54 protein-coding genes (2 of these 54 cut by a window edge) are annotated in these 56,984 nt (G+C 60.6%); 24 read left to right on the top strand and 30 right to left on the bottom strand.

The window, feature by feature from the left end:
* Together BJ928_RS14160 and ugpC are read left to right on the top strand one after the other, a co-directional pair.
* Positions 1–1,571 carry the 3' portion of an ADP-ribosylglycohydrolase family protein gene (locus tag BJ928_RS14160; RefSeq protein WP_047629962.1) on the top strand. Its footprint begins 538 nt before the window's first position, so 1,571 of the gene's 2,109 nt are visible here — the last part of the coding sequence; the start codon falls outside the window, past its left edge; its stop codon occupies positions 1,569–1,571.
* Entirely contained in the window at positions 1,571–2,674 is a 1,104-nt protein-coding gene (gene ugpC / locus BJ928_RS14165; RefSeq protein ID WP_047629965.1) for a sn-glycerol-3-phosphate ABC transporter ATP-binding protein UgpC, read from the top strand. Before BJ928_RS14160 ends, ugpC begins: the two co-directional genes overlap by 1 nt.
* Positions 2,675–2,733: 59 nt before the next feature.
* Here the strand turns inward: ugpC and BJ928_RS14170 are convergent, their stop codons facing one another.
* Positions 2,734–3,471 carry a GntR family transcriptional regulator gene (locus tag BJ928_RS14170; protein ID WP_063769447.1) on the bottom strand — a complete coding sequence of 246 codons (738 nt, stop codon included), beginning with the start codon at positions 3,469–3,471 and terminating at the stop codon, positions 2,734–2,736.
* Positions 3,472–3,620: 149 nt separating this feature from the next.
* On the opposite strand from BJ928_RS14170, the gene BJ928_RS14175 reads away from it, so the two are divergent.
* Together BJ928_RS14175 and manD are read left to right on the top strand one after the other, a co-directional pair.
* A complete protein-coding gene (locus tag BJ928_RS14175; RefSeq protein ID WP_082011795.1) occupies positions 3,621–4,934 on the top strand; it encodes an MFS transporter in 1,314 nt (437 codons plus the stop codon).
* A 29-nt stretch (positions 4,935–4,963) separates the two neighbouring features.
* A complete protein-coding gene (gene manD, locus BJ928_RS14180; RefSeq protein ID WP_047629967.1) occupies positions 4,964–6,166 on the top strand; it encodes a D-mannonate dehydratase ManD in 1,203 nt (400 codons plus the stop codon).
* Between the two features lie 43 nt (positions 6,167–6,209).
* Here the strand turns inward: manD and BJ928_RS14185 are convergent, their stop codons facing one another.
* The 7 genes from BJ928_RS14185 to BJ928_RS38815 all read right to left on the bottom strand — a co-directional run bounded on the left by BJ928_RS14185 (position 6,210) and on the right by BJ928_RS38815 (position 12,492).
* Positions 6,210–7,307 (bottom strand): FUSC family protein, encoded by a 1,098-nt coding sequence (locus tag BJ928_RS14185; protein WP_047629970.1) that lies wholly within the window; start codon positions 7,305–7,307, stop codon positions 6,210–6,212.
* Between the two features lie 229 nt (positions 7,308–7,536).
* Positions 7,537–8,079: a DUF1269 domain-containing protein gene (locus BJ928_RS14190; protein ID WP_047629971.1), complete on the bottom strand. Its 543-nt coding sequence runs from the start codon at positions 8,077–8,079 to the stop codon at positions 7,537–7,539.
* 51 nt (positions 8,080–8,130) lie between these two features.
* Positions 8,131–8,421 carry a hypothetical protein gene (locus tag BJ928_RS14195; RefSeq protein WP_047629972.1) on the bottom strand — a complete coding sequence of 97 codons (291 nt, stop codon included), beginning with the start codon at positions 8,419–8,421 and terminating at the stop codon, positions 8,131–8,133.
* A 171-nt stretch (positions 8,422–8,592) separates the two neighbouring features.
* Complete coding sequence (locus BJ928_RS14200; protein ID WP_047629975.1) at positions 8,593–10,224, bottom strand: Na+/H+ antiporter; 1,632 nt, start codon at positions 10,222–10,224, stop codon at positions 8,593–8,595.
* Positions 10,225–10,403: 179 nt separating this feature from the next.
* Positions 10,404–10,628 carry a hypothetical protein gene (locus BJ928_RS14205; RefSeq protein ID WP_047629977.1) on the bottom strand — a complete coding sequence of 75 codons (225 nt, stop codon included), beginning with the start codon at positions 10,626–10,628 and terminating at the stop codon, positions 10,404–10,406.
* A gap of 274 nt (positions 10,629–10,902) precedes the next feature.
* On the bottom strand, positions 10,903–12,006 hold the full coding sequence (sfnG, locus tag BJ928_RS14210; protein WP_047629979.1) for a dimethylsulfone monooxygenase SfnG: 1,104 nt from the start codon (positions 12,004–12,006) through the stop codon (positions 10,903–10,905).
* 318 nt (positions 12,007–12,324) lie between these two features.
* A complete protein-coding gene (locus BJ928_RS38815) occupies positions 12,325–12,492 on the bottom strand; it encodes a hypothetical protein (protein ID WP_183079409.1) in 168 nt (55 codons plus the stop codon).
* Between the two features lie 181 nt (positions 12,493–12,673).
* Here BJ928_RS38815 and BJ928_RS14215 point away from each other — a divergent pair, with 181 nt between their 5' ends.
* Positions 12,674–13,438 carry a putative nucleotide-diphospho-sugar transferase gene (locus BJ928_RS14215; protein WP_052227544.1) on the top strand — a complete coding sequence of 255 codons (765 nt, stop codon included), beginning with the start codon at positions 12,674–12,676 and terminating at the stop codon, positions 13,436–13,438.
* A 42-nt stretch (positions 13,439–13,480) separates the two neighbouring features.
* On the opposite strand, the gene BJ928_RS14220 is transcribed toward BJ928_RS14215, so the two are convergent.
* Positions 13,481–14,410 (bottom strand): phytanoyl-CoA dioxygenase family protein, encoded by a 930-nt coding sequence (locus tag BJ928_RS14220; RefSeq protein WP_047629981.1) that lies wholly within the window; start codon positions 14,408–14,410, stop codon positions 13,481–13,483.
* Positions 14,411–14,507: 97 nt separating this feature from the next.
* On the opposite strand from BJ928_RS14220, the gene BJ928_RS14225 reads away from it, so the two are divergent.
* Positions 14,508–15,332, top strand: coding sequence for an AraC family transcriptional regulator (locus BJ928_RS14225; RefSeq protein ID WP_047629982.1), 825 nt, complete (start codon positions 14,508–14,510; stop codon positions 15,330–15,332).
* A 42-nt stretch (positions 15,333–15,374) separates the two neighbouring features.
* Here the strand turns inward: BJ928_RS14225 and BJ928_RS14230 are convergent, their stop codons facing one another.
* Complete coding sequence (locus tag BJ928_RS14230; RefSeq protein WP_047629984.1) at positions 15,375–16,268, bottom strand: helix-turn-helix domain-containing protein; 894 nt, start codon at positions 16,266–16,268, stop codon at positions 15,375–15,377.
* Positions 16,269–16,363: 95 nt separating this feature from the next.
* Here BJ928_RS14230 and BJ928_RS14235 point away from each other — a divergent pair, with 95 nt between their 5' ends.
* Positions 16,364–17,926: a 4-hydroxyphenylacetate 3-hydroxylase N-terminal domain-containing protein gene (locus tag BJ928_RS14235; RefSeq protein ID WP_047629987.1), complete on the top strand. Its 1,563-nt coding sequence runs from the start codon at positions 16,364–16,366 to the stop codon at positions 17,924–17,926.
* Positions 17,927–17,936: 10 nt separating this feature from the next.
* On the top strand, positions 17,937–18,449 hold the full coding sequence (locus tag BJ928_RS14240) for a flavin reductase (protein ID WP_047630474.1): 513 nt from the start codon (positions 17,937–17,939) through the stop codon (positions 18,447–18,449).
* A 90-nt stretch (positions 18,450–18,539) separates the two neighbouring features.
* On the opposite strand, the gene BJ928_RS14245 is transcribed toward BJ928_RS14240, so the two are convergent.
* The 8 genes from BJ928_RS14245 to BJ928_RS14280 all read right to left on the bottom strand — a co-directional run bounded on the left by BJ928_RS14245 (position 18,540) and on the right by BJ928_RS14280 (position 28,981).
* Positions 18,540–19,241 carry an ABC transporter ATP-binding protein gene (locus BJ928_RS14245; protein WP_047629991.1) on the bottom strand — a complete coding sequence of 234 codons (702 nt, stop codon included), beginning with the start codon at positions 19,239–19,241 and terminating at the stop codon, positions 18,540–18,542.
* Positions 19,238–20,953: an ATP-binding cassette domain-containing protein gene (locus BJ928_RS14250; RefSeq protein ID WP_047629992.1), complete on the bottom strand. Its 1,716-nt coding sequence runs from the start codon at positions 20,951–20,953 to the stop codon at positions 19,238–19,240. Before BJ928_RS14250 ends, BJ928_RS14245 begins: the two co-directional genes overlap by 4 nt.
* On the bottom strand, positions 20,940–21,809 hold the full coding sequence (locus tag BJ928_RS14255; RefSeq protein ID WP_047629994.1) for a branched-chain amino acid ABC transporter permease: 870 nt from the start codon (positions 21,807–21,809) through the stop codon (positions 20,940–20,942). The genes BJ928_RS14250 and BJ928_RS14255 overlap by 14 nt, the downstream gene beginning before the upstream one ends.
* Positions 21,810–21,916: 107 nt before the next feature.
* Positions 21,917–23,098 (bottom strand): ABC transporter substrate-binding protein, encoded by a 1,182-nt coding sequence (locus BJ928_RS14260; protein WP_047629996.1) that lies wholly within the window; start codon positions 23,096–23,098, stop codon positions 21,917–21,919.
* Positions 23,099–23,146: 48 nt separating this feature from the next.
* Positions 23,147–24,808, bottom strand: a complete 1,662-nt coding sequence (locus tag BJ928_RS14265; protein WP_047629999.1) for an amidohydrolase — start codon at positions 24,806–24,808, stop codon at positions 23,147–23,149.
* Positions 24,809–25,262: 454 nt separating this feature from the next.
* Entirely contained in the window at positions 25,263–25,622 is a 360-nt protein-coding gene (locus BJ928_RS14270; protein ID WP_245432304.1) for a lysozyme inhibitor LprI family protein, read from the bottom strand.
* A gap of 369 nt (positions 25,623–25,991) precedes the next feature.
* The gene (locus BJ928_RS14275; protein ID WP_047630002.1) at positions 25,992–27,470 is read right to left on the bottom strand and encodes an aldehyde dehydrogenase; all 1,479 of its coding nucleotides are present in this window, start codon (positions 27,468–27,470) and stop codon (positions 25,992–25,994) included.
* 56 nt (positions 27,471–27,526) lie between these two features.
* Complete coding sequence (locus tag BJ928_RS14280; protein ID WP_047630005.1) at positions 27,527–28,981, bottom strand: APC family permease; 1,455 nt, start codon at positions 28,979–28,981, stop codon at positions 27,527–27,529.
* A 316-nt stretch (positions 28,982–29,297) separates the two neighbouring features.
* On the opposite strand from BJ928_RS14280, the gene BJ928_RS14285 reads away from it, so the two are divergent.
* The 16 genes from BJ928_RS14285 (at position 29,298) to BJ928_RS14360 (ending at position 44,874) form a co-directional block, all read left to right on the top strand.
* On the top strand, positions 29,298–30,083 hold the full coding sequence (locus BJ928_RS14285) for an IclR family transcriptional regulator (protein ID WP_047630008.1): 786 nt from the start codon (positions 29,298–29,300) through the stop codon (positions 30,081–30,083).
* Positions 30,083–31,336, top strand: a complete 1,254-nt coding sequence (locus BJ928_RS14290) for a Tm-1-like ATP-binding domain-containing protein (protein ID WP_047630012.1) — start codon at positions 30,083–30,085, stop codon at positions 31,334–31,336. Before BJ928_RS14285 ends, BJ928_RS14290 begins: the two co-directional genes overlap by 1 nt.
* Positions 31,333–31,983 carry an HAD-IA family hydrolase gene (locus BJ928_RS14295; RefSeq protein WP_047630014.1) on the top strand — a complete coding sequence of 217 codons (651 nt, stop codon included), beginning with the start codon at positions 31,333–31,335 and terminating at the stop codon, positions 31,981–31,983. The genes BJ928_RS14290 and BJ928_RS14295 overlap by 4 nt, the downstream gene beginning before the upstream one ends.
* A 17-nt stretch (positions 31,984–32,000) precedes the next feature.
* Positions 32,001–33,356, top strand: coding sequence for an aspartate aminotransferase family protein (locus BJ928_RS14300; protein WP_047630015.1), 1,356 nt, complete (start codon positions 32,001–32,003; stop codon positions 33,354–33,356).
* A gap of 2 nt (positions 33,357–33,358) precedes the next feature.
* Entirely contained in the window at positions 33,359–34,642 is a 1,284-nt protein-coding gene (locus BJ928_RS14305) for an aspartate aminotransferase family protein (protein ID WP_047630018.1), read from the top strand.
* Positions 34,643–34,648: 6 nt separating this feature from the next.
* Positions 34,649–35,704, top strand: coding sequence for a homoserine kinase (locus BJ928_RS14310; protein ID WP_052227546.1), 1,056 nt, complete (start codon positions 34,649–34,651; stop codon positions 35,702–35,704).
* 17 nt (positions 35,705–35,721) lie between these two features.
* On the top strand, positions 35,722–36,108 hold the full coding sequence (locus BJ928_RS14315) for a 5-carboxymethyl-2-hydroxymuconate Delta-isomerase (RefSeq protein ID WP_047630020.1): 387 nt from the start codon (positions 35,722–35,724) through the stop codon (positions 36,106–36,108).
* 42 nt (positions 36,109–36,150) lie between these two features.
* Positions 36,151–37,668 (top strand): 5-carboxymethyl-2-hydroxymuconate semialdehyde dehydrogenase, encoded by a 1,518-nt coding sequence (hpaE, locus tag BJ928_RS14320; RefSeq protein WP_047630021.1) that lies wholly within the window; start codon positions 36,151–36,153, stop codon positions 37,666–37,668.
* 37 nt (positions 37,669–37,705) lie between these two features.
* Positions 37,706–38,686, top strand: a complete 981-nt coding sequence (hpaD, locus tag BJ928_RS14325) for a 3,4-dihydroxyphenylacetate 2,3-dioxygenase (protein ID WP_047630022.1) — start codon at positions 37,706–37,708, stop codon at positions 38,684–38,686.
* Between the two features lie 67 nt (positions 38,687–38,753).
* Positions 38,754–40,208: an NADP-dependent succinate-semialdehyde dehydrogenase gene (gabD, locus tag BJ928_RS14330; protein ID WP_047630477.1), complete on the top strand. Its 1,455-nt coding sequence runs from the start codon at positions 38,754–38,756 to the stop codon at positions 40,206–40,208.
* A gap of 23 nt (positions 40,209–40,231) precedes the next feature.
* On the top strand, positions 40,232–41,104 hold the full coding sequence (locus BJ928_RS14335; RefSeq protein ID WP_047630024.1) for a fumarylacetoacetate hydrolase family protein: 873 nt from the start codon (positions 40,232–40,234) through the stop codon (positions 41,102–41,104).
* A complete protein-coding gene (hpaH, locus tag BJ928_RS14340) occupies positions 41,104–41,907 on the top strand; it encodes a 2-oxo-hept-4-ene-1,7-dioate hydratase (protein WP_047630025.1) in 804 nt (267 codons plus the stop codon). Before BJ928_RS14335 ends, hpaH begins: the two co-directional genes overlap by 1 nt.
* A 12-nt stretch (positions 41,908–41,919) precedes the next feature.
* Positions 41,920–42,726 carry a 4-hydroxy-2-oxoheptanedioate aldolase gene (hpaI, locus tag BJ928_RS14345; protein ID WP_047630027.1) on the top strand — a complete coding sequence of 269 codons (807 nt, stop codon included), beginning with the start codon at positions 41,920–41,922 and terminating at the stop codon, positions 42,724–42,726.
* 166 nt (positions 42,727–42,892) lie between these two features.
* Positions 42,893–43,681 (top strand): SDR family oxidoreductase, encoded by a 789-nt coding sequence (locus BJ928_RS14350; RefSeq protein ID WP_047630030.1) that lies wholly within the window; start codon positions 42,893–42,895, stop codon positions 43,679–43,681.
* 16 nt (positions 43,682–43,697) lie between these two features.
* Positions 43,698–44,477: a MoaF C-terminal domain-containing protein gene (locus BJ928_RS14355; RefSeq protein WP_047630033.1), complete on the top strand. Its 780-nt coding sequence runs from the start codon at positions 43,698–43,700 to the stop codon at positions 44,475–44,477.
* 7 nt (positions 44,478–44,484) lie between these two features.
* Positions 44,485–44,874, top strand: a complete 390-nt coding sequence (locus tag BJ928_RS14360) for a nuclear transport factor 2 family protein (protein WP_047630035.1) — start codon at positions 44,485–44,487, stop codon at positions 44,872–44,874.
* 40 nt (positions 44,875–44,914) lie between these two features.
* Here BJ928_RS14360 and BJ928_RS14365 read toward each other — a convergent pair whose 3' ends face one another.
* The 12 genes from BJ928_RS14365 to BJ928_RS14420 form a co-directional block, all read right to left on the bottom strand.
* Positions 44,915–45,859: a helix-turn-helix domain-containing protein gene (locus BJ928_RS14365; protein WP_047630037.1), complete on the bottom strand. Its 945-nt coding sequence runs from the start codon at positions 45,857–45,859 to the stop codon at positions 44,915–44,917.
* 11 nt (positions 45,860–45,870) lie between these two features.
* Positions 45,871–46,587 carry an SDR family oxidoreductase gene (locus tag BJ928_RS14370; protein ID WP_047630039.1) on the bottom strand — a complete coding sequence of 239 codons (717 nt, stop codon included), beginning with the start codon at positions 46,585–46,587 and terminating at the stop codon, positions 45,871–45,873.
* Between the two features lie 15 nt (positions 46,588–46,602).
* Positions 46,603–47,319: an ABC transporter ATP-binding protein gene (locus tag BJ928_RS14375; RefSeq protein WP_047630042.1), complete on the bottom strand. Its 717-nt coding sequence runs from the start codon at positions 47,317–47,319 to the stop codon at positions 46,603–46,605.
* Position 47,320: 1 nt separating this feature from the next.
* Positions 47,321–48,025 carry an ATP-binding cassette domain-containing protein gene (locus BJ928_RS14380; protein ID WP_047630044.1) on the bottom strand — a complete coding sequence of 235 codons (705 nt, stop codon included), beginning with the start codon at positions 48,023–48,025 and terminating at the stop codon, positions 47,321–47,323.
* Positions 48,022–49,059, bottom strand: a complete 1,038-nt coding sequence (locus BJ928_RS14385) for a branched-chain amino acid ABC transporter permease (RefSeq protein ID WP_047630048.1) — start codon at positions 49,057–49,059, stop codon at positions 48,022–48,024. The genes BJ928_RS14380 and BJ928_RS14385 overlap by 4 nt, the downstream gene beginning before the upstream one ends.
* Positions 49,056–49,922, bottom strand: a complete 867-nt coding sequence (locus tag BJ928_RS14390; RefSeq protein ID WP_047630049.1) for a branched-chain amino acid ABC transporter permease — start codon at positions 49,920–49,922, stop codon at positions 49,056–49,058. Before BJ928_RS14390 ends, BJ928_RS14385 begins: the two co-directional genes overlap by 4 nt.
* Before the next feature lie 169 nt (positions 49,923–50,091).
* Positions 50,092–51,345, bottom strand: a complete 1,254-nt coding sequence (locus tag BJ928_RS14395) for an ABC transporter substrate-binding protein (protein ID WP_047630052.1) — start codon at positions 51,343–51,345, stop codon at positions 50,092–50,094.
* 60 nt (positions 51,346–51,405) lie between these two features.
* Positions 51,406–53,001: a GMC family oxidoreductase N-terminal domain-containing protein gene (locus tag BJ928_RS14400; protein ID WP_047630054.1), complete on the bottom strand. Its 1,596-nt coding sequence runs from the start codon at positions 52,999–53,001 to the stop codon at positions 51,406–51,408.
* A gap of 3 nt (positions 53,002–53,004) precedes the next feature.
* Positions 53,005–54,411, bottom strand: a complete 1,407-nt coding sequence (locus BJ928_RS14405; protein ID WP_047630056.1) for an aldehyde dehydrogenase family protein — start codon at positions 54,409–54,411, stop codon at positions 53,005–53,007.
* A gap of 103 nt (positions 54,412–54,514) precedes the next feature.
* Positions 54,515–55,501: a helix-turn-helix domain-containing protein gene (locus tag BJ928_RS14410; protein WP_047630058.1), complete on the bottom strand. Its 987-nt coding sequence runs from the start codon at positions 55,499–55,501 to the stop codon at positions 54,515–54,517.
* Between the two features lie 97 nt (positions 55,502–55,598).
* The gene (gene hpaR, locus BJ928_RS14415) at positions 55,599–56,120 is read right to left on the bottom strand and encodes a homoprotocatechuate degradation operon regulator HpaR (RefSeq protein ID WP_052227547.1); all 522 of its coding nucleotides are present in this window, start codon (positions 56,118–56,120) and stop codon (positions 55,599–55,601) included.
* Between the two features lie 275 nt (positions 56,121–56,395).
* On the bottom strand, positions 56,396–56,984 hold the 3' portion of the coding sequence (locus BJ928_RS14420) for an ATP-dependent Clp protease proteolytic subunit (RefSeq protein WP_052227548.1). It continues 122 nt past the right edge of the window; 589 of the gene's 711 nt are visible here — the last part of the coding sequence; the start codon falls outside the window, past its right edge; its stop codon occupies positions 56,396–56,398.

A 56,984-nucleotide genomic window follows, 5' to 3' on the forward strand; every position in this document is an offset into this window, starting at 1 on the left:
CCGCCATGCTCTGGGCAGCAATGGAGGCCGAAGCTTTCGTCGCTTCCGACATCGATCATCTCATCGATACCGGGCTGAAAATGATCCCGAGCGACAGCCAGATCGCGAAAATGATCAAGGATGTACGAGCCTGGCACAAAGCTCATCCTGATTGGCGCGACACCCGCCAGAAGATCCAGGACAATTACGGTTACGACAGATATCCCGGCAACTGCCACATCATGCCCAACCACGCGCTGATGATCATGACCGTACTTTACGCGCCGCACGACTTCCAGAAGGCGCAGATGATCGTCAACACATCGGGCTGGGATACCGATTGCAATGCCGGCAATGTCGGTTGCCTGCTCGGCATCATGAATGGGCTGGAAAGCATTGCCGAGGGTCCGGATTTCCGGGGCCCGATCGCCGACCGCATGCTGATCTCGTCGGCCGATGGCGGCAACTCCATCAACGACGCCGTGCGCCAAGCCTATTTCCTGACCAATCTCGGCCTTAAGCTTGCCGGGCAGCAATCGCTTGCAGCCCCCAAGAATGGCGCGCAATTCCATTTTTCGCTGCCGGGAAGCCAGCAGGGTTTCCGTCCGCTAACAGGTCTCGATGCGGCAAGCGGCGTGCGCGTCGGCAATACCGAGTTCGAAGGCAGCCGAGCGCTGACCATAGAGTACGAAGCCCTCGGCCCCGCCCAGAGCGCCATCGTGACGACGCCGACCTTCTCGCCACGCGAAATGCTCGACATGCGCACCTACGACCTGATGGCGACGCCTCTGCTCTACTCCGGTCAGACGGTAAAGGCGCGGGTCAAGGGTGATGCGCAAAATCACGGTGCGATCGAAGCGCGCCTGCGCGTAAGGGTCTACGACGGGCGCGACCAGCTCAGTGACATAGACGGGCAGACGGTCGCGGTTCAGCCCGGCTCGGAAGCCGTCCTTGAATGGACCCTGCCGGACACAGGTGGCCAGCCCATCGCTGAAATCGGCATCGTCGTGACCGGCACCGGCAGGCACGCCGACGGCAAATTGCTCGTCGACTACCTGCGCTGGGACGGAACGCCGAAGCTGACGCTCAAGCGCCCGGCAGGCGACGGCGATTTCTGGCGTATGGCTTGGGTGAACGGCGCAAGCTTCTTCTCCAAGCGCTTCAAGGCCGCTTTCCGCATCGCGCAAAATCGCGGCGAAGGCATGATTATCCACGGCACGCGCCAGTGGACGGATTACCAGGCGTCCGGGGATGTGATGATCCACCTCGGCAACTACGGTGGCCTTGCCATCCGCGCACAGGGCCTGCGCCGCTATTACGGCGCTCGCGTCACCCGGGATGGCAAGATGCAGATCGTCAAAGTGCGTGATGAAGACACCAAGGTCCTTGCAGAAACCGCCTTCAAGATGGAATTCGACAAGCACATCGCCATGAAGGTTTCCGCGCAGGGTCCGCGTATTACCTTCGAAGCAGATGGCGTCTCGGTGACGGCGGAGGATACCTCCGCGGATGCCCTCCATGACGGCGGCGTCGGCCTGCTCATCCATGAAGGCGCCTTGTCGTCGAACGAGATCCGGATCGGAGGGGTATGATGGCAACAGTCACCATCGACAAGGTGCGCAAAGCCTATGGCGCCGTGGAAGTTCTCCACGGCGTCTCGGCCGACATAACGGACGGCGAATTCGTCGTTCTTGTCGGGCCGTCGGGCTGTGGCAAATCCACTCTCCTCAGGATGATAGCCGGGCTCGAAGACATTACCGGTGGTTCGATCGGCATCGGCGGTCGCGTCGTCAACGATCTGCCGCCCAAGCAGCGCGACATATCCATGGTCTTCCAGAACTATGCGCTCTACCCGCATATGACGGTTGCCGAAAACATGGCCTTTTCACTGACGCTTGCCGGCGCATCGAAGGAGGAAAAGCAGAAGCGCGTGGCGCATGCCGCACAAATTCTCGGCCTGACCGATCTCCTCGGACGTTATCCCCGCCAGCTCTCTGGCGGCCAGCGCCAGCGCGTCGCCATGGGTCGTTCGATCGTCCGCAATCCCCAAGTCTTTCTCTTCGACGAGCCTCTATCCAATCTCGATGCAAAGCTTCGGGTCGCCATGCGCGCCGAGATCAAAAGCCTTCACCGGCGTCTTGCGACAACGACCATCTACGTCACCCACGATCAGGTCGAGGCGATGACGATGGCCGATCGCATCGTGGTCATGAATGGCGGTCATATCGAGCAGATCGGCCGGCCGCTTGAACTTTACGACAATCCGCTGAGCACCTTCGTTGCCGCCTTCATCGGCTCTCCGGCCATGAACCTGCTGAACGGGCGCTTCGACAGTGACGGCGGCAAGCCCGTCTTCAGGACGAATGACGGCATCATACTGCCCCTGCCCGATAATGCACCGAAGCTCCCCGGCGTAGAGGGTGTCTACGGTATCCGACCGGAATATTTCACCCTGTCGCCGGCGAATATCGGCATTCCCGCGCGCGTGGTCGTGGTCGAACCTCTCGGCTCGGAAACACACGTGACGGCAACCGTCGGCAGCCAGACGATCGTGACCGTCTTCCACGACCGGCTCGATATCGAACCGGAGGAAACGATCTGGCTGCAGCCGAAGACGGAACGGATCTGCCTCTTCGATGCCGACGGAAAGCGATTGACCGGCAAGGCAGTGGAACGAAATCTGCAACTATCCTAAGACGAAAGCGTCGCCGCAAGGCGGCGCATTATTGTCTGCCACTTGTCGGGCTCATCCGGTCAGTTGATCGGGCCGGCGACACCCGTCCTGACCGCCATATCCGCCAGGCTGACGTCAAGCAGCGCCGGGTCCACCGACTGGCGCACCTTCAGGAGCATATCGCCCAGCTCTTCCATCATCTTGCGAATGAATATCTCGGTGCGGCCCCGATCTCCCGAAACGATGTGGCGCAGCAGTGAAATATGGCTCTCGATCGTCGTCTCCATCGGAGCGCCAGGACCGAGATAGGTATGATATATCCAGCCCGTGCGGCGATAGAGCGTCTGCAGAGGGATGAGGGTGTTTGCCAGCAGCGGCTCGCCGGATGCCGTGAGGATCGCCCTGTTCAGCAGCCGGTCAGTGACGTTGAAGCGCTCGAGGCTGAGATCCGCCTTGGAGGCTTCAAGATCGGTGATGAAGGTTCTGAGGATCTTGTGATCCTGCGGGGTCGCGCGCTCGCTCGCCAGCCCGCAGGCGATCGCCTCCATCTCCATGCGCAGGGGAAGCAATGTCCGCTCCTGCGCCAGATTGACCGGCGCGATGCGCAGGCCCGAGCGCGGGCTGACATGGATGAGCTGGTTTGCGGAGAGACGCTTGACCGCGTCATGCACCGGCGTTCGGCCGAGGCCGGACTGCTGCTGCAATTGCTGGATCGTATAGCGGGCACCCGGCAACAGCTCGGTGGAGACGATCATGCTTTCCAAGCGATCGTAGGCTTCCTCCGACAGGCTTCGAGGCTGCTTTTCCTTCTTCGTCATCACGCTGTCGATCTTTTCCCGCTCAAATTCATCACCCTTGTCGCCGCCCGACTTACATTGGTGGCATTGACTTTCGGCTGCATATATCAAAATTATTGCCTCATGTGAAATTTCAGATTAATTGACTGATATTTCATAAGGGAGGATTTATGACCATCGAACACACATCCCCAGCCGGCGCCATGCGTCGGCCATCCACCAATCGACGCTGGTGGATCGGAGCGCTTCTCGCGCTCGGCGTCCTTGTCAATTATTTCGACCGCGTAAACCTGACGGTCGCTTCGCCGCTCATTCAGGACGATTTCAAGATAGGCCCCGCAGAGATGGGCATTCTGTTCAGCGCCTTCGGCTGGACCTACGGCTTCCTGCAGATTCCCGTCGGCATGTTGCTCGACCGCTTCGGCGTGATGCGGGTCATGCGATGGAGCACCTTCTCCTGGGGCATCGCCTCCGTCATCACCGCCTTCTCGACCGGTATGCAGACGCTGTTTCTTTCTCGCATGCTGCTCGGTGTCGCGGAAACTCCGGGCTTCCCGGCTAATTCCAAAGCGACCGGCTACTGGTTCCCACGTCATGAGCGGGGTCTTGCAACCGCACTCTTTGATGCGGCCGCAAAATTCTCCAACGTCATCGCCATTCCGATGGTTGCCTTCCTCATGCTGCATTTCGGCTGGCGCGGCGGCTTTATCGCGACAGCGATCATCAGCTTCGTTTTCTTTGCGCTGTTCTGGCTGTTTTATCGCGACCCGAGTGCCGACAGGAACCTTTCGGACGAGGAGCGCGCCTATCTGAAAGCCGGTGGCGCCGCATTGGAGGGTGAAGCCTCCGCAAATGCGGTCGGAATGCTCGGTTATCTCCTGCGCAATCGCAAGGTCTGGGGACTTTCGATCGGCTTTGCCGCCTATGGCTATGCCTTCGCCCTCTTCATCTTCTGGCTGCCGGATTATCTGGTTAAAGAGATGCACATGGATATCTTGAAATCGGCGAGTTTCACGACGATCCCCTGGATCTTCGCCACGATTTCGGATCTCCTGATCGGCGGCTGGCTGATCGACCATCTGATCCGCAAGGGCCACGACGAATCCCGCGTGCGCAAAACGATCATCGTCCTCGGTATGCTGATGGGTCTAGCCGTCGTCGGCGCAGGGCTTACCGCCGACCCCTATTGGGCCATTCTCTGGATTACCATTTCGTTGAGTGGCCTTGCAGCTGCGGCACCGGCCGGATGGTCGATCCCCGCGCTGATCGCGCCGAAGGGTGGCGCGGCAACGGTCGGCGGCATCATGAACTTCCTCAACAGCGTCACCGGCATTGCCGCTCCGATCATTACCGGCTTCATCGTCGGCGCCACGCAGTCCTTCAGTCGCGCCTTCCTGCTGGCAGGCGCGATGCTGGCGATCGGCATTGTCTCCTATGTCTTCGTCCTCGGCCGCATCGAACCAATCGCCGATCCGAAGGCCTGATTTCGATCAAAGACCACGAAAGGGTTCCCATGAAAATCACCAACGCGAAGGTCATCGTTTGCTCGCCCGGACGCAACTTCGTCACGCTCAAGATCGAGACGGACGAAGGGATCTACGGTATCGGCGACGCCACGGTGAATGGCCGCGAACTGGCCGTCGCCTCCTACCTGCAGGATCATCTCGTTCCCTGCCTCATCGGCCGCGACGCGTCGCAGATCGAGGATATCTGGCAGTATTTCTACAAGGGCGCCTATTGGCGCCGCGGCCCGATCACCATGGCGGCGATCGCCGCCGTCGACGTGGCGCTCTGGGACATCAAGGCCAAGGCGGCCAACATGCCGCTCTACCAGCTGCTTGGTGGCGCAAGCCGCACGCATATGCTGACCTATACCCATGCAAACGGCGAGACGATCGAGGAGACAGCCGACAAGGTTGCCGCCTTCAAGGAACAGGGCTGGAAGGCGATCCGCGTGCAGAGCGCCGTCCCCGGCCTGCCGATTACCTACGGTGTCGAAAAAGTCGGTTCGCTTGCACAGGCGGAGGACAAACCGCGTGAGACGCTCTGGGACACGCCCACCTATCTACGTTTCCTGCCGAAGCTTCTCGATCATCTGCGCGATCGCTTCGGCTATGAGCTTCACCTCCTGCACGACGTCCACCATCGCCTGACGCCACAGGAGGCGGCAAGCCTAGCGAAGGAAGTAGAGCGCCACAGGCTCTTCTGGCTCGAAGACGCGGTTCCGGCCGAAAACCAGGAATCCTTCCGCCTCATCCGCCAGCATTCGACCACGCCGCTCGCGCTCGGCGAGGTTTTCAATTCGATCCATGATTGCCGGCAGCTGATCCAGGAGCAGCTGATCGACTATATCCGCACGACGCCGCTTCACGCGGGCGGTATCACGCATGTGCGACGCATCGCCGACCTTGCTGGTCTCTATCATATCCGCACCGCCTGCCATGGCGCCGCCGACATGTCGCCGATCACCATGGGCGCGGCGCTGCATTTCGATCGCTGGGTGCCGAATTTCGGCATTCAAGAATACGCCTTTCATCCGGATGAAGCCAAGAACGTCTTCCCGCACGAATGGCATCTGAAGGACGGCCAGCTCTATAGCGGCGAAAAGCCGGGCCACGGTGTCGACATCGACGAGAAGGCGGCGGAAAAATATCCCTATCGACGGGCCTATCTCGACGTCGCGCGGCTTTCCGACGGAACCATGTGGAGCTGGTGATTGTCGTGTAGACCGGCCGGCTCACCCGAGTCGGCCGGCTCCATCAATTGATTTCGCTTTCGCGGATGCGGTCGGCAAGATCGAGAAAGTTCTGCCGCATCCGGCGCAATGTAAAATCGAGGCCGAACAGACGGCCCGTTTCGTTGAAGCCCATCGATTGGGCGGCCTCCGAGTTCTGGAGATTGTTGAAGCCGGCTTCGAAAGCTTGGTCGCCGGCCGCGAGTATCTCGGGATCGATTTCCCCGCCGGTGCGAAGCGCCCGGCCACAGGCCTCGGCAAAACTGGCTTGTGCCTCGAGAACTCGCCCTGCCTGCGGCCCGATCGCCTCGACGATCGCCGGTGGGAAAGGCATTTCCACGATGTGGCTGACATAGGTCATATCGTTGCGAATTCGCCAGAGCGAGCGGGGAATAGCCTCCGAAATCCCATGCTTCGTCAACCAGAAGGCACGTTCGCGCTGCGCGTCTGTCAGAAGCGCCTCGGTTGCCATCAAGGACTGGCGCAGCGCGATATTGGCCTCCGAGGCGGAGACCGGCTCGCCCTTCTCGACCGCGGATGCAAGCGTGCGCAATATCTGCGCCATCACGTCGAGAGCCGATCCGAAACGATCAAGCACCACAGTCCGCGAGCGTGTCGGCAGGATGAAGAGACTGGCGAGCACGCCGACGACACCGCCAAGCGTGATCTCGGCGATGCGATCGATCACGAAGATCTCGACCGGAACTGCTGCGGAATGGGTCAACATGACGATCGCGGCGGTCAATCCGGCATTGCGCAAGCGAGGCACGCGTGCCGCCACAAAGCTCGAAAAGCCGACGACACAGATAAGCGCGATCCCGATGGCGAGCGGCTCGTGCGGCGTGATGAAAACCGCTATTCCTCCAAGCACGGCGCCCGCGACCGTCGCCACCAGACGATCGACAGCCATGCCGGCCGTGGCGCCAACCGACGCCTGCATGACGATCAGCACGGTGAACACCGCCCAATAGCCTTGCTGAAGATGCAGAAGCTGGGAGACTGCATAAGTGATCGTGCATGCGATCATCACCCGCAGTGCCTGCACCGCAGCGCGCTTGGTCTGAATCAGCGATGCTTTGGGTTTTGACGTAGGCTGGCTTTGACGAGATGCGGGCTCGCTCATCGCACAACTTTCCGTCTGGGAACGTATGCTGACAATGGCCGTTAGGGTCTTGCCCCTCCCTTGCTGCAATACTGCCGATCGTGGGATGGACCCGGTGCTTACAATGGCAGCATTCGGCCTAATATGGAAGGCGAGCGAAGACCACAACCGACGGACGGACCCGTCGTCTGCCGTGCTTCCTTTTCGGAAGCACGGCTCCTGGTCGATAGCCGCAGATCGGCTCTTACGCTCAAACCGTGGCGGACGCCTCAGCGGTTGGTGAGGTCTCATCAACGAGAACCTGACGCAGTCGCGCCTCCTGATCGGGCGAAAGCGAGGTGCGCAGAAGCCTTGCATGCTCACCCTTGAATTCGGCAAGCACCTTTTCGGGCTGGACCTTGCGGATCAGCAGGAAGAGCGCGGAACTGTTTGCCGGGATGGTTTCGGCTAGCTTCTCGATGAGGCCGTCATCGATGCCGTAATCGGCCATCGATCCGGCCAGCGCACCCGAGCCGGCGCCGATTGCGCCGCCGACCACCAGGCCCGCCAGCGGATTGAGGAACAGCAGGCCCACCAGCGAGCCCCACAGCGCGCCTGAAAGGCCGCCGCTTGCTGCACCGGCAGCGGTTAGATTGAAACTCTGCTTGAGACGGACCTTGCCGGCCTCGTCGCGGACGGCGACCACGGCATCTTCCAGATCGATCAGATATTCCTTCTCGAGCTGCACAAGACGGTTCAGCACAGTATCCGCCTTATCGGCATCGTCGAAACCAAGCACTATGAGTTCTGACATCGAAATCCTCCGGGTCGTATTATCGAGACAAGAAGTAGGGCATCAGGCCGGTTAGTGAACAGCCGTGCTGATCAACCGGTAGGGATGAGTAGCATTGAACTGCGAGATGATTGCGACAGCCTGCTGCAACAACTCTTCCGCCTGCTCGGGATCGTCGCGCGCGAGCTCGTCGGCGTTGACGCGAATTGCTTCGGCAATATTGGTGGAAAGCGCTGCAAATTGTTGATTGCCCTCGACAAGAGCCTCGCGTGCGTTGCCTTCCAGCGTTCGGGCGATATCGATGAGGATTTCCTCGCGCTCTTCGACGCTGAGGTCTTCGATGATTTTCGTTCTATCTTCCATTTTGGTCACTCCTGACAGACGTGAATGCAACCGATCTCATAAAGCCTCGGTTGCTACTCACGTAGGAAGACGCAAATTCAGGTTCAAGGTTCCCCTTCCCTTCGCACGACTGCAGCAAGATCGGGCTCTTATCGGCGGAAGCCGGACGAGCAGACTGCGGAGGACGCGAAGTCAACTCGCATAGCGCGCTTCCAGCAGATCCAGTTCCCGCACGAGCTTTGCCGCAATTTCCTTGCCGAGTTGCCTCGCCCGCAGCTTGCGAAAGATTTCTGTCCGCTCGGCACGAACACCCGCCAGCCGCAGCTCCATTTCAATGTGCATGGTGCGCCTGGACACGGCCGCTTCCTCGTCGGCGCCGGTCTGGTTGCGGATGCGTTCGCGATAGAGCTCCAGCACCCTTGAGGCCGCCTCCACATAAAGATCGGCATCCTCCTGCCCCTTGGAAAGCGAATGCTGGAGGCGGGCGATTTCCGTGATCGCAGCCTTTGCCGCATCGACCCGCGCGGCTGCTTCGTCCTCCTCGTGCTTGGTATCGTGCGGAAGTTCCAGATTTTTCAGCAGCGGCGGCAGGAAAAGCGTCGCCAGGATCAAAGACATGATGATGACGCCCATCGCCAGGCAGATCGCAAGATCGCGGGCGGGAAAGGGCGAACCGTCATTCAGGGCAAACGGCAGGGTCAGCACGCCTGCAAGCGTGATTGCACCGCGAACGCCGGCAAAGGAAAATGCCGCAAGAATACGCCAGGGCGGCGACGTCTGGTGCTGCCTCCTCTGGCGGAACAGTGTCAGGTGAAGCGACAGCCAGACCCAACTGAATCGCAATGCGACAAGACCGAAGGTGAGCCCGACGATATAGGCGGCAAGCCACCAGAACTCGTGATGTCCGGTGACTTCCACAGTTGCCGATGCCCGGCCGATGATCGACGGCAGTTGCTCGCCCAGAAGGACGAAGATCGTACCGTTGGCCGCGAACTGGATCATGTCCCAGACAGCGCTTCGGCGCACGCGCGTCGCCGCCAGCGCACGCCCCGAACTCTCGGCGACGCTCATCGTCGTTCCCGCCGATACCGCCGCGAGAATGCCGGAGCAGTGGAGGTGTTCCGCAATCAGATAGGCCGCAAAGGGGATCAGAATGCTGACCAGGATTTCCGAGCCGCTCTCCTCGCCATAACGCAGCGATACGCGCGTGCTCAGCCACGTAATGGTCCAGGTGACGCCGACACCGATTGCAAGGCCGCCGAATGCGGTCCACAGGAAGCTCAGCGTGGCGTCATAGAGGGAAAAGCTGCCCGTCAGCGCCGCGGCGATTGCAAATCGCAGGCAGACGAGGCCGGACGCATCGTTCAGCAGGGCCTCCCCCTCGAGGATGTGCATCATGCGCGGTGGGATGGGCACCCGCTGTGCAATCGCCGAGACTGCGATCGGATCGGTCGGCGAAATGACGGCGGCCAGCGCGAAGGCGACTGGGAGCGGCATTGCGGGGATCATCCAATGGACGAGCAGGCCGGCTCCGAGAACGGTGAAAACGACAAGTCCGAGAGCCAATTCCACGACGACATTCATATCCTGCTTGAGCTCGTCGGCGGCAATACGCCATCCGTCAAGAAAGAGCAGCGGCGGGAGGAACAGCAGAAAGAAAATCTCCGGATCAAGCCGCACGCTAAGGTCGGCCGACAGACCGATTACGGCGCCCAGCGCGATCTGAATCAACGGCAATGGCAGAATGACCGGTATGGCACGCGAAATGGCGCCACTGACGACGATCGCCAACAGGAGGACGAGTGTCGTCGTGATTATTTCCATTGTCCTGCCCTTCGCCTGGCATTCCTACACAGTCTCACGGTTCTCGACAGATGCCGCCGGCATGCATCGGACCCTAGCACTCCTTAAAACAAACCCGGCCGGAAATGAGAAGTGTGTAACTGCTCTGGCCGTGCCTGCACCCCAGCTTGAAGCGATCGGCGTCATACTCGGCGGCGCTGCTATTCTTCCCATTCCTCATCGTCAGCCGAAAGGAGATCCACCAGAGCTGCGACGGTTCCCGCAGGCAGATGGCGCCCTTCGCCGATCAGAGCCTCATCACTGTTGACCCAGGCCCAGGCTTCCGAAAGTTCTGTCGACGTAGCACCCGTCGCAACGATCTCTGCGATCAGCGTTTCGTCCACAGGGCCGAGTACGGAGGTGACGTCTTGCGAGGTCAATGTCATATCCTGCTCCTCTTCCTGTTCGTCAAACCATGAACATCTCCAGGATATAGAAAACGGGCAGCGGACTTCCACCGCCATGACGGAATGGGCGCCAACATCGGCCCGCATAGTGGATCGATATATTGCCCCAAGAATTCAACACGGCGAGGTGAATCACGTTTGGGATTTCAGGCCCGGAGCGAGCAAGGAGCAAAGGGCGGCCACCATCGTCAATGGCACCCGCCCTCAGCAAACATTGGTCAGGTAACGTTAAAAACGGACGACTATGGAGACATCATTCCGCCGCCACGGCAACGGTTTCCTTGGATTCTTCAAGGGCGCGGACCAGCGGAATGACATGCTTTCCGAAATACTCCACTTCCTCCTGAAAATGCAGGAAGCCCAGCAGGATCAGGTCCGCGCCGGCCTGCTTCAACCGGATGATGCGTTCGGCCACCTGCTGCGGCGTGCCGATCAGATTGGAACGGAAGCCGTCATTGTATTGCACGAGATCCTCGAAGCTGGATTTCGCCCAGTTGCCCTCGCCTTCAGGCGAAGCCTTGCCGGCATTCTTCACTTCGTGACCGAAAGCTTTGACCGCTTCGGGATTGGCCTTTTCGATGATCTCGGCAAGCACTGCCTTTGCCTCTTCCTCGGTATCGCGGACGATGGCAAAGGCGTTGACACCGACGCGTACATGATGGCCGTTGGCCGTTGCCTTGGACTGGATGTCATCCACCTGCCTGGCGATCTCTTCGGGCGTATTGCCATTGGTGAAATACCAGTCGGAAACCCGGGAGGCCATGTCACGCGCGGCGCGCGACGAGCCACCTTGGAAGATTTCCGGCTGAGGGTCGATCGGCTTTGGCTTCAGCGAATAATCGGTGAAGCGATAGAAATCGCCACGGAAGGTAAAGCTATCTTCGGTCCATATGCCGCGCAAGGCGCGGATAAACTCTTCAGAGCGGCGATAGCGTTCGTCGTGATCGAGCCAGGGTTCGCCGATGGCATGAAACTCGCCGCGGAACCAGCCGCTGACGATGTTGACGGCGACGCGGCCGTTGGTGAGATGGTTGATGGTAGCGATCTGTTTGGCCGCCAGCGCCGGCACCCACGGACCGGGCAGGATTGCCGCGATCACCTTCAGTTTCGTCGTCGCCTCCAGAAGCGAATGACTGAAGGCTACAGATTCATGCTGATACTCAGCGCCATATCCGGCCGTAAATCGGATTTGGCTTAGCGCATAATCGAAACCGCTGGCTTCGGCGATCTGGGCAAGCTTGCGATTGTATTCGATCGTCCAGCTCGTTCGTTGCTCGATATCCGAGATGACCAATCCACCTGATACGTTCGGTACCCAATAGGCGAATTTCAAAGTTTCCCTGCTTGCATCGCTCATCGATATCTCCCGGTTTGCCTTGTCCTCCGCCGAGCACAAGGATGAAGATTCCAACCCGGTGCAATTATATTCTATAGATTTTATAATCTATCGAACAAACCCATCCCAAGTTTCAGCTCCTTTACGAAAAAGATACATTGCAAACCGTGCTTAACGAGGTTCTGGGCTTGAGGGGGAAGATTAGACTCTAAAGCTGGGGATCGGCCATCGAAGGCCATAATGCGGCCGCAAAGCGGGCAAATCAAAACAGTCGCCGTCCCGAGATCTCGATCGGGTGACCAAGAAATCGGCTCATGATCTTAATCGATCAGGAGTGGTTCAGAGTGTCGGGCCGGCTGCGCCGCCTTTCAGCGTAAAGTAAGCAAAGGCTGCTAGGAAAAACGCGATCACGGCCAAGATCGCCAACAGACGCTTGAGCCAAGGAGGTGTTTGTCTCGGCGGCTTGGGTTTGGGACGACGTTCAAACTTGATGATGTTATCGGACATGACACTCGATTAGCGAAGAACAAACGATTTGCCAATCCGGTGCGGACGCCAGGGGCGCGGCGTTTCCGCAATCGGACGGGCAGAATGCCAGACTCACCTGATTTCTCAATCTCGTCCGCAACGCTTCGGGGGCTGTGGTGGCGGATATTCGATAGAAATCCACAAACCCCGAAGGTGCCTCTTGAATATCCTGAATAAGGTTCGCCCCTGGACGCCGCAGCAGCGCGCGTTGATTATCCCGTTTCCGGCAGAGCCGGACCTGATCGAACGCCGATCGAGGGCTGCAAACAGCAACGGCTCGATTGTCGCCTTTTTTACCAAGGACAGCATCTATGAGCATGAGAAGGATCGCATGGTTCTCTCTGCCGAACGCATCGGATTGAGCGTTCAGGCGACCGCGATGCCGAGTGCCGGCAGTTGGGTGCAGAATGCCGGGCTGAAGCCCGTCTTCCTGCTCAAGGAAAGAACAAGGCTTCGCGGGCCGCTGCTCTACGTCGATGTCGACGCCGTCTTTCATCGCGATCCCTGGCCGGCGCTGGGCGGATTCGATTGCGATATCGCCGCCTACTACGATGCCGATGATCGGCTGTTCAGCGGAACGATCCTGATTAATGACACGCCAGGCGCCGCGCGTCTGCTCGAACGTTGGCAGCAAGGATGCCGCGACAATCCTGAGATGTGGGATCAGATCGTTCTCGAAGAGATCATCATCGAAGACGCCAAAAGCGGCCACCCATCGTTCCGTATCGGCAAACTGCCAGTCTCCTTCTGCTGGGTTTTCGACCGCGTCGAGAACGAGGACGTCAAGCAGGTGTTCATCGAGCATCTCCAGGCGAGCCGCGAGGCGACCAGGCGCAAGCGCTGGTTCGGCCGCATCGGCAAGCGCCTCTCGCGCCGGCGCGACCGGGTCGAGGAAATAGAACGCATCTTGAACGATCACAGCTGAGACAAGCACCAGACAGAGCGCGCTGCCGAGATCGAACTCCAGTCACAGCATGTCGCCGAGCGTCCAGTGGTTGTTCCACCTGGCATCGATCTCGTCCTCGACATTCTGATAGCGAATGTCGGTGGATAGGCGCAAGCGTTGCTGCCTGTCCTGGTTGGTGGTCGACGCGTGGATCATGAAGGGCGAATGGAGCATGACGTCGCCGGCTTCATAGTCGGCGACCAGCCAGCGCGTATCGAAGCGTTCCGCCATATCGGGCAGATCCTTCGAAACCCAGCCGCCCTCGGTCATGTTGCGATTGAAAGCGCTGACACGCTCCTCGGGGCTGAGATCGGCATTCTTCTCGGCAAACTCTCGCTCCATTTGCCGGCCGATCGCATGCGATCCCTCCAGATAGGTGAGCCCGCCCATTTCGACGGGAATATCGCCGATCGGTATCCAAGCCGTTACGATCCGGCTGGTGCCGCCGCGAAGATAGACCAGATCGTAATGAGCCGGTGTCGCCGTCGTCGTTCCCGGGCGGATATGGCGCATGATCTTGCGCTTGTGCAGATAGGAAATGCCCGACAGGAATTCGTCCATGAAGCGAGACATGCGCGGCTGCGCGCAAAAGCCCTCGTAAGCGACCGATCGCACGAGCGACATCAAGCATCGATCAACTTGCCTGCCTTCGGGCACGGAGACCGATGATATCCCGTCCCTTGGGTCCGTTCCCTTCTTGATCAGCCCTGTTGCTGCCATGTGGCCGAAGACCCAACCCCTGAAATCGATGACGTCATTGCGCGGCAGGAACCCCTTGAGCCAGACATAGCCATTCTCCTCGTAGAGATGGCGGATCGCCTCGACACCAACTCCCGGATCGGTCGGGGTCAGAAAGCCGAGCCGGTTGGCCGCGCTCGAAAGAACCTTTCCATTGGCGACAAGGTTGAGCGCGCGCTCGCCGCTGGGCATTGCCTGCATGGGAATCGACATTTCACTCGCCTATAGTTTGATTTGATTGCCCATTGAATCTAACAGGAGGTGATGTTTCACTACATGGACGAAAACCATACTGGACTTTTCGCTCACCATGAAACCAACAGATGCCATCTACAGGTCACCGCTCGCCGCCGCCGGAGGACTGGCCGTCACCGGCAGCGGCAGGCAGCATTCCATGCATGCTGTCAAGACGCGGAAATTGCCTGGCTATGCGGTAGTTCTCGTCGAAAGCGGCCAGGGCTTCCTTGAAACAGATGCCGCCGGTCGCAGAAGCGTGAAGGGGCCGGCGCTTTTCTGGCTCTTCCCGAACCGCCCGCACTCATACGGCCCCGACAGCGAAGGCTGGAGCGAGCGATGGGCGCTGTTCGAAGGCTCGCTCTTGCGAGACTTCCTGCGTCTGCGCCTCATCAGCGAACAGACCCCCCTCGTCATCCTCCGTAATCCCGACAGCGTGCAGCGCCTCTTCAACAATATCCACGGCGACCTCATCGAGGATAGTAACCTGTCGAGAGCTTCCGCCGCCGCGGCTCTTCATCAGATCGTCATTCTCGCGGCGCGACAAGCAAGCCAAGCGGCCCCCTCCGCTCAAGGCGGAACGGATATCGCCGAAATCATCGAGGCTCTTCGTCAAAGAGCGATGCAATCCTTGGATATCGCGACCTTTGCCGCCGAATACGGGATGTCGCCCGCGACGCTGCGCCGAAAGATCGTAGCGGAAGTCGGGCTGCCGCCGAAGGGTTTTCAGCTTCGCGTACGGATGGACCATGCCAAGGAACTGCTGACGATGACGGATGACAAGATCGAAATCATCGCCTCGCGCGTCGGATTCGACGATCCGTTTTATTTCTCCCGACTGTTTCACGAGCGGGAAAACTGCACGCCACGCGAATTCCGCGCACGCTACCGAAGACGCTGACCGGCCGAGACATATCGAGCATGTGATTGCGACCGGCCTTTGTTACGCGGCGTCGCCACCCGAAGGCTCCCGCTCCAAATTCCGGCGCCGCCAGGCCGCTGGCGCTTCACCCACCCGCTTGCGGAAAAAGCGTGAGAAATAGGCAGGATCCTCAAAACCCACCTCACGGCCGATATCCTCGACCGAGCGGATGGTAAACATCAGCAGCCGCTTGGCTTCCAGCAGCCGCCGGTCCAGCAGCATTTCCTTGACGCTATGGCCGAACACCTCGCGCGCTGCTTTATCGAGCAGATGCGGCGTCGTGGCAAGCAGGTCGACATAGTTGCCGACAGGCCAATCGCTCTTGTAATGCCTGTCGACCGCGCTGCGCAGCGCCAGCGCAAGGGAGACAGTCGGCGAGGCCGACGGCAGCGCTGCACTGCCGCCGAGCCGGTGCATCAGCGACAGCACGACACCGATCAGTCCGAGCATGACCTTTTCGCTCTGGCCGCCACGCTCGCGATACTCCGCGCTCACCATATGCAGCAACGCGTCGACCTTCTGCCAGGAGGGGTCTTCCGGACGGTCAGTCAGAAAAGTCGGGACATCAAGGCTCAGATCCACCTGAGGCGCCAGCGCCTTCAGCGTATCGTCCGATACCGAGACAACAATGGCATCGGACTGATCGTCGACCTCGAATCCATGAATGATGTTGCTCGGCACGAAGCTGATCGTCGGAGCGGAAAAATTCCAAGTCCGATCCTCTATCCGATAGCGACCGCCACCCTTGTACCAATAGGTGATCTGCCCCATCAACGGATGTTTATGCGACGCGACATGCCCGAAATGCAATGTTTTGCGGTCCATGACCGTTTCCACATGCAGAAATCCGACATCGAGCGCTCGGCTCGGTACGCCATAGACAAAGAAATTCGGGATCTCGTTCTTCTGCGACATGCCCGAAAAAGTACCAGCGAATTGCCCCCTTTGTCCATGGCCGCGACAACGTGGCGGACGTAGCATTCATCATGGTCTCAAGGGAGGAATACGAGATGCGAGCCGAAGATCACCGTAGCGACAAGACCCGTCCGTTCACCGGCGCCGAATATCTGGAGAGCCTGCGCGACGGCCGCGAGGTCTACATCAACGGCGAGCGCATCGCCGATGTGACGGCGCATCCCGCGATGCGCAATTCCGCCCGCTCGCTGGCGCGGATGTATGACGCGCTGCATAACGAGAAGACCAAGGAGCGCCTGACCTCTCCGACCGACACCGGATCGGGCGGCTACACCCACAAATACTTCCGGGTCGCCAAATCCTCCGCCGAGCTTGTGGCACAGCAGGGCGCTATCGCCGATTGGGCGCGCATGTCCTATGGCTGGATGGGCCGCACCGCCGACTACAAGGCGGCCCTCATGAACACACTCGGCGCCAATGCCGAATGGTACGGCCCGTTCAAGGAGAACGCGCTTTCCTGGCACAAACGCGCGCAGGAATCCGTGCTCTTCATGAACCACGCAATCGTCAATCCGCCGATCGACCGTCACAAGCCGGCCGATACCGTCAAGGACGTGTTCGTTCACATCACCAAGGAAACAGATGCCGGCATCTATGTCTCCGGCGCCAAAGTGGTGGCAACGTCTTCGGCCCTCACTCACTATAATTTCCTTGCGCAGAGCTCGGCGACGGTTACCGAAGACCCGTCGCTGTCTGTTATGTTCATCGTTCCGATGAACGCGCCGGGGATCAAGATGTTCTGCCGCGTTTCTTATGAGCAGACGGCGAATACGGTAGGCCATCCCTTCGACTATCCGCTATCGTCGCGCTTCGACGAAAACGACGCGATCCTGGTGCTCGACAATGTCTTTGTGCCTTGGGAGGATGTACTGGTGCTGCGTGACGCAGCCAAGATCCTCTCCTTCCATCCGGCCTCTGGCTTCATGCACGGCTATTGCTTCCAGGGCTGCACGCGTTTTGCCGTCAAGCTCGACTTCATCGCCGGGCTGCTCGCCAAGGCATTGCGCGCGACCGGTGGCGATGCCTTCCGCGGCAATCAGGCAGCGCTCGGGGAAATCATCGCGCTTCGCCACATGTTCTGGTCCTTCTCCAATGCCATGGCCTACAACCCGCAGCCCTGGGCCAATGGCGCTGTATTGCCGAACATGGAAGCGGCGCTCTCTTACCGCACCTTCATGTCGGAGGCCTATCCGCGTGTCATCGAAACGGTGCGCAGGGTCATCGCTTCGGGCCTGATCTACCTGCCCTCTTCGGCCAAGGATTTCGGCAATCCGGAGATCGACCGCTATCTCGCCCAATATGTGCGCGGGTCTAACGACATGGGTCATATCGAGCGCATCAAGATCATGAAGCTGCTCTGGGATGCCACGGGTACCGAATTCGGCGGGCGCCACGCTCTTTATGAGCTCAACTACGCCGGCGCGCCGGAAGAGGTTCGTCTGCAGGTGCTGAAAGGCGCCGAGCGCGGCGGCCGGCTGAAGGAGATGGAAGCGTTGGTCGATCAGTGCATGAGCGACTACGACGAGAACGGCTGGACCGGAGACACCTGGCTTCCGCCGCTAGGCGATACCTCCCCCGTTCGCAATGCCGCCGAATGAGGCCATTGCCATGGAGGAGCAACTCTCAAAAACCGAATTCCGCAATGCCATGGCCAGGGTCTGCGCACCGGTCAACGTCATTACCACCAATGGCCCTGCCGGCCGCGGCGGCTTCACCGCGACGGCCATGTGCAGCGTCACCGACGAGCCGCCGACGCTGCTGGTCTGCATGAACAGCCGCTCGGCGCAAACAAGCCTCTTCCTCGATAACCGTCGCTTCTGCGTCAATGTCCTGACGCAGGAGCACAAGGAACTGGCCGGCTATTTCGCCGGTCAGCGCGCCGACATGGAGGAGCGCTACGCCGCGGCGGAATGGGTCAACTTCCGCTCCGGCAGCCAGGCGCTCTCCGATGCCATCGTCTCCTTCGACTGCCGGCTGACGGAAGCGCGCCTCGTCGGCACGCACCATATCTTCATCGGCGAGGTGATGGATATACGCAGTCGCAAGGACGGACACGCACTGCTCTATTTCGACCGCAACTACGTGCATGTGCCGACCCAGGCAGGCAGCTTCGGCGGCTGAACAGCAAAGCATCGAAGATGTTTCAAAGGAATGGGGGATGCGATCGCCAATCGCATCCCCTTTAAGATTTTGCCAAATACTCGTGTTTCGTCAGGCAGCGGCATCGCCGAGATAGAGGCGATGGAGCTGCGCGGGATCATCTGCGAGCGCAGTGCAATCGCCATCATAGACGATCGCGCCTCTGCGCAGCACATAGGCACGATCGCCGATCGCAAGCGCCAGAGCCGCAAACTGCTCGACCAGAATGACCGCCATGCCAGCGTCTGCCAATTGCCTCACCGCCCGCATCAGGCGGCTGACGATGACGGGCGCCAGACCCGACGACATTTCGTCGATCATAATCACCTTCGGCCGTGTCAGCAGCGAACGGGCGATGACGACCATCTGCTGCTCGCCGCCGGAGAGCATGCCTGCCTTGATATTGCGGCGCTGCAGCAGCTCGGGAAACAGATCGTAGGCCTCCTGGAGATCCGCCGCCGGATTGAGCGCCACCTTGAGATTTTCCTCGGTCGTCATTTCAGGAAAGACGGTACGGCCCTGCTCGACATGGCTGATACCGGCGCGGGCGCGCAGGCCCGCCCGCAGCTTCAAAAGCTCCGCGCCATCCAGTGAGACCGAGCCGGCCGCAGCTGAAATGATCCCCGAGAGGCTTTCGAGCAGCGTCGTCTTGCCCGCTCCGTTCGAACCGAGTAGCACGCTGATCTCACCGCTCGATACGCTAAGATCCACGCCACGAACGACTGGAATCCCGGATCGATTGACGACGAGGCCATTGATGGAAAGCGCAGTCATTCGGCCGCCTCCTCGAGTTCGATGCCCATATAGGCTTTCTGGACGATCGGCATGGCGAGAACGCTCTGCGGCGCGCCATTGGCGATCACGCGTCCGAAATCGAACACGGTGATCGCTGAGCAGGCCCGCCTTACGAGATCCATGTCATGCTCGATCAGAAGCACCGCGCTGCCGAAAGTCTCCGGGATTGCGGCGATGCGCTCGCCGAGCTTCACGGCATCGGCATAGGACTGGCCGGCGGCTGGCTCGTCGAGAAGGATGACTGGGGCGCGGGAAGCAACGACGCCGGCGACATCGAGCAGCCGGCGCGTACCTGCGTCGATTGAGGCGATCGGCGTGTGGGCAGGCGGGCAATCGAACCATTGCAGGATGGCGGAGAGTTCGTCGTCGCTGATCGCGCCGGCAGCGAGCCGCACATAGTTTCCGACACTCAGTTCCGGCGCGATGCGCGTGGTCTGCCAGGTACGGCGAATGCCAAGCCGAGCGCGATTGGTTGCCGAGAACCCCTCCAGTGCCTTTCCATTCAGCTTGATCGAACCGTCATACCGAGCGAGAAATCCAGCAATCGCATCGACCATGGTCGACTTGCCGGCGCCATTCGGCCCGACGAGGCCGACGACGGTACGGGCAGGCACCTGCAGATTGACCTTGTCGAGGGCAACGACAGCACCGTAGCGGACCGTCAGATTACCGATCTCCAACGCCAGTCCCTGTTCATGGATAGCAGCAGCCGGAAGGCGGCCCGGCTGGCTATGGGTAGCGGTCGCGCGGCGCTTGGGCAGCAATTTGCGCCCAAGCCGCGCCCAGGTCTCGCTGATCGTCTCGCCGGAAGAAAGGGCATGCACGGCACCGATGGCGAAGAAGACGTTGCCGACATCCTGCGGCAGGTTGAGTCGGCGCAGAAGTTCCGGAAACAGCGTGATCAATATGCCGCCGATGACGGCTCCAAGGGTGAAATGCGCGCCCACCATCGTCGCCACGGCAAAGAGCGAAAGCGACTGCATCATCGAGAAGTTTTCAGATACCAGCGTCCCGAGATAGCCGGCGAGCAAACCGCCCGACACACCGGAAATGAACGCACTGATGGCGAAGGCGCTGAGCTTGGCCCGCGGGATCGAAACCCCATGCGCCGCCGCTGCCCGCTCCGAATGCCGAACAGCGAGCCAGGACGCGCCGAGCCGCGAGCGGCTGACGAACTCGAGCGCCACGGCGATCACGCCGTAGGTGAGAAGCACGAAGATGAAAAAGCCGTAATCGCTCTCGAAGAGCGCGGGACGGACGACCTGCGTAAACGTCGTCTGCCCCGGAAAGGTGATCGTCGCGAGCACCGTATCGAAGGCCGCGGCGAAGCCGAGGGTGACGATCGCAAGGTTGATGCCGCGCAGTCGCAACGCCGGCAGACCGATGGCAATGCCGACAGGTACGGCCGCCAAACCGCCGATGATCATCCAGACGACAAGACCGCCCGGTGCCTCGATGACATTCAGATATCCCGTGACCCAGCCGCCGACGCCGGCGAAGGACATCTGGCAGAGCGAGATCATGCCGGTGCGTCCGGCGACGAGTCCGAGGCTCTGCAGCGCAATGCCCGTTATGAAAACCGCCGTCAGGAGGAACACCCAGTACTTCGGCAAAAGCAAAAGAACGAGTGCGCCGACGGCCACAAGCGATAGGGCCGTCACAATGGCGGCACGGAAACTAGCGTGCTTCATCCCAGCGGGCTCCTCTCTGCGACCATAGAAGGACGGCAAGAATGACGATGAAGGGAACGGTGCTGCGGTATTGGCTGACAAAATCGATGGCGCTGACCGCACCTTCTAATATGCCGATCGTCAAGCCGCCGAGAAGTGCCGCGCGGAAACTGGCGAAGGCGCCGATCAGGGCCGCGGCCAGCGCCGGCACGACGAGCAGGCTCAGCGAGGCGAAATCCGGCGAACGCAACGGCGCGATGATCATCAGCGCGAAGGAGGTCACAGCTCCGGTCACCGCCCAGACGCCAAGCGCCAGGAGCCGCACCCGAATGCCGATCAGCTCCGCCGCCATCGGCCGCTGCGACAGCGCCCGTAGTTGCAGGCCGATGCGGGTGCGGGCGAGGAACTGTTCCGTTACGATGGTGAAGACGACCGATAGAAGAAGCGTCGTCACGGCAGCCCACGTCACCTCCACACCCGCGAGGCGGAACGCCGAACCAGCGATAATTTCCGGGAAATTATGCGGATGCTGGCCGCCGGTCAGCCGCAGGCCGATCGCGATGATGCCGACGAGAAGCGCCGCAGTCACCGCCGCCTTCGTCGAGGCATTGGCGTTGGCAAACCATGTCGTCATCACAAGGCCGATCAAGATGCCGGCAACCGCACCGGCAGCGATGCCCAAGAGGACGGCCGGCAGCAGCGGTATGCCGGCTTCGTGCAGCGCAACCATGATGAAAGTGCCCGTGGCGCCGATCGCGGCGCCGGTGAAGTTCACCACCGCGACCAGGCGATAGGTGAAGATCGCGCAGACCCCGAGAATGGCATAGGCGCCACCTGCGGAAAGGCCAGCCACAGCGGCTGTAAAGAGAGCGTTCATTGCAGAACTCCGGAAGCGGGCAAAACTTGCCTCGCCAGATCAGATCGTCGTCGCGTCGAGCCAACGCCCGGCCCTGCCCTTCGAAGGCAGGACCGGCACGTGCGTCATTACTTGGCCTTGGCCAGCGTGTACCAATCCGGCGTCTTGACGGTCCATTTGCCATCGACGAGCTGCATGATCTTGGTCGACTTCATCGGCGAATGCGCACGGGCATCGCCGAAGACATAGGGGCTGCCGGCCAGCGAATAATGCAGTTCTTTGCCCTCCTTGAGCGCAGAGGTCACGGCATCACGGGTCACTTCGCCATCGATACCGGAGATCGTGTCGATCATGACCTTGGCCGCCAGGTAGCCGCCCTGAGAGAAGGCGGTCTTCGCGAGACCCGCCTTATCCATGGTCTTGATCCAGTCGGCATTCGCCTCGTTATTTTCGGTATAAGGCTCCCATTCGGTGCCGACATAGACCGGCTGCTTGCTGTCGGCGAGCGCCTTGGCGACACCCTCGGTGTAGCCGGGGGCCAGGAAGAGCCAGTTGATGCCGGAAATCTTCTGCGCGTCGGCGGTCTTCACCCATTGCACGACACCCGGCTCGACCTGGTTCGTGAGCACGGCATCACAGCCGGCATCGCGCGCCTTGATGACATAAGGCGTCAAGTCTCCCTGCGGCGGCAGGGTCATGTCGACCAGACCGATGGTGTTACCGCTCATCTTCTGCCAGGCGGCAACGGCGTTACCATAGGCCTCCTGCGTGCCGCCGAGGATCAGGAAGAAGGCACAGACCTTCTTCGCCCCGAGGTTCTTCGTCGCATAATCGAGCATGACCGTCGTCAGCGTGAAGGGGCCGACATTGACGGGGGAAATACTCGGAGCGTTGAAGCAAAGCGGATCGACGCCGACGCCCTGAACGGCAAGCACCTCGTTGCGGTTGTAAGTGCCGGCGTTGACCGCGCAGTCGAGCAGGCTCGCCCCGCCCGCAAGCGCCACGACGCCCTTGTTGTCGATCAGGTCGCGCGCAGCCTGCGCCGCAACCTGCGGATCGCCCTTATCATCAGCCAGCGAATATTCAATCTTGCAGCCGTTGATGCCGCCAGCCTCGTTCAGCTGCTCGAAAACGGCCTTGGTCGCCTTCGGCGCATCGGAAAAATCGACGACGCCGGTGACCGTGGAGACGGCGCCGATCCTGATCGGCCCATCCTTGCATGTCGGACCGGCCGCAAAGGCGGACGAACCGGTAAATGCCAGGCCGGCCGCGGCCAGACCCAGAACGATGAATGCGGATCTCAGTTTCATGTTGTTCCCTCTCTTTGTATGTGCGGCGTTTCCTCTTCGCCGCGCCAGCTATCGCTGGTAGACGGCTTGACCAGAGAAATAGGTGGTCAAGACCTTGGTGTCGGCGATGCGATCGGCCGGCACCTCGAAAACGTTCTGGTCGAGCACGATGATGTCGGCAGACTTGCCGACGGCGAGCGAGCCCGTCTCCTCGTCAATCCGCATCGCCTTGGCCGAATTAAGAGTGTAGATCTCGATCGCCGAGGCAAGATCTATCGCCTGCTCCGCCCAGAGCGAGACGCCCGGAAAGGCGCCGGACGGATTCTGCCGCGTCACCATCCCCTCGATGCCGTTCCACGGATCGGGGATCGGAATGACCGGCCAGTCGGAACCGCCGGCGAGCAGTGCGCCGGTCGCCTTCAGGCTCGCAATCGGCCAGAAGCGCGTGGCACGTTCTTCGCCCATCGCCTCCTTGTGACCCTCCAGAAAAGTCGTCGGATACCAGATCATCGGGCAGAGATCGGCGACGACGCCGAGCGGGCCGAAACGGCTGACATCCTCATCCCGGATATAGCTCGCATGGGCGATATGGTGCTTGATATCGGTCGGACCGTTGAAGTGCCTGATGGCCTCGACCGCATCAAGCATCTCGGTCACGGCGTAGTCGCCGGTGCAATGGATCTTCAGGCCCATGCCGAGCTTTTCGGACTTGTCGATATGGCGAACGAGATCGGGATAGCTCACCAAGACTTCGCCGCGATAGCCCTCCGGATGGGCCGCGTCGGCGACATAGGCATCATGGAAGGCGGCCGTGCGAGCACCGGGGACGCCATCCAGGAAGATCTTCGTGAAATTCGGCTTCACATGTGCGCTGCGATATTCATCGCGCAAAGCCAGAAGCGCATCACCCGAAAGGCCGAACATGAAGCTCGGCTCAATCAGCGGGAGCGAGGTCACGGCCCAGGCGGTCAACTTGCCCTTGGTATCAAGATGCTTCAGCGCCTTCATGATCGGCAAAACCGAAGCAGCGTCCTGGAAAGCGGTCACGCCGTAGGAATTGACGATTTCGATGGCGCGCGCCACGGCGGCCTCGCCCATCTCTTCGGTGAAAGCTTCCGCCGCCGTCCGCTCGACGATCCCGGCGGCAGATTCGATCAGCAAGCCAGTGAGCCTGCCGGTTGAGGGGTCACGGCCGAAGGAGCCCTGCGGCGGATCGGGCTGGTTGTCGGAAATGCCGGCAAGCCGCATCGCCTCGCTGTTGACCCAGCGATTGTGCATGGTTTCGTCGCGCAGCAGTACGGGATGGCCACAGCCGGCGTCATCGAGCTTCCTGAGCGAAGCCTCGCTATTCAGCGCCGTAATCATGTCGGCGCCCCATTGATTGGCGACGATCCATTGCCCTCGCGGCACGATCTCGGCCTGGGCGCGCACATGGGCGCAGATCGCATCGACCGAGGCACCGGCCGGGATCTGCGTTTCGAACAGATCCGCCTGCCCGCCCATCATGATGTGATTGTGGACATCGACGAAGCCAGGCATCGCCATTTTTCCCTCGAGATCGATGACCTGCGTCTCCGCGCCTTTCAGAGCCTCGATCTCGGCCCACCTCCCGACGGCCACGATGCGACCGTCCTTGATCGCAAGAGCTTCGGCCCATGGCTGGGCCGGTTCGACAGTATAGATTCGTCCATTCTCAAAAATGAGGTCGGCAAAGCCGAGCATAGCAGTCATTGATCTGTTCCCGTTTAGGTTCATTATTTGAACCAATTATTCAAATATTAAGGTTGATGCAGACCAGCACGTTTGTCAATATAGTTCACACGTTAATTACATTGATTGCGACGGTAATGGCGTTCGAGTGCGTGGGGTCTAAGGTCGCTGATGGTGCTGCGTTGACCTGAGCCGGAGGACGCAAGTTTTAATACAGATCCGCAATGGCTTCGCATCTGGCCTGACAATGCGGTTATCTGGGGCTTTCGTTCCCGCCACGCATGGCGGAAGCGCCGGTCCGCGCACAGACCTCAAATTGACATATAGCTTTCAGCAACGGCGATGTCATATCGCCGCCACAACCACCCGCGCATGAAATGGAGCCGAAAATCATGCCATCAAGCACGATCCGGACTTGTCATTGCGGCCACGAAGGGCACGGGCTCGGATCGAAATCCCTCGCTTCTGATCTCTCTTACGGTCCGTCGATCTCGAGGACGCGAAGATAGCCTTCCAGAAGCAATGTCCGGTCGCGGGTCAGATCGGTTTCGGCGTCTGCCTGCATGGGCGCATACATGGTTCCCTGCCGGGTTTCGAACAGCCCGCCCCGCGCCCGGGCCTCCAAATCACGATAGCTTATCCAGGCTCTTTGAGCAGCCTTCAGGTCTTGCCCAGCCTGGGCCGGCAGCGACTTGATCAGCTTGGAATAGGCCACGTTCATTCGCTTGTCATAGGATGCCAACGCCGCGGCCTCGCATTCATCCTGCCCTCCGGTCGATCCATGCTCTGGATCGTTCAGGCATGCGTTCAACGTCTGCTCAGTGGGGTCTTGCACGGCTGCCGCAAACGCAGGAAGCGCAAGACCGTGCAAGAACAAAAGGATGGCGATGCGACCGCCTCGAATTCTCATATCTGTACCGCGCCGCGCTAACGAGAGAGATAGAGGACCCCAAGCGGGGGCAATCCGAGCACCCAATGCGGTCTTGACCGCTGAAATGTCTTCATAAATCCCGCCATGTCAATCGGCACCGAAGATTGACCCGCTTTTTAAAATAGACCACTCATGCTGGATCACGGCGCGGCTAAACGAAGTCGCTCTCCGAGCCTTCAACAGATGAGGCTCGCGACATGCCGAAAGCTATACCGTCGACATTGGCCCCGGTTCGAACGCGGCGAACCGGGTGATGGCGAGATCGAGCCGGCGTTAGAGTTGTATCCATGCGGTCTTCAGATCGACGTACTTGTCGAGCGCGTGCAGCGACTTGTCATGTCCGTTGCCAGATTGCCTGACGCCGCCGAGCGGGACACTGTTATCGGCACCGCCATAAGTGTTGACATGCACCACGCCGGCGCGGATGCCGCGCACCATCCGGTGAGCGCGCGACAGGTTCGATGTCCAGACGGCCGAGGCAAGGCCATATTCCGTGGCATTGGCGATCTCCAGGGCTTCAGCTTCCGTCTCGAAGGGAATGATCGAAAGAACCGGACCGAAAACCTCTTCCCGCGCCAAAGTCATCGAGGGCGTTACGTCGAAGACAGCCGGCCGCATATAGTAACCACCTGTCTCCTCGAGAATCCGCGAGCCGCCGGCGCGCAGCGATGCGCCTTCCGACACCGCCTGCGAGACGTAGCCGAGGTCCTTCTTCAGCTGGATCTCACTGGAGATGGCTCCTGCTTCCGTCGCCAACTGCAAGGGATCGCCGACCTTCATGCTCTCGGCGATGCGTACGACTTTCTCCGAAAAGGCTTCATGAATCGACTTTTCGACCAGCAGCCGCGAACCGGCGACGCAAACCTGCCCGGAATTGCGGAAGATACCATAGGCCGACACCTTGGCCGCCTGATCGAGATCGGGCGCATCGGCAAAGATGACATTCGGCGACTTGCCGCCAAGCTCCAGATAGACCCGCTTCAGATTGGAGCGCGCCGAATATTCAAGAAGCCGCCGCCCGATAGGACCGGAACCGGTGAAGGCGAGCACATCGATATCCATATGCAGCCCCAACGCCTCGCCGCAAACCGCGCCGCGGCCGGTGACGACGTTGAAGACGCCTTCGGGCAATCCCGCTTCGGCACAGATTTCGGCAAGCTTCAGCAGCGTCAGCGACGCACCCTCGGCGGGCTTCAGCACCACGGAATTGCCAGCGGCAAGCGCTGGTGCGATCTTCCACGCGCCGATCATCATCGGGAAATTCCACGGCACGATGGCCGCGACGACACCGATGGCTTCGCGGTGGACGAGACCGAGAATATTCTCGGCTGTCGGAGCGATCTCGCCATAGACCTTGTCGATCGCCTCGGCATAATAGCGGAACGTGCCGGCCGCACTGCCGGGCTCGGCCTTCAGTGCCATCGAGATTTCGGTGCCGTTGTCACGCACGCCGAGCACTGCGAGTTCGAGCGTGTTCTTCTCGATCAGTTCGGCAATTTTCAGCAGCACCTTCTTGCGTTCGGCCGGTGCCGCCTTCGACCAGGTGCCCTTTTCGAAGGCCCGACGCGCTGCCTTGACGGCGAGATCGACATCTTCCGTACCGGCATCGGCAATCGTGGTGAGGAGCGTGCCGTCGATCGGCGAAATGACGTCCATGGCGGCACCGCTGGCCGGCTGGCGCCATGCACCGCCGATAAACAGAGTCTGTGGCGAAACGGATAATGTCCGGAGCTGATCGATCTTGTCCTGCATCTCATTTTCTCACAAAGAGGGTGGCGGGCTTCCCCGCCACCACGATTGGAACTGGTTCAGGCTTCCTGGCCGGCACCGAGGCGGGCATAGCCCGCCGCGTCTGACGATTTCAGACGTGCCGCTGCGATAAATCCGATGATCCCTGCGACCAGCACCAGACCCGGCAACAACACCGCCAACACGCCATTGGCACCGGCAATCGCGCCGAAGTTCGCCGAGATATAATAGACGAGTGCCAGAAGGATCAGTCCCGTCACGATCGGCAACACCTTGATCGCAAGGACATTGCGTTCAAGTCCCGGGTTGCGGGTGAAGAACATAACGATCGAGAAGGCCGTGAAAGCCATCAGCAGGATGATTGCGAGCGTCGCGACATTGGTAAGCCAGGAGAAGAGCGCCAGCACCGGATCCTGACCCGTGACCGCAAAAAGCGCGACGACGAGCACGGCGATGACAGTCTGGATAATCGAACCGACATGCGGGCTCTGGAAGATCGGATGCGTAACGCCAACAGACTTCGGCAGCAGCCCCTCGCGACCGGCAACATACATGTAGCGCGCCACGCCATTGTGGAAGGCGAGAATGCCGGCAAACAGGCTGGTGATGAAGAGAACGCTCATCACGACGGTAATCCAGTGGCCGACATAGCGCTCGGCAAGGCCGAAGAGGAAAGTCGTCGGATCGGCAAGCCCCTGCAGCGTCGGCACGAGCTTGTCGACGCCGGCGCCGGTCACCATCAGCCAGGATGTCAACATGTAGAAGAGGCCGATGATGAGAACGGAAATATAGGTGGCGCGCGGGACGGTCTTTTCCGGCTCACGAGCCTCTTCGCTATAGATGGTCGTGGCTTCGAAGCCGATGAAGGCTGCGAAGCAAAACAGGAGGCCGATCGCCGGCGTTCCGCTCCAGAAGGCGGTTGGCGTAAACGGTGCTGCAGAAAGGCCGGCATCGCCGCCCTTGACGAAGATCGCAGCGTCGATGACGAGCACGACGAGATATTCGAGAATAACGAGCACCGTCAGCACCTTCGCCGATAGATCGACGCGACGGTAGCCGAAAACGGCGACGAAGGCGATGCCGACAAAGCTCCAGACCCACCAGGGCAGGTCAAGGCCGAGCTGCTCGGCAAAGAAGCCCTTGGTCGCCGCCCCGAAAAGCCCGAGAACGCCCACCTGCATGGCATTGTAGGCAAGGATGGCGATGAGCGCCGCGGCACCACCCATGAGACCGCCAAGGCCCTGGGCCGTGTAGGCATAGAAGGCGCCCGCGTTGCGGATGTGACGGGCCATGGCGACATAGCCGACCGCAAACAACAACAGAATGCCTGTCACCAGCAGAAAGGTGAGCGGTATGCCCGGCCCATTGCCGAGCATCATTGAAAGCGGCACACCGCCGGCAACAGCCGTCAGCGGTGCTGCGGCCGACACCACGAGGAAGGTCACGGCACCGACGCCGAGACTGTTTTTGCGTAGCTGGTTTTCAGCCGCGCCTTGCGAATTTTGCGTGCTCATTTGCGTTCGTTCCCCTTGTTTAAGAACATCCGATCATCGCCGCGATTGCACGCGGGCGACCTCCACCAAAAACCGGACTGACGAGCGGGCTTATGCTTTTGTTGATTTTATCGCCGTCAGCGCTTATGGTTCAATATTTGAACCGTAGCTTCAAATATAGACTTGCAAACATTGCCGCCCTCTGTCAAGTTATTTCGCATGTTAAGTATCTTGGGTCGCTGCTATCGTGCCGCAGCGCAGGGTCAACAAGCTGATTTGACGAGAGCCACGGCTGGACGCACAAAATCGGAAACTGACCAACCCAAGAGGAGGAACGATGAGCACGATCGGAAAGGCGCTGGCATTGCTGGACACCCTGTCACGGCTGGACAAGGAGGCGGGTCTGACCGACATCGCCCGCCTGTGCGCGCTGGACAAGGCGACGGCACGACGCTTTCTGGTGGAGCTGGAAAAGCACGGTTTCGTGGAGCAGGATCCGGATAGCCGTCGCTACCGTATCGGCTCGGCGCCCGTTCGTCTCGCCCGCATCCGCGAGGCGCGCTTTCCCTTCCTGCGGGTTGCCATCCCTTTCATCAGGGCGCTCGCCGAATCATCGACCGAAACGGTGCATCTCTCGGAGTTTTCCGGCGGACAGCTTTCGACCATTCACGTCGAGGATTCGCCGCGCGCGCATCGCATCATCGTCGATGTCGGCAGTCTCTTGCCCCTCCATGCCACCGCGTCCGGCGGTGCATACCTTGCCTTCTGCGCTCGGGCGGAAATCGACGCGGCGCTCAAGAAGCCGCTCGAGAAATTTACCGATCACACCGTCACCGATCCGCAGTTGGTGCGCGCCATGCTCGATGAGACTGCTGCACGCGGCTTTTCCATCAGCCATCAGGGGCTTGAGGCAGGCGTCATCAGTACGGCGGCGCCGGTGCGGATGCCGAACGGCCATCCGATCGGCTGCGTGGCGATTGCCGCGCCGCTCTCACGCACGACCAAGGCTGCCATCCACGAATTCGGCGCCCAGGCCGTCGCTGCGGCCAACGCCATCTCAGAAAAATATTACGGGTCGGAAAGACCCATGGGAACCATTGCAAAAATCAGGAGGACAGATTGATGAGCCCCGCGGCTCCCCTGCCAAGGATACTCGTCATCGGAACCGGTGACACCAAATGCGACGAACTGCAATTCATGGCGTCCGTCATCAGGGAAGCTGGCGGCCAGCCTGTTATGATGGATGTCAGCATTCTCGGCAATCCGCCCTATAGCCCCGACTATTCCAAGCATGACATCGCAAAGGCCGCCGCTACAACGATCGAGGCGATTGCCGAAAGCGGCGATGAAAACAGCGCCATGGAAGCCATGGCAAAGGGCGCATCTGCACTGACCCGACAGCTCTATGGCGACGGCCTGGTTGATGGCGTCATCGCGCTCGGCGGGTCCATGGGCACGGATCTGGCGCTTGATGTCGCCGCCGTCCTGCCACTCGGCGTCCCGAAGTTCGTCGTTTCCACCATAGCTTACTCCCATCTCATTCCGCCGGAACGCATCGCGCCAGACCTGATGATGATCCTGTGGGCCGGCGGCCTCTACGGCCTCAACAGCATCTGCCGTTCGGTCCTTTCGCAGGCTTGCGGCGCGGTCGTCGGAGCCGCAAAGCACGGCACCAAGCCCGATCGCGAACGGCCGCTCGTCGGCATGACGTCTCTCGGCTCGTCCTGCCTGAAATATATGAAGTATCTGCGGCCCGAGCTGGAAAGGCGCGGCTATGACGTCGCCGTCTTCCACTCCACCGGCATGGGCGGCCGCGCTTATGAGGCGATCGCCGCGAAGGGCGACTTTGCCGCCGTCTTCGATTTCTGCATCCAGGAAGTCAGTAATCATCATTATAGCAGCGTCGTTACCTCCGGGCCGGACAGGCTCGAGAACGCCGGACGCGCCGGCATTCCGCAGCTCGTCGCCCCCGGCGCCGTCGACATGGTCGATCTGCAGGCATGGCAGGCACTGCCCGGGATTTTTGCCGATCGCCCCTATCATGCCCATAACCGGCTGATCGGATCGGTGACGACATCGCCAGAGGGACGGCGTGAAGTCGCGCGGCTGATCGGAGAAAAACTGAAACGCGCCGATGCGAAGGTCGCCTTCCTCCTGCCGACCGAGGGCTTGCAGGAATGGGACAAACCGGAAGAGCCGCTGCATGATCCGGAAGGTCTCGACGCCTTCGTCGACGAGATGCGCCGCGCCGTTCCGCCTTCCGTAACGTTGCAAGAGATCTCTGCCCATATCAACGAACCGGCCTTTTCGGCAGCAGCACTCGCCATCTTCGATCAATGGGTGGCCGAAGGCGTCATTCCGGAGGGAAGGCCATGACACAGGACTGCGCGCTTATCCTCGACTTCGGCGGCGTCGTCACTCGCACGCTGTTCGAGACGCATGACGTCACCGAGCGCGCCCTCGGCCTTCCCGAGGGTTCGCTGACCTGGCTCGGACCGTTCGACACGACGACGGACCCGCTCTGGGTTGCAATGCAGAATCGCGAGATCACCGAACGCGACTATTGGCTCAAGCGCACGAACGAAGTCGGCGAGCTGGTCGGTGAAAACTGGACCGATATGCAGACCTTCGTCCGCCGCGCGCGCGGCGCCGAGCCGGAACTGGTTCTGCGCCCGGAAGCCCGCGACGCCATTCTGCGCGCCAAGAAGGCCGGTCTCAAGCTGGCGATCCTGTCGAACGAACTCGACCTCTTCTACGGCGTCGAGTTCCGCCAACGTTTTCCGCTGATCGAACTTTTCGACGTCATCGTCGATGCAACCTATACGAAGATCCTGAAACCCGATCCCCGCGCTTACGAGCTCGTTCTTGCCGAGCTTAACTTGCCGCGCGAGGCCTGCGTCTTCGTTGACGACCAGAAGAAGAACATCGAGGGCGCCGAAGCCGTGAGCCTGCCTCACGTGCATTTCGACGTGACCCGCCCTGCAGAAAGCTATGCCCGCGCACTTGCCATGCTGGGGCTCTGAACCAAGAGGAATTTGACATGCGTGAGACCAATTTCATCATCGAAAACAATGCCCGCCACCTGTGGCATCCGATGGCTCATCCCGCGGAAATGCAGGCCAACCCGCCGCGCATCATCAATTCAGGCGAAGGCGTCGAAATCGTCGATATTCAGGGCAAGAAGGTGCTTGATGCCGTCGGCGGCCTCTGGAACGTCAATCTCGGCTATTCCTGCGAGCCGGTGAAGAAGGCGATCCGCGACCAGCTCGATGAGCTGCCCTACTACTCGACGTTTCGCGGCACGACCAACTCGCCGCTGATCGAACTCTCCTACGAACTTGCCGAATGGTTCAAGCCGGATGGCCTCAGCCGCTCCTTCTTCACCTCGGGCGGCTCGGATTCGGTCGAGACCTGCCTGCGGCTGGCGCGCCAGTTCCACAAGGTCAACGGCCAGCCGGAGCGCACCAAGTTCGTCGCACTAAAAAAGGGCTATCACGGCACGCATTTCGGCGGCGCTTCCGTCAACGGCAACCAGAACTTCCGTCGCAATTACGAGCCGCTGCTCCCGGGCGTCATCCACCTGCCCGCCCCCTTCACCTATCGCAACCCCTTCAACACCACCGACGATGCCGAGATCGCGGCGGCGATCGGCAGGCTCTTCGAGGATGAAATCGCCTTCCAGGGTGCCGACACCATCGCTGCCCTCATCGTCGAACCGGTGCTCGGCGCCGGCGGCGTGATCGTCCCGCACGAAACCTTCCTGCCGCTGATGCGCGAGATCTGCGACCGGCATGGCATTCTCTTGATCGCCGACGAGGTCATAACGGCGTTCGGCCGCACCGGCGCCTGGACCGGGTCGCGCCTCTGGGGCGTACAGCCGGACATGATGTCGACGGCAAAGGCGATCACCAACGGCTACTTCCCCTTCGGTGCCGTGATGATCTCCGACAAGGTGGCGCAGGTCTTCGAAAGCAACAAGGGCCCGCTCGGCAGCATCGGCCACGGCTACACCTATTCCGGCCATCCGGTCGGCGCGGCCGCAGCCCTTGCCACCTTGAAGGAAACCAAGCGCCTCAACGTCGCCGATAATGCGGCCGCTCGCGGCGAAGAGCTGCTCTCCGGCCTGAAGGAGCTGCAGGACAAGCATGAGCTGGTGGGCGACGTGCGCGGCAAGGGCCTGATGTGCGCCCTCGAACTCGTCAGCGACCGCACAAAGAAGAGCGGCGCTGCCAAGGACGTCATCCAGAAGGTGCAGGACGCCACCTATGATGCCGGCGTTCTGGTGCGCACCTCGGGTGCCAACGTCATCATGTCGCCGCCGCTGATCGTGACCGCGGAAAATGTCCAGACGATGCTGACCGCGCTCGACGCAGGTCTCACTGCAGCACGGGGCTGATCATGTCCGACAATGCAGCCCTTATCGCGCGTCGTGAACGGCTCTTAGGCCGCAACATGTCGCTCTTCTACGACGACCCCGTGCATCTCGTGCGCGGGGAAGGCGTCTGGCTCTGGGATGCCGACGGCCGCAAATATCTCGACTGCTACAACAACGTGCCGCATGTCGGCCATTGCCATCCTCACGTCGTCGAGGCGATCACCCGGCAGGCGTCGATGCTGAACACGCATACGCGCTACCTGCATGAAGGCATTCTCGACTATGTCGAGCGGCTGACTGCAACCTTCGACAAGAGCCTCAATGCCGCGATCCTGACCTGCACCGGCAGCGAGGCGAACGACGTGGCCCTGCGCATGGCGCAGGCGGTGACCGGAAAGACCGGCGTCATCGCCACGAACCACACCTATCATGGCAATACGACCGCGGTATCGCAGCTATCGACCCGCATGCCGCCGGTTGGCGGTTTCGGCGGCCATGTCCGCCATGTGCCGGCTCCCGACAGCTACCGTCCGCTCGGCGGCGAGGGCGGAGACGCTTTTGCGACGGCCTTCGCAGCCGAAGTCGAGAAGGCAATCGCCTCTCTTCAAGACACACCGCACGGCTTCTCGGCCATCATCATCGATCCGTTCTTTGCCAACGAAGGCTTTCCGGATCTGCCGCCGGGCTTCCTGGATAAGACGGTTGCTGCCGTGCGCAAGGCCGGCGGCCTCGTGATCACCGATGAGGTGCAGCCCGGTTTCGGCCGCACAGGCTCGCACATGTGGGGCCACCAGCACGCGGGCATCGTTCCCGATATCGTGACACTCGGTAAGCCGATGGCCAATGGGCATCCCGTCGGCGGCGTCATCGCCAATGTCGATACGATCAATGCCTTCCGCAAGGCATTCCGCTATTTCAATACCTTCGGCGGCAATCCGGTCTCCTGTGCGGCTGCCATGGCGGTGCTCGATGTCATCGAGAATGAAAAACTCGTCGAGAATGCCCGCAATGTCGGCGAATACACCCGCGATGCCTTCAAGCGGCTGGCGCAGAAGCATTCGATCATCGGCGATGTGCGCGGCAGCGGCCTGTTCATGGGCACGGAATTCGTTCTGGACAGGCAAACGAAGGAGCCGGCCACTGCCGAGGCGACACGCATCATCAACACCATGCGCGAACGCGGCGTGCTGATGGGCAAGATCGGCATTCACCAATGCGCTACGAAGATCCGCCCGCCCATGCCGTTCACCCGGGAAAATGCCGAATTCATGTTGTCGATCTTCGACGACGTCCTGTCCGGCCTGTGAGGCGATATGGCTGATCAGCTGCCGCAAAACATCCGCGACGCCTTGCAGAAGCGCGCGCTGGAGGCCCTCGACCATTGGCCGGTGCAGGCGCACGAGCCGGTCCTGATGAAATATCGGGAGAACGCCGTCTTCCGCATTACGCTGGAAGACGGGCAATTCGCCGCCCTCCGGTTGCACCGACCGGGTTACCATGACGAGACGAGCCTGCGTTCGGAACTACATTTCATGGCGGCGCTCAAGCTAGGCGGGCTCGACGTCCCGAGCCCGGTTCCAACGACAAGCAGGCAAAGCCTCGTTCGCCTGGGGGCCAACAGGCATTTTCCCGAACAGCATGCCGATGTGGTGAGCTGGATCGATGGCGTTCCGCTTGGCCAGAGCGGCACGCCGCTTTCGCAATCGACTGAAATGCAGGAGGCAATCTTCTTCCGCATCGGTCAAAACATGGCCGCCATGCACGCGCTTGCCGATGCCTGGGAACCGCCGGAACGCTTTCGTCGTCCGGCTTGGGACGTCGACGGCCTGGTCGGCGAAAAGCCACTCTGGGGCCGCTTCTGGGATTGTCGCGGCCTTTCGCCTGAGAGCATTATCGCGCTCTCGGCACTACGCCACGAGCTGCGCCGCGCCCTCGCTTATGCGGACAGTGAGAGCCTCGACTACGGACTGATCCATGCCGATCTCGTACGGGAAAACATCTTCCTGACAGGAACTGACGGCAATGTCGCCTTCATCGATTTCGACGACGCGGGGCACGGTTTCCGCCTGTTCGATCTGGCAACGACGCTGCTCAAGAACCGCAACGAACCCGCCTATCCGGCAATCGAGAGAGCGCTGATATCAGGCTACCGCAGCCGGCGAGCACTCTCCGACGCGGCTCTGGCGAGCCTGCCTCTATTCATGGTGCTGAGGAGCCTTACATATATCGGATGGCTCGCCGAACGCCCGGAAATTCCCGACAGCGCCGAGCGCCTGTCGCGCTACGTCAATGAAAGCCTGGAGATGGCAAGAAAGCTGACTCTGCCGCTTGACATCTTCAACATAATTGTTAACGTGTTAAGTAAATAGGAGATCGGGAGGACTTAATGCCACATCTCGCCATCGAATATTCGGCTAATCTAGAGGGCCGCGCCGATATCGGCGCGCTCTGCGAGCGGCTGCTGAAGACAGTTCTGGATACCGGTCTTTTCGAGGTCGGGGCCGTACGGGTGCGCGCCTTTCGCGCCGAGCATTACGCCATCGCCGACAAGCTGCCTGAAAACGCCTTCGTGGATCTGAACTTCCGCATCGGCAAGGGCCGTACGGACGACGAAAAGAAGCGCACAGGTGAGGCGATCTTTGCAGCGGCCATCGACGTCCTCGGCCCCCTCTTTGAGACGCCGCATTTCGCCCTCTCGCTGGAGATCCGCGAGATCGATGCGGAACTGAGTTGGAAGAAGAACGCCATTCACCCGCGTCTACGCGGCAAGTGACACCTCCCTTCGCGGGACGACGTAACACCAAAGGAATAGACGATGTCCAAACTGCAGGAAAACATCGCAAAGGCCGAAGGCTTTCTGGCCCGGTTCAAGGATAGCGGCGTACTCAACCGCATCAATGGCGAGGATGTGCGCGCCGATGATGGTTCCACCTTCGAGACCATCTCCCCCATCGACCTGAAGCCGCTCGCAACCGTTGCCCGCGGCAAGGCTGCCGATATCGATCGCGCCGCAAAGGCTGCAAAAGCCGCTTTCGCCGAATGGGCCGCCATGCCGGGCGACGCGCGCAAGAAGCTGCTGCACAGAATAGCCGATGCGATCGTGGCCCGCGCCGAAGAGATCGCCTTCGTCGAATGCATGGACACCGGGCAGTCGCTGAAGTTCATGGCGAAAGCCGCCCTGCGCGGCGCGGAAAACTTCCGCTTCTTCGCCGACCGCGCACCGGAAGCCCGTGACGGCAAGGCGATCCGCGCCGAGGGCCAGGTGAACCTGACGACCCGCGTGCCGATCGGCCCGGTCGGTATCATCACGCCCTGGAACACCCCTTTCATGCTGTCGACCTGGAAGATCGCGCCGGCGCTTGCCGCCGGATGCACCATCGTCCACAAGCCGGCCGAGTTCTCGCCGCTGACCGCGCGCCTTCTGATTGACATCGCCGAGGAAGCCGGCCTGCCGAAGGGGGTCTGGAACCTCGTCAACGGCTTCGGCGAGGATGCCGGCAAGGCTCTGACGGAACATCCCCTGATCAAGGCGATCGGCTTCGTCGGCGAAAGCCGCACCGGCTCGATGATCATGAAGCAGGGCGCTGATACGCTGAAGCGTGTGCATTTCGAGCTTGGCGGCAAGAACCCGGTCATCGTCTTTGCAGACGCCGATCTGGAGCGCGCCGCCGATGCGGCCGTCTTCATGATCTACTCTCTGAACGGCGAGCGCTGCACCTCGTCATCGCGCCTGCTGGTCGAGGAAAGCGTCTACGACAAATTCACCGCGATCGTCGCTGAGAAGGCCAAGCGTATCAAGGTCGGTCATCCGCTGGACCCGGAAACCGTGGTCGGCCCGCTCGTTCATCCCGTGCATGAAAAGAAGGTGCTGGAATATATCCAGATCGGCCGTTCGGAAGGTGCTACGCTTGCCGCCGGCGGTGAGAAGGTCAACGGCCCTGGCGGCGGTTGCTATGTCTCCCCCACCCTGTTCACCGGCGCCAACAACCAGATGCGCATCGCCCAGGAAGAGATCTTCGGGCCGGTGCTGACTGCCATCCCCTTCAAGGACGAAGCCGATGCGCTTGCCCTTGCCAATGACGTCCAATACGGCCTCACAGGCTATCTCTGGACGTCGGACGTCACCCGCGCTTTCCGGTTCACCGATCATCTCGAAGCCGGCATGATCTGGGTGAACTCAGAAAACGTCCGCCATTTGCCGACCCCCTTCGGTGGGGTCAAGAGCTCCGGCATCGGCCGCGACGGCGGCGACTGGTCTTTCGATTTCTACATGGAAACCAAGAACATCGCCTTCGCCACCAAGCCACACGCCATTCAGAAACTCGGCGGCTGAGCCGCCAACACATAAGTACGCATAAGAGGAGGAACAAATGCCCCTGCCGAAACCCAATCTCTACCCGCCCTTCAACATCGTCCGCCTCAGCCATGTCGAGTTCGGCGTCATCGATCTTGCCAAGTCCCGCGCCTTCTATGTCGATACGCTCGGCCTGCAGGTGACGGACGAAACGGCCGATACGATCTATCTCCGGGCGCTGGAAGAGCGCGGCCATCACTGCATCGTGCTCAAGAAGTCCGACAAGGCCGAGGCGCGTGATCTCGGCTTCAAGGTCTTCAGCGACGAGGATCTCGACAAGGCGGCGCATTTCTTCAAGGGCAAGGATCTGCCGGTGGAATGGGTCGAACGCCCCTATCAGGCGCGGACCTTCCGTACCCGCGACCCGCACGGCATACCCCTTGAATTCTATTCGAAGATGGATCGCCTGCCGCCGATCCACCAGAAATACGCGCTTTACAAGGGTGTGAAGCCGCTGCGCATCGACCACTTCAACTGCTTCTCGACCAATGTCGACGAGAGCGTCGCCTTCTATAACGAGCTCGGCTTCCGCGTGACCGAATATACCGAGGATGCGGAAACCGGTCGCCTCTGGGCGGCCTGGACGCATCGCAAGGGCGGCGTCCACGACATCGCCTTCACCAATGGCCGCGGCCCGCGCCTGCACCACACCGCCTTCTGGGTGCCGACGCCGCTCAACATCATCGACTTGCTCGACCTGATGGCGACGACCGGCTGGGTTGCCAATATCGAGCGCGGTCCGGGCCGCCACGGCATCTCGAACGCCTTCTTCCTCTATATTCTCGATCCGGACGGCCATCGCATCGAGATCTATTGCTCGGACTACCAGACCGTCGATCCTGACCTGGAGCCGATCAAATGGGATCTGAAAGATCCGCAGCGCCAGACTCTTTGGGGCGCACCCGCTCCCAAATCCTGGTTCGAACATGGTAGCCTGTTTGCCGGTGCGGAAGTGGCCGAGCCTGACCTGAAGGCACAGCCGATTATCGCGCCTTAAGCGTTACCCTTGAGAGCGGGTGAAAATGCCCGCTCTCATCAGCGTTCGAAAGCGCGAGGAGGCAGTCATGAATCTGAAAGACGCAACATTGTTCCGACAGGCGGCATTGGTCGGCGGCGAGTGGATCGAAGCCGATCCATCCAATGCGATCAAGGTCGACAATCCGGCCACGGGCGAGATCATCGGTCTCGTTCCCAATCTGGGCGCCGCCGAGACAAAGAAGGCGATTGCCGCAGCCGAAGCCGCGCAGAAGGAATGGGCCGGCCGCACCGCCAAGGAACGCTCCGGCATCCTCCGGCGCTGGTTCGAGCTGATGATGGAAAACCAGGATGATCTCGGACGCATCCTGACGGCCGAACAGGGCAAACCGCTGCCCGAAGCCAAGGGCGAGATCGCCTATGGCGCAAGCTTCGTCGAATGGTTTGCCGAAGAGGCCCGCCGCGTCTATGGCGACATCATTCCCGGCCACCAGAAGGACAAGCGCATTCTGGTCATGAAACAGCCGATCGGCGTGGTCGCGGCGATCACCCCCTGGAATTTCCCGAATGCGATGATCACCCGCAAGGCCGGGCCGGCCTTTGCCGCCGGCTGCGCCATGGTGCTGAAGCCCGCCTCGCAGACGCCGTTTTCGGCGATCGCGATTGCGATCCTGGCCGAACGCGCCGGCCTGCCCAAGGGTCTCTTCAGCGTTCTGACAGGCTCGGCCCGCGCCATCGGCGCCGAAATGACGGGTAGCCCTGTCGTGCGCAAGCTCACTTTCACCGGTTCGACCGAAGTCGGCGCCGAGCTCTACAAGCAGAGCGCGCCGACCATCAAGAAACTCGGCCTGGAACTCGGCGGCAATGCGCCTTTCATCGTCTTCGACGACGCTGATCTCGATGCCGCCGTCGAAGGTGCCATGATTGCCAAGTTCCGCAATAACGGCCAGACCTGCGTCTGCGCCAATCGTCTCTATGTGCAGGACGGCGTCTATGATGCCTTTGCGGAAAAGCTCTCCAAGGCCGTCAATTCGCTGAAGACCGGCAACGGTTTCGACGAGGGCATCAATCTCGGACCGCTGATCGACGAGGCAGCCCTTGCCAAGGTCGAGGAGCATGTCGCCGATGCCCTTTCCAAGGGAGGCCGCGTCGTTGCCGGCGGTCATCGCCATCAGCTCGGCGGACGCTTCTATGAGGCAACCGTGCTTGCCGACGTCACACCCGCCATGGCCGTTGCGAAGGAAGAGACCTTCGGGCCGGTGGCTCCCCTCTTCCGCTTCAAGGACGAGGCCGACGTCATCGCCCAGGCGAACGACACCGAATTCGGCCTCGCCTCCTATTTCTATGCCAAGGACCTCGCCCGCGTCTTCCGTGTCGCGGAAGCGCTGGAATACGGCATGGTCGGGGTCAATACCGGCCTGATCTCGACGGCCGAAGCGCCTTTCGGCGGCGTCAAACTCTCAGGCCTCGGCCGCGAGGGATCGCGCTACGGCATCGAGGAATTCACCGAAATCAAATATGTCTGCCTCGGCGGCGTCGTCTGAGGTCAAGAGAAGGCCATGAAAGCATGACCCATCCAAGATTCCTGTCTTTTTCGAGAAGCGGCCGTCACGGTTACGGGCTTGCGGTCGACGGCGGTGTCGTCGACCTCTCCGCCCGCCACGGCGCGACCTGGCCGACGCTGCGTGAGGTGATCCAGGCTGGCTGCCTCGCTCAGCTCGCGGAGGAAGCCAAATCGTTGAAGCCGGATTTCGCGCTTGACGACATCCGCTTCGAGATTCCCATCCCGTCGCCGGAAAAGATCATCTGCGTCGGGGTCAACTTCCCCGACCGCAACGAGGAATACAAGGATGGGCAGGCTGCCCCCTCCAACCCCTCGCTCTTCATCCGCTTTCCGCGGTCCTTCACCGGCCACGACCAACCGCTGATCCGGCCGCCGGAAAGCCCCCAACTCGACTACGAAGGCGAGATCGTCATCGTCATCGGCAAGGGCGGCCGGCGGATTGCCGAAGTCGATGCCTTCAGCCACATTGCGGCTCTCTCGCTTTGCAACGAAGGTACGATCCGCGACTGGGTTCGGCACGCGAAGTTCAACGTCACCCAGGGCAAGAATTTCGACAATACAGGCTCTATCGGCCCCTGGTTGATCCCCTTCACCGATGCGGCTCAGCTAGATGACATCGAGCTCAAGACCCGCGTCAACGGCGAGGTCCGCCAGAGCGACCGCACCAGCCGGATGATCTTCTCCTTCCGCAAAATCATCAACTACATCTCCACCTTCACCACGCTCGTCCCCGGCGACGTCATCGTAACAGGCACGCCGACCGGCGCCGGCGCCCGCTTCGACCCGCCGATCTGGCTGAAGCCCGGCGATGTCGTCGAAGTCGAGGCCGATGGCCTCGGCATCCTGAAAAACACCATCGCCGACGAGGTGCTCTGATGCTGTCGCAAGATGAAATCCAGGCCGCAGCTGAGAGCCTCGACCAGGCCGAGCGGACGCGCCTTCAGACCGGGCTCCTGTCGCTGAAGCACCCGCAGATGACCATGGACGACTCCTATGCCATCCAGAGTGCATGGGTGAAGAAGAAGATAGCAGCCGGCCGCAAGCCGATCGGCTGGAAGATCGGGCTGACATCGAAGGCGATGCAATATGCCCTCAATATCAACATTCCCGATTCCGGCGTGCTCTTCGACGACATGATCTTCGAAGACGGCGCGACCGTGCCGGCTGATCGCTTCATCCAGCCACGCATCGAGGCCGAAATCGCTTTCGTCATGAAGGCGCCGCTCAGGGGGCCGAATGTTTCGATCTTCGATGTGCTGAATGCCACCGACTATGTCACGCCGGCGCTTGAGATCCTCGACACCCGCATCCTCCGCGTCGATCCTGACACGAAGAAGGCCCGCACCATCGTCGATACCATCTCAGACAACGCCGCCAACGCCGGCATCGTCACCGGCGGCCGCGCGGTGCGGCCCGACCAGATCGACATGCGCTGGATGGGCGCGATCGTCAGCCGCAACGCCGAAGTCGAGGAAACCGGCCTTGGTGCTGGCGTTCTTAACCAGCCTGCACGCGGCATCGCCTGGCTTGCCAATCGCCTGTCGCAATATGGCGACGGCATCGAGGCCGGCCAGATCGTGCTTGCCGGTTCGTTTATCCGCCCGATCGAGGCGCGGCACGGCGATACGATCAATGCCGATTTCGGTCCCTACGGATCGGTCAGCCTGTTCTTTGCATGAAGGAGTGAACTCATGCCGGCGCCCAAGAACCACTTCAAGCAAGCCCTGAAGGAAGGGCGGGCGCAGATCGGCCTCTGGCAGGCGCTCGCCAATGCCTACACGGTCGAGATATCAGCTGGCGCCGGTTACGACTGGCTGCTGCTCGATGCCGAGCACGCGCCGAACGACGTGCCGCTTCTCGTCTCGCAACTGCAGGCGATGAAGGGCACATCAAGCCATGCGGTGATCCGTCCGCCGATTGGCGAGACCTGGATTATCAAGCAGCTGCTTGATATCGGCGCCCAGACACTGCTCATTCCCATGGTCGAAAGCAAGGAAATGGCCGAGGCCCTGGTCAGGGCGATCAGATATCCGCCGCACGGTGTGCGCGGCGTCGGCGCAGCTCTTGCCCGCGCTTCTGCTTTCAACCGCATTCCGGACTACCTTGCGACGGCCAATGACGAGATCTGCCTGCTCCTGCAGGTGGAAAGCCGAGCCGGGCTTGCAGCGCTCGACGACATCGCCTCGACGGAAGGCGTTGACGGCGTCTTCATCGGCCCCGCCGATCTTGCCGCCGACATGGGCTATCTCGGAAAACCCGGTGCGCCAGAGGTGCAGGCAGAGGTCGAGAAGGCTCTGGCAAAAATCCAGTCGCACGACAAGGCAGCCGGTATCCTGATCGGCGACCTCTCGCTGGCCAAACGCTATCTCGAACTTGGTGCGACATTCGTCGCGATCGGCAATGACGTCACCCTGCTTGCCAATGCCACGACCAAACTCCTCGACGACTTCAAGAAAGCCGACGCCGCCAAGCCGCCGGCGGACGCTAAGGTCTATTGATCGCCGACACCGCCCTCCCCGGCGTCGCATGACCTTGTCCCTCATCGCGCAAATTATCGGCCTTGAGGATGCATTGTGCACGCTCAGTCAAAACGGACTGCACAGCTAGACGCGACGCCTTCGCAAGCATCGGCCATGATGATCCAGAAAGCCAAGAGGAGGAAACATGCGTTTCAAGAACAAGACCGCCCTGATCACTGGCGGTGGTACGGGCATCGGCGCTGCAGTTGCGCGCCGCATTCGGCAGGAAGGCGGCAATGTCGCGCTCGTCGGCCGTCGTCCCGAGCCGCTGCGAGCGGTGGCCGAGGAGATCGGCGCAACCATCGTGGCAGCCGATGCGGCCGACGGAGCCGCGATGAAGGCTGCCGTAGAAAAAGTGGTCGAGACCCATGGCGGCCTCGATATTCTGATTGCCAATGCCGGCGGCCATGGCGTTGGACCGACGGTCAGCATGTCGGACGAGACCTGGGATCTTGCCGTGCGTCTCAACCTCAACACCGCCTTCGTCAGCGCCCGCGAATCCCTGCCTCATCTCATCAAGAACCAGGGCAATATCGTCGTTCTCGCCTCGATCGCCGGGCTGTTTGCCGGCCCGGATGCGGCCGGCTACGTCACGATGAAGCACGGCTGCATCGGGCTCGCGAAATCGCTGGCGCGCGACTACGGCCGCAAGGGCGTACGCACCAACACCGTCTGCCCGGGTTGGGTGACGACCGCCATGGCCGACGAGCAGATGGAGTTCATCGTCGAGAAATACAAGCTGAACAGCATCGAGGAAGCCTATGCGCTCGTCACCAAGGACGTGCCGCTTGGCCGGCCGGCAACCGCCGAAGATGTCGCCAATGCCGTCTGCTTCCTCGCCTCGGGCGAAGCATCGATGATCAATGGCGCGGTCCTGACTGTCGACGGCGGCGCGGGCACGGTCGACCTGCCGACACTTGCTTTTGTAGAATAATGGGGAGGAGATACCGATGAACCAGAATCCCAAGGACTGGAAAACCTACGACGAATTCGCCTATGGCATCGACACGAACCGCCTGCCGGCGACGGAGGCTCTTGCCGGCTCGTCTCACAAGATTTCGTTCGACGACGGCCGCACGCTGGAGCTTGCCTTCGCCAAGGGTGAAGTCAAATGGTCCGACGGCAAGGGCAGCGGCACCGATCTCTCGGAAGTGATCGAAGTCGCGCCCAAAACCTATTTCATCGAGATCATCTTTGCCGGCCGCCCCAAGGAAGCCGAGACGCTGATCCTCAATGTCGAAACGCGCCGCGTCCTTTCCATCTATTCGATCGTTCGCGATCTCAAGGAATCCGTTGGCGAACCGCAGGTCGCTCAGATCTTCCGCGCCGGTGTCATCGATGGTGGTACGGCGAGCGGGCCGGTGCCGCATGAGAGCCGCGATCTGATCGGGCTCAGGGCGCACTTCACCTACAGCCCCAACCACGTTTACGAGCACACCTATCTCTCGTCGCAGCGCTATGCCTGGCAATGCCTCGTCGGCGTGCAGCGCGGCCATGGCGATGTCGATCTCACGACGACCTTCAAGTTCGACGACAATCTCTACATCTTCACCTTCCGCGAATTCAAGATCGCGGTCGCATCCACCTTCTTCTACAATTTCAATGATATGCGTTCGACAGGCAAGTTCCTCGGCATCACCGGTGACGGCCGTATCCAGAACAGCCCGGCCGGCGCCTTCATCCGCAAGGCCTCGACGACCTATTACCTGCCCGGCCAGGAACCTGTGTGAGGACACAATGCGTAGAGCATTCGATATCGTAAAGGCGCATTACGACGCCAACGACCGCCGCGACATGGATGGCATGCTCGCCGACATCGCGCCCGATTGCCGCTGGACGGAGATGGATGGCTTTCCCTGCGCCGGCACCTATGTCGGACCGCAGGAGATCTTCAAGAACGTCTTCCAGGCACTCGGCCAAGCCTTCGACGGATACAGCTTCAAGCTCGAACGTCTCCTCGACGCCGGCGAAGAAGTTGTGGCCGTCGGTGACTACAGCGGCACGAACAAGCAGACCGGAAAGGCCTTCAAGGCTCGCGTCGTGCATGTCTGGGGCGTCGCCGGAGACAAAATCCGGCGTTTCGAGCAGTTCACCGATACGCTGAGAGTGGCCGAATCCATGCAATAAGAAACCTGGTGGCCCGGCTACGGCCGGGCTACCTCATCCGCTAGAACATGCTGGCCTTGCGCCATTGCGACGGCGAAACGCCATAGCGATGGCGGAATGCGCGCGAAAAATGCGCGCTGGAGGAAAAGCCGAGGGCGAAGGCAATTCCGGATATTTCTCCGGCATAGCCGTTAGCTTCCCGCAATTGCGCCGCAGCTTTCTGCACGCGCAGGTCCCAGATGTAGTCAGAAGGCGTCAGGCATTCGACTGCGAACGCGCGGTAGACGTAGCGCACCGAGCAGCCCATGCGGCGCGCAATCAACGCCACGGTCAGATCAGGCCGCTCCAGATTGATATCGATGAAATCCTTGATCCGCTGCAGCAGCACGCCAAGCGGATTGGCCATGGATTTTGCCTGCAGCAGATCGGCGCCGATCATGGTGCGCACAAGCTCAATCATGGTCTGGCCAACGCTTGTGCGCCTGGCCTCATCGAGATGATCAATCTCGTGGATGGTCGAGTCCATCAGCGATAGAAGTATCCGGCACATTCCGTCCTGCTCGGCGTGTGCCGTGAAGGGCTGTGTCAATCGGTCCACGGCCGTCGTCGGCAGTGCGTGACGCGGCAATTGCAGCAGCAGTTGGCGGACTTCTGTGCTGTTCGTCAGCATGTAGGGACGACTGGGATCGTAGATGACAAGTGCGTTCCGCGAGACGGGCGCATGCAACCCGCCCTGCGTGAGCGCAGCGCTGCCCTCGCTCTGCACAAGCAACTTGATCGCATCGGGATCATCAGGACCCGCCGTCACATGGTCGCCGAAGACGACATGCCGGTCAGCCTCCAGTCGCGTCAGCCGGCAAGCTCCCAATATGGCAGACGTCATGCGGCTCTTGTTTTCGTCTGCCGTGCCGAAATCGAGCCGGACATTGCCGAAGAGATTGCGCGCCAGCCCCGCGAACGCTCTGCCGCTGGCGCTGTGAACATGCCGTTGAAGTGCTGCGGCCATGGGTGCTGTCCTCAAGAGGTAAGATAACCGCCATCGACCGGCAGGCAGGCGCCGGTGATGTAGCGCGCCGCATCGGACGACAGAAAGACGGTCGCATCGGCGACCTCCTCGGAAGCGCCCCAGCGGCCGGCCGGAATGCGCCGCAGGATCGGAGTCGAGGCGCGCTCGTCGGCGAACAGTCCGCGGCTCAAGGGCGTGACGATCCAGCCGGGCGCCACCGCGTTCACGCGGATGTCGGCTTGGGCGTATTCCTGGGCCAGCGATTTCGTCAGTTGCACGATCGCGCCCTTGCTCGCGGCATAGGCAGGCCGATCGGCCGCGCCGAAGGTCGAGTACATTGATGCTATATTGACCATCGCCGACCCCGCCCGCATGCGCGGACGCGCCAGACGGCAGCAGTCCATCACCGATGTGAGATTGATCGCCATCACCTCGTCGAATGCAGCCTTTTCCCATTCGCCCCGATCGCGGCTGACGCCGGTGCAATTAACCAGCACATCGATCGTTTCGACCGAAGAGAAGAAAGCTTCGAGCGAGCCGGGCTTCAACACGTCCACCTCGAGATTGTCAATCCGACGGTTTGCCGGCGCCAACAAGGCGCCGAGTCCGAAACTCAACACGCGCGCGCCAAGATCGGCAAAGCGTTGGGCGGTCGCCGCCCCTATGCCCGATGTGCCGCCTGCAACCACGACGGTTCGCCCGGCAAAAAGGTCAGCAGAGAACGTCATGAAGGCTCCTTTGCTTCAGCTTGCCAGATAGGCGCCGTGCAGAATGTCTGGCTGCGCCTTGAGCGTTGTGGCGGAGCCTGAAAAGACCAGACGCCCCCGCTCCAAGACGAGAGCCTGATCGGCGAGATCGAGCGCGAGATTGGCGAACTGCTCGATCAGCAAGACGCCGATGCCGCGGGCTGCGGCTATCTTCAGCGCTTCGGCCAGACGCTTGACGACCGCCGGCGCCAGACCGAGCGACAGCTCGTCGACGATCATGAAACGCGGCTTGGCGATGAAGGCCTGCGCCATCGCCACCATCTGCTTCTGACCGCCGGAGAGATCCGATGCCGATTGGCGCCGCCTCTCCGAAAGCTCGGGAAAGATCTCATAGGCATGTGCCAGCCCCTCTCGCCGCGCAACAGCAGATCCCTCCAGCGCCGCCACGAGAATATTATCCTCGACGGAAAGCTGCCCGAGCACCCGATGCCCTTCGGGCACGAGCGCAAGACCTGCGCGGCGAATGCGGTCTGGTGAAAAGCCTTCGAGCGCCGCACCTCGGAGACGAACCGAACCACCGCGCGGCAGGACGCCTGCCATAGCCATGACAGTGCTCGACTTGCCGGCCCCGTTGGCGCCGAGCAACGTCGTGATCTTGCCCGCCGCGACCGAAAAGGAAACACCATGAATGACGCGTTTGCCTCCACGCTCGACATGGAGATTTTCGACGCTGATTTCGGATGCAGTATTCATGTCAAAACTCCCCCAGATAGGCCCGCCGCACATTGGGATCGGCCAGCACGGTCTGCGTCGGGCCAAGCGCCAGGAGCTTGCCGTAGTCGAGCACCATGGTTTCGCTGCACATGGAACGGATAAGATCGACATCATGGTCGATGATTAGAACCTGCGCCCGGAATTCCGCTGGGATGCGCAGCACCAACTCGCGAAAGGCCTTGCCTTCCTCGTCGGTCAGGCCTGCGGCTGGCTCATCGAGCAGAACGAGCTTCGGCTCGCCGACGACGCATTTTGCCAGCTCGACAAGACGGCGCTGGAAGAGATTGAGGGATTGGCCGAACCTCTCGGCAATATCGGCGAGGCCGACGAAGGCAAGAGCCGCTTCGACAGCACGGGCATGATGCCCGGTGCCGACGACATGATCGGCGATGGCGGCAATATTGCCGGCAACCGTCAGATCCTCCACGACCTGCTCCGTCTGGAACGAGCGGCGCAGGCCCGCACGCACCCGCTGCAGCGGCGACATCGGCAGCAGCGCCCGCTCGCCGAGCCAAACGGAACCCTGGATGGGCTTCACAAAACCGGAGAGCACGTTGAGCAATGTGGTCTTGCCCGCACCATTCGGGCCGATAAGGCCGGCGACCGGCGCCGTCAGCACGGCGCTGAGCTCATTAATCGGCCGCACGCCGCCGAACTGAACGATGAGATTGTCGATCTTGATCATCGCGCCCTCCCCCGGGAAAGAGCGGCATTCAGCCGGGCTAGCAGAGCCGATATCTGACCGGCAATGCCCGTCGGCGCGGTTGCCAAAGCGTGAAACAGGGCGACGCCGAAAATCCCGATCGTGACATAGCCGTCTATGCCGAGATCGGTAAGCAGGGCCGGCACGGCACGCAGCAGCAGGCCGGCGATGACGGCGCCGTACCAGTTGAAGACACCGCCGACGATGGCGAGCGCGAAGAGGTTCAGGCTTTCAAAAGCCCCGAAGGCACGCCCGTCGAGCTGGCCGACATTGCCCGCCAGCAATCCGCCGGCAAGACCGGCGAGAAAACCGCTCAGCGCAAATGCCCAGGCCTTGTAAATCAGCACGTTGACGCCGCTTGCAACGGCAACCGTCTCGCCCTTGCGGATCAGCGCCCAGGCCCGGCCGGGGCGTGCAAGCTTATGCCATTGCGCTATCAGAAGGCCGATTGCCGCGACAGCGCAGACATAGAGGAAATAGGAGACTTCCCCATCGGCGATAACGGGCCTTGCCAGCATCGCGCGACCGGAACCATCAGCCCGCCCGAGGAAGCCGGGACCACCATCGGGAAAACCCCAGGCGCTGATGACGATCTGGAAGCCACCGGCCAGCATCAGCGTCACGAGCGCGAGATAGAGGCCGCGCAGGCGCAATGCCGGCACGCCGAATGCCAGCCCAACAACCGAAGCAACAACGCCGCCGGCAAGCAGACTCAACTCGAACGGCGGATGGAAGGCGTGGCCAACACGAAGCGTCACCCAGCCACCAACGCCGACAAGTGCGAACTGGCAGAGGGAGACGAGACCAAGCTGGCCATAGAGAATGGCGAGCCCGGCAACCGATAGTGACAGGGCGACGGCCGATGTAGCTGCGGAAAGCCAGAAGGAATTGGCAAGGAGGGCAACGACGGCCGAGAAGATCAGCATCGTGACGGGCACATGAAGAAGCTGCTTGGGCAGACGCACCATTGATAGGCTTTCGGCTGTTGGGGCGATTGTTTGCTCCTGAACGGTCATCGATCCTTCAACGCGGCGCGCGCCGTGCCTCCCAGTATGGTGACCGCGACGAGCGCGATGATGAATGGCGCTGCCGCGCGATAGGGCGAGATCCAGGCAATCGGCGTCAGCACGGCTTCGACAATGCCGATCAGAATGCCGGCGACAGCCGTTTGCCACAGCGACTGCAACTGACCGAGGATGGCCGCTGCGATCGCAGGGATCACCAGCAAGGTCAGAAAGGTGCCCTGCAACCGGACGAGATCGGCCAGCAACAGGCCGGCAAAACCTGAGAAGATGCCAGTCATGATCCAGGCGGCGGTTTCCGTGTAGAGGATACGCACGCCGAGGACGGCGCTAAGATCGCGATCATTGGCAAGGGCGCGCATGTCCAGACCAAGACGCGTACGGGTCAGCAGCAGCGTGATGGCAACAACCATGACGACGGCAAGGATGATCGCGATGATGCGCGTGTAGGTGAGGCGCACGGCGAAGAGAGAGATGAACATCTGGTCGGTCGGGAACTGAAGGCGACGTGGCAGCTCGCCCCAGATGACGCCCATGATCGCGATCAGGATCAGCGCTGGCGCCAGTGTACCGACGGCGCGCACGACGATATCGCGATGCGACAGCAAGGGCGCGAAGATCCGACCATAGAGAAAACTGATCGCCGTCGAGACGGCAACGGCGGCGAGGATGGCGACAGCGAGCGGCATCTTCCACTCCAGCAGTTGCCAGGCGCAGTGCGCACCGATCGCGCCGAAGGCACCGAATGCGAAATTGAGAACGCCGGTCGCCCGAAACAGGACGACGAGGCCGACACCGGATAGCGCATAGACGGCGCCGATGCCCAAGCCGGAGATAATAAAGGGTAAAAAGTTCATGGATCTATCCTCTACGCCGCAGCACGCCTTTCAGACGCACAAAGGACACCGTCGCACTTTAGATCAACGCATCGAGCTTCCCGTAAAGCGATCCCGATTTTCGCACCAATGCGTGGGTCTTTCGGCTCCGCGGGACATTTGCCGCGGAGCCGATATCGAGCATCGGACCTCAGTTGATGCCGGCGGACTTTTCAAAGGCGCGGACGTCTTTCAGTTCCGGGTCTGGCGACGGTGTGCAGTCGGAAACGACCTTCCACTTCCCGCCCTCGGCAACCGCCATGCGGGTCGTCGAATTGGCATTGTGGCGCGATTGGCCGTCGCCGAAATACCAGGGAGCGCAGAAGATATCGCTCTTGAAATCCTTGATCCCTCGAACGGCGGCAGATGCGGTCTCGCGGTTAATCTTGGCCGGATCGAGCGTCATCAGCGCCTTCTCGGCAATCCGTGCGGCGAGATAACCGGCCTGGGCGAAGGTATCGCGCGGGTCGGACTTCTGGCCGTATTGGTCCATGACGGCGAGCCAGTTCTGATTGTCCGGGGTCTGCGCATTCAGATCGTTGAATTCCATGTTCACATAGAATTTTCCGTCCCAACCCGAACCGATGGTGGTGGGAACGGAGAGGTCATAGGCAGAGGCTGCGCTAAGGAAAGTGATCGTCTGGTTCAGGCCTTGCTCTTCGGCAGCCGTCATGAGCGGCACGGCCACGCCCTTGGACAGGCCGAGGACGATAACGTCAGGCTTGCTTGAAGCCGCCTGCAGAATAACTGATGTGGCGTCGGCTGAACCCGGGTCCATGAGGATAGTCTGTGCGGCAAAGCCCTTTTCCTTGGCGAGCAGCATGACGCCATCGCAGGACCATGTGCCGACATTCGGGATATTCGGAGCGATACAGACCACCGATTTGGCATTGAGCTTGTCGAGCGCATAGCCCATTGCGCCGAGCATGGAGACGCGCGGCCCGGCATTGGTGGGCGCGATATTGTCGGCAAAGAAGCATTCGCGCGGCACGCCGACGCCAGCTAGGACCAAGATGCCGGCCTTCTTGTAAAGCTCCGCATTCGCACCGCATTCGACGTAGCTGGAATTGCCGACCATTAGCACCGCCTTCTCGTCGTTGACGAGCTTGGCGGCCAACTGCGCGGCGATTTCCGGGTTCCACTGATCGTCTTCGACCAGATATTTGACAGGCCGGCCCTTGATACCGCCATTGGCGTTCAGGCAGTCGAAGTAGGCCTTGGCTGCCTTGGTGGAATTGGAAAAGTCATCCGGTCCGGTCTTGCCGGTGATGGCTCCAATGACGATCGGTTCGCCGGTTGCCGGCTTGCCGCTATTGTCGCCGCAGGATGCCGCTGCATGCGCGCTGAATGCTGATGCCAGCGTCAGCAAAAGGCCGATCGCCAGCCCTCTCAGAGTGATAGGCATAGTCTCCTCCCAGTTTGTTGTCCCGTTCCCCACGGGCTCATTGCTTCCTCGATTTCCAGTTCAACCGGAAATCGCCTTTCCAGTCATGAAGGCAGCAGCCTTTGCCGCGATCATCATCGTCGGTGCATTGGTGTTGCCCGACACCAGGGTCGGCATGACGGAGGCGTCGCAGACACGCAGCCCCTCGATCCCTCGCACCTTCAAATCCGGCCCGACGACTGCCATGCGATCGTCTGCTCGGCCCATGCGCGCCGTTCCCGCCGGATGGAACACGGTCTTGCAGGATTGTCGGATGTAATCGCGCAGGGCTTCGGGGTCCTTTTCGACACCGGGTTTCGGCAGCACCCGGCGCTTGACGAGTTTGGCAAGCGCCGGCGCATCGAGGATGCGGATCGCCGTTTCGACGCCGCGCACCAGAGTTTCGACGTCAGCCGGATCGGACAGCAGGTTGGCGTTAAAATCCGTCTGTTCGGTCGGATTGCTGCTCTTCAGCCGTATCCAGCCGCGCGAGCGTGGTCGCAGATAGCAGGGACCGATGCTGAGGCCGTGGCCAGGTTCCGGGTCGCGGTCGACGAAGCCGATCAGGACAGGCAGGACATGGAACTGGACATCCGGCTGCCCCGTGCCCGCCGTATCGATGAAGCCGCCGCACTCTACGACGTTGGACGACAGCAGCCCGCGATGCGACGCTAGATAGCGCAGCATGTGCCCGGCGGCCCGCAAGCCCTTGTCTTGACCGAGGATCGAGATCGGCTCGCGCGTTTCACCCTGCACCGGCACTTCCAGATGGTCCTGATAGTTGCTGCCGACACCCGGCAGATCGGCGACGACCTTGATGCCGAGCGAGGAAAGATGTTCGCCGTCACCGACACCCGAGAGCTGCAGGATCTTCGGCGTTGCGATGGCGCCGGCGGTAAGCGCGATCTCGCGCGATGCCTTGAAGATCGTTCCGTCGAGCAGCTCGACGCCAACGGCCTTCTGCCCTTCGAACAAGATGCGAGCGACCTTGCGCTCCGTCAGCACTGTCAAGTTGGGCCGCTTCTCCGCCTCGCGCAGGAAGGCCTGTGCCGAACTCCAACGGCGACCGCCATAGGTCGTGCTTTGATAAAAGCCGACGCCCGCCTGATCCGCACCATTGAAATCGTCGTTGTGCGGAATGCCGATTTCGGTCGCCGCCTTGATGAAAGCCTCGCTCAAGGGATGGCGATGGCGAGGATCGGAAACGCGTAGGCTGCCCCTGCTGCCGTGGAATTGCCCGTTCAACCGCTCATTATTTTCGAGCGAGCGGAAGGCCGGCAACACGTCGTCATAGGACCAGCCCTGGCAACCCATTTGCGACCAGGTGTCGTAGTCGTTGCGATGACCGCGAACATAGATCATCGCATTCACGGAGCTGCCGCCGCCAAGCACATTGCCCTGCGGCACGATGCTCGGGCGACCATTCAGCCCCTTGTCGGGATTTGAGGCATAGGGATGGATATCGATGCCCTTGCCGAGCACCTTGAAGAAGGTGGCAGGGATATGGATCCAGGGATCGGAATCCCGGCGACCGGACTCGATGAGCAGTACCTTATGAGCCGGATTCTCCGACAAGCGGTTTGCCAGCACGCAGCCCGAGGAGCCACCACCAACGATGATATAATCGTAAGTCGCCATGGCTCAGCTCAATACGGTCTGTATGGTCGTGAATTCCTTCAGCCCCTCTGTACCGAACTCGACGCCGATACCGGACTGCTTGACGCCGCCGAAAGGCGCATTCGGCTGGATCGTACCGTGCTTGTTGATCCAGACCGAGCCGCATTCGAGCTGAACCGCATAGCGCTTCGCCTTCTCCGCATCGGAGGACCAGACAGAGCCGCCAAGGCCAGCCGGATTCTGATTGGCGCGGGCAACCACCTCATCGATGTCGCTATAACGGATAATCGGCAGGGCCGGGCCGAACTGCTCCTCATCGACCAGCCGCACGCCATGATCGACGTCCGCAACCAGCGTGATCGGATAGAAATAGCCCGGGCGATCCATGGGAGCCCCGCCGGTCAGGATGCGGCCGCCATTGGCGCGCGCATCCTCGACGAGTTCGCGCACCTTGTTGAACTGCATTTCGTTCTGCACCGGACCAAGGATGCTAGCCTCGTTCAAGCCATCGCCGACGATGATCCTGGAAGCGTAATCCGCGAGACCGCGGCAGACCTCTTCATAGATGCTGTCGTGTACATAGAGACGCTTCAGCGCCGCGCAGGTCTGGCCGTTGTTGATGAAGGCGCCCCAGAAGAGACCCTCGACGATGGCCTTCGGATCGGCGTCGGGCAGGACAATGCCGGCATCGTTGCCGCCAAGCTCCAGCGTCAGCCGCTTCAGCGTCGCGACCGCGGACGCCATGACCTTCTTGCCGGTTTCCGTCGAACCGGTGAAGGTCATCTTGGCGATGGCAGGATGCGCCGAGAGCGCTGCGCCGATGCTGTTTTCGCCGGTGATGACATTGACGACACCGGGCGGCAAGACCTCGTTCATGATCTCGACGAGACGAATGGTCGACAGCGGCGTCAGGGGCGACGGCTTGATGACGACCGTGTTGCCGGCGCGGACAGCCGGCACGATATGCCAGCAGGCGATCATCACAGGCCAGTTCCAGGGCGTGATCGAACCGACGACACCAATCGGCTTGCGATGCAGCTCGACACGACCCTCATTGTCGTCCTGCAGGATTTCGACCGGCAAATCGAGTTCGGCGGTGTGGCGGGTCCAGGCGAGCGCGCCACCGATCTCGAAGCGCGAGCCGAGACCATTCAGCGGCTTGCCCTGCTCCCGGGTGAGGAGCTCGGCGAGCTCTTCGGCATGTTCGTTGATCTTTTCCGCAACGGCGCGGCAGGCCTTGGCTCGCTCTTGGCTCGAAGTCTGAGACCAGTTCTTGAAGGCTTCAGCGGCAGCGGCAACAGCACGGTCAAGATCGGCTTCGCTGGCGAGCGGCATGAAGCCGACCACGTCGCCATTCGAGGGATTGGCAACCGGTGCATGATGAGACGTGGCAACAGGCTCGCCACCGATAACCAGGGTATACTGCTTCACGACATTTTCCTCCCGTGACTGTCGGAAGGACTATGGTCTCTGCCGCAAAACCCGTCTTGGGGAGAAACGCGTCTCGTCTTGGACTGGAGCGCATTCTCGCGCTTCAGTCCAACTTCTGCGCCGGCTCCAAAGCGCGAAGCAATTCGCTCGGCGCGCAATCGAACAGCTCCTTGAAGCTGCGATTGAAATAGGAAATGTCGTTGAAGCCGGCCGAATAAGCGACTTCAGCTATCGTCGTCGGGTTGCGTTGCTCCTTGAGCTGCTCGATTTTTTCGCGGGCAAACCGCAGCCGCTTGTCGCGGATGACTGTCGTGCAGGTCATGCCCATACCCTGAAAATCCTGCTGCAGGGTGCGGATCGAAACACCCAGCCGCGTCGCCAGCCATTTGGCGCTGAGATCGCTGTCGGTCAAATGCTTGTCGATGAGGATATCGACCATCTGCATGCGCTTGTTAGCGCTTTCATGCAGCGAATTCAGGCTTGCAGTCTGAATGCCCGTCGATAGGAACGCTTGCCGGGTCGTGTCGAACATCAACTGACGAAGATAGGGCGAAGCCGCTTCATTATCCGGGGTGGTCATCATCTTGGCAATCAAGGCGCGCAGCATCATGGCCATCGGGTCGCTCGCCACGAGCTTGCGCGCAACATCGAAATCGATCTTGCTGTTCGAATACATCAGCTGGCGAGGCAAATGCAGCGACAGATGGTTGGAAAAGTGCCCGCGAAAATAGAAGGTCGTCGGGCGCGTCGAATCGACAAGAATGCATTCGCCGACATCGAGGATGTTCTGCTGGCCCGAATGTTCGACGCCGCAGACGCCTTCCAGCTGCAGGATCAGGAACAGATGCTCGTTGGCATCGCGGCGAATGTCATCCCAGTCGCGGTGAACGTAGTCGAGATCGTTGGAGACGTGAGCAAACTCCATGCCACAGACATCAATGCGGCTTGCTGTGCCCACGACCTTATCGCCGCGCTGCACCAGATGCGGATTGAAATTACCGCAGATGCTCTGGAGATCATCAACCCACTGGTCGTAGGGCGTTGGCGCCCAGGTCCGGTCAACTAGGCTGCGATTTTGCAACAGGTCCAACTCCGCCTCCCAACAGTGTCAGCACTGTGGAAGACTGCTACAGATCCCCTGACGCGTCAATCAAATACTTAACACATTAAGGAAATTCGAGCGATGTTCATTCCTCGCCGACCGCACCGTTTTCCAACTTCAGCGACGCCAACTCATCGAGCATATCGAGGAGCTTCTCGACGCGCTCCACCCCGAAGCGAGCGTCGATATCGGCATAGACTTTCAAGCTCTCCGGCATAACGTCCTCGACGATCGCCTGTCCTGCGGACGTGATCTGCAATAGCACCCTTCGTCCGTCGGCATCATCCTTGTGTTTGGTGATGAAGCCGCGCTCCTCGAGTGAGCGGATCATGCGCGTCAGGCTCGGGGCTAGGATCGAAGCCTTGTCCGCGAGTTCCGTGGCGTCGAGCTTGCCACCTTCGTAGAGGATACGAATGACGCGCCACTGCTGCTCGGTCACGTCATGCGCCGCGAGAATCGGCCGAAAATGGCTCATGACCGCTTCACGGGCGCGTAGAAGTCCGATTGCGAGAGAGCGGCGGCGATCGCGCAGCGGTCGCTTGGAATTTGTCTTCTCGGTATCGACACCCGATGGATGCTTCACGTCACTATCTGTTTTGTTTTGCATTTTTGATATTTTCACTCGGATCTCTATTCTCATTGATTAACATGAGAATCATACAGCGCAAGGCGATCACCGCCTTCCAGACGAGCGCCTGCCGCAAAGGCCGCCATATTGCGGCGATCTCTTTCGAAATACTGTGCTATGCGCTTGATCCGAGTTGAACTTAAAACGCCAGACCGTCTGGTCTGCCGTTTCGGTCCATTTGGAATCCGCGCAATGTCGGCCTTTATTGAAGATTTCGCATTCGGCGCGAGATTTTGCCCTTCCCGAAGGCCGAGCTATTTCCGGCCGGCCGGAACGCGATCGTCCGTTATATAATATGCTATGGGAGCATTGACGATTGCGTCTGTATTTTTCTTGATAAGACCATGTTTTATCGCGTCCTCATCTGCGAGGCGCTTCCTATTATCTTCACTTGATAAAATGGTCGAGATTTCAGCAGCGCTATAATTAGTACAGCTACTATAAATACTTGCAAACATCTGACGGTAACCATCGAGATTCTCCTGCACCTCCAGGAGTTCGTCAGGTTTAAGCCGAATATTGCCTTCAACAACGGCTGGAGGGTGAAGTATGAAGTAAGCGCCCTTGATTGACATCCTGTCATCCGACCCGCAGAACATCATTGTCGCAGCGGATGCCGTCACGGAAAGATTCACGGTGGATACCGGTATCTTGGAACTCTTGACAGCCCAATAAGATATGTAACCGCTGTTCATATCCCCGCCAGGGCTGTTGATATAAAGATATATATTTTTGAAATCTGCGTGATTTATATTTATTTCATCCAGAACCGCAGATAGGTCTTTTGCCTTATCTTGATTCATTTCACCAAAGAAATAAACTTTTGCTATCTTGTTATCGTCG

It is taken from the genome of Rhizobium sp. WW_1, assembly GCF_003610155.1.
Taxonomy (GTDB): domain Bacteria; phylum Pseudomonadota; class Alphaproteobacteria; order Rhizobiales; family Rhizobiaceae; genus Rhizobium; species Rhizobium tropici_A.

Bases quoted from the DNA above. Each gene is read 5' to 3' on its own strand.
- BJ928_RS14365 (WP_047630037.1), bottom strand. From the start codon at position 45,859: ATGGCCGCAGCACTTCAACGGCATGTTCACAGCGCCAGCGGCAGAGCG.
- BJ928_RS14385 (WP_047630048.1), bottom strand. From the start codon at position 49,059: ATGACCGTTCAGGAGCAAACAATCGCCCCAACAGCCGAAAGCCTATCA.
- BJ928_RS14305 (WP_047630018.1), top strand. From the start codon at position 33,359: ATGTCCGACAATGCAGCCCTTATCGCGCGTCGTGAACGGCTCTTAGGC.
- BJ928_RS14260 (WP_047629996.1), bottom strand. From the start codon at position 23,098: ATGAAACTGAGATCCGCATTCATCGTTCTGGGTCTGGCCGCGGCCGGC.
- BJ928_RS14285 (WP_047630008.1), top strand. From the start codon at position 29,298: ATGAGCACGATCGGAAAGGCGCTGGCATTGCTGGACACCCTGTCACGG.
- BJ928_RS14245 (WP_047629991.1), bottom strand. From the start codon at position 19,241: ATGACTGCGCTTTCCATCAATGGCCTCGTCGTCAATCGATCCGGGATT.
- BJ928_RS14170 (WP_063769447.1), bottom strand. From the start codon at position 3,471: ATGACGAAGAAGGAAAAGCAGCCTCGAAGCCTGTCGGAGGAAGCCTAC.
- BJ928_RS14355 (WP_047630033.1), top strand. From the start codon at position 43,698: ATGAACCAGAATCCCAAGGACTGGAAAACCTACGACGAATTCGCCTAT.
- BJ928_RS14225 (WP_047629982.1), top strand. From the start codon at position 14,508: ATGAAACCAACAGATGCCATCTACAGGTCACCGCTCGCCGCCGCCGGA.
- BJ928_RS14250 (WP_047629992.1), bottom strand. From the start codon at position 20,953: ATGAAGCACGCTAGTTTCCGTGCCGCCATTGTGACGGCCCTATCGCTT.
- BJ928_RS14315 (WP_047630020.1), top strand. From the start codon at position 35,722: ATGCCACATCTCGCCATCGAATATTCGGCTAATCTAGAGGGCCGCGCC.
- hpaD (WP_047630022.1), top strand. From the start codon at position 37,706: ATGCCCCTGCCGAAACCCAATCTCTACCCGCCCTTCAACATCGTCCGC.
- BJ928_RS14360 (WP_047630035.1), top strand. From the start codon at position 44,485: ATGCGTAGAGCATTCGATATCGTAAAGGCGCATTACGACGCCAACGAC.
- BJ928_RS14295 (WP_047630014.1), top strand. From the start codon at position 31,333: ATGACACAGGACTGCGCGCTTATCCTCGACTTCGGCGGCGTCGTCACT.
- BJ928_RS14235 (WP_047629987.1), top strand. From the start codon at position 16,364: ATGCGAGCCGAAGATCACCGTAGCGACAAGACCCGTCCGTTCACCGGC.
- BJ928_RS14205 (WP_047629977.1), bottom strand. From the start codon at position 10,628: ATGACATTGACCTCGCAAGACGTCACCTCCGTACTCGGCCCTGTGGAC.
- BJ928_RS14275 (WP_047630002.1), bottom strand. From the start codon at position 27,470: ATGCAGGACAAGATCGATCAGCTCCGGACATTATCCGTTTCGCCACAG.
- BJ928_RS14335 (WP_047630024.1), top strand. From the start codon at position 40,232: ATGACCCATCCAAGATTCCTGTCTTTTTCGAGAAGCGGCCGTCACGGT.
- BJ928_RS14265 (WP_047629999.1), bottom strand. From the start codon at position 24,808: ATGACTGCTATGCTCGGCTTTGCCGACCTCATTTTTGAGAATGGACGA.
- BJ928_RS14240 (WP_047630474.1), top strand. From the start codon at position 17,937: ATGGAGGAGCAACTCTCAAAAACCGAATTCCGCAATGCCATGGCCAGG.
- BJ928_RS14220 (WP_047629981.1), bottom strand. From the start codon at position 14,410: ATGTCGATTCCCATGCAGGCAATGCCCAGCGGCGAGCGCGCGCTCAAC.
- ugpC (WP_047629965.1), top strand. From the start codon at position 1,571: ATGGCAACAGTCACCATCGACAAGGTGCGCAAAGCCTATGGCGCCGTG.
- BJ928_RS14370 (WP_047630039.1), bottom strand. From the start codon at position 46,587: ATGACGTTCTCTGCTGACCTTTTTGCCGGGCGAACCGTCGTGGTTGCA.
- BJ928_RS14350 (WP_047630030.1), top strand. From the start codon at position 42,893: ATGCGTTTCAAGAACAAGACCGCCCTGATCACTGGCGGTGGTACGGGC.
- BJ928_RS14290 (WP_047630012.1), top strand. From the start codon at position 30,083: ATGAGCCCCGCGGCTCCCCTGCCAAGGATACTCGTCATCGGAACCGGT.
- BJ928_RS14280 (WP_047630005.1), bottom strand. From the start codon at position 28,981: ATGAGCACGCAAAATTCGCAAGGCGCGGCTGAAAACCAGCTACGCAAA.
- BJ928_RS14380 (WP_047630044.1), bottom strand. From the start codon at position 48,025: ATGATCAAGATCGACAATCTCATCGTTCAGTTCGGCGGCGTGCGGCCG.
- gabD (WP_047630477.1), top strand. From the start codon at position 38,754: ATGAATCTGAAAGACGCAACATTGTTCCGACAGGCGGCATTGGTCGGC.
- BJ928_RS14185 (WP_047629970.1), bottom strand. From the start codon at position 7,307: ATGAGCGAGCCCGCATCTCGTCAAAGCCAGCCTACGTCAAAACCCAAA.
- BJ928_RS14255 (WP_047629994.1), bottom strand. From the start codon at position 21,809: ATGAACGCTCTCTTTACAGCCGCTGTGGCTGGCCTTTCCGCAGGTGGC.
- hpaH (WP_047630025.1), top strand. From the start codon at position 41,104: ATGCTGTCGCAAGATGAAATCCAGGCCGCAGCTGAGAGCCTCGACCAG.
- BJ928_RS14310 (WP_052227546.1), top strand. From the start codon at position 34,649: ATGGCTGATCAGCTGCCGCAAAACATCCGCGACGCCTTGCAGAAGCGC.
- BJ928_RS14400 (WP_047630054.1), bottom strand. From the start codon at position 53,001: ATGGCGACTTACGATTATATCATCGTTGGTGGTGGCTCCTCGGGCTGC.
- BJ928_RS14230 (WP_047629984.1), bottom strand. From the start codon at position 16,268: ATGTCGCAGAAGAACGAGATCCCGAATTTCTTTGTCTATGGCGTACCG.
- BJ928_RS14395 (WP_047630052.1), bottom strand. From the start codon at position 51,345: ATGCCTATCACTCTGAGAGGGCTGGCGATCGGCCTTTTGCTGACGCTG.
- BJ928_RS14195 (WP_047629972.1), bottom strand. From the start codon at position 8,421: ATGGAAGATAGAACGAAAATCATCGAAGACCTCAGCGTCGAAGAGCGC.
- BJ928_RS14200 (WP_047629975.1), bottom strand. From the start codon at position 10,224: ATGGAAATAATCACGACGACACTCGTCCTCCTGTTGGCGATCGTCGTC.
- BJ928_RS38815 (WP_183079409.1), bottom strand. From the start codon at position 12,492: ATGTCCGATAACATCATCAAGTTTGAACGTCGTCCCAAACCCAAGCCG.
- BJ928_RS14375 (WP_047630042.1), bottom strand. From the start codon at position 47,319: ATGAATACTGCATCCGAAATCAGCGTCGAAAATCTCCATGTCGAGCGT.
- BJ928_RS14190 (WP_047629971.1), bottom strand. From the start codon at position 8,079: ATGTCAGAACTCATAGTGCTTGGTTTCGACGATGCCGATAAGGCGGAT.
- sfnG (WP_047629979.1), bottom strand. From the start codon at position 12,006: ATGAGCGATGCAAGCAGGGAAACTTTGAAATTCGCCTATTGGGTACCG.
- BJ928_RS14390 (WP_047630049.1), bottom strand. From the start codon at position 49,922: ATGAACTTTTTACCCTTTATTATCTCCGGCTTGGGCATCGGCGCCGTC.
- hpaE (WP_047630021.1), top strand. From the start codon at position 36,151: ATGTCCAAACTGCAGGAAAACATCGCAAAGGCCGAAGGCTTTCTGGCC.
- hpaR (WP_052227547.1), bottom strand. From the start codon at position 56,120: ATGCAAAACAAAACAGATAGTGACGTGAAGCATCCATCGGGTGTCGAT.
- hpaI (WP_047630027.1), top strand. From the start codon at position 41,920: ATGCCGGCGCCCAAGAACCACTTCAAGCAAGCCCTGAAGGAAGGGCGG.
- manD (WP_047629967.1), top strand. From the start codon at position 4,964: ATGAAAATCACCAACGCGAAGGTCATCGTTTGCTCGCCCGGACGCAAC.
- BJ928_RS14300 (WP_047630015.1), top strand. From the start codon at position 32,001: ATGCGTGAGACCAATTTCATCATCGAAAACAATGCCCGCCACCTGTGG.
- BJ928_RS14175 (WP_082011795.1), top strand. From the start codon at position 3,621: ATGACCATCGAACACACATCCCCAGCCGGCGCCATGCGTCGGCCATCC.